Origin of the sequence: Allokutzneria oryzae (assembly GCF_042429765.1) — a bacterium.
Taxonomy (GTDB): domain Bacteria; phylum Actinomycetota; class Actinomycetes; order Mycobacteriales; family Pseudonocardiaceae; genus Allokutzneria; species Allokutzneria oryzae.
Window position 1 is genome coordinate 57,672 of the sequence record NZ_JBHLZU010000014.1, and the last position, 57,671, is coordinate 115,342.

Consider the following 57,671-nt stretch of genomic DNA (forward strand, 5'->3'; position numbering starts at 1 on the left):
GGGCCGCGCGGCAGGGGGAAGCGGGCGAGCTGTTCGTCGGTGGTGTCGGCGTCGGTGCCGGCTACACCGATGCCGCTACAACCCGAAGGGCCTTCCACGCCGATCCGTTCGACCCGTTCTCACCGACAGGCAGGGTGTACCGGACCGGAGACCTCGCGGTGGTGCGGGACGGCCTGCTGTACTACCTGGGCCGCGCCGACCGCCAGATCAAACTCGCGGGCCACCGCGTCGAACTCGACGAGGTCGAGGCGATCCTCACCCGGCACGAGGCGATCGTCGGCTGCGCTGTCGCGCCGACGAGCGATCGGAGCGGACTGCACGCCCACTACGTGGCGCGCGGGCAAGTCACCGACGTCGAACTCCGCCAGTTCCTCCGCACCGTGCTGTCACCGATCATGATTCCAAAGCAGTGGACCAGACTGCCTCAGCTTCCGTTGAACGCCAACGGAAAGGTCGACCGCCGCGCCTTGGCGCTCGACAACGCGGTGTCGAGCGGGAATGGGGGAGGTTGCGAAGTCGTTGGGAAACAAAGTCTTTCGATTGCCAGCGGCGACGTGGACCCATAGAAGCTCGATCACCAGACGGAGCTACAGTCTGCCGCATGGACACGCATCCTGTGCGTGGATGCGACGAATACGTGTTCGAGTCCCCCTCGGACACCAGCACTAACCCTACTCAGTGGGGCGGATGGTCACATCAACCGTCCGCCTTTCTGCGTTGTAGGCCGCTTTCAGCTTGATCAAGGCGATCGGCGCCAGCTTCGCCGACGGAGATCAAGCACCTGGTCGGGCACGTCAAGGTCGACGTGTTTCCCCGGCACAACGAACGTACCGGGCTCAGCGCGGTTGACCACCTCATCGCCGTGCTGCCACTACCGACCCGCGAAGTCGCATAACTCGATCGCCTACTTCGGCAGAGCTGTGGCAAGACACCATCGACGGTCGCGACGTCGCTCCCCGCCAGCAGGGAAGGGACGATTCGGCCTTGGTGTGCAAGCACAACAGGTCCGGTCACCGGACGCGACCTGACCCGTGCAGGTGACTGAGAGACCGGGCCTACGGCCGGTGCGATTAAGAGCACGCGACGTCTTCGCCTGGGTCTTGATCTTGTCGGGCTTGCGGCGCTCGATCTTCTCCAGGGTGTTCACCTCATTCCGGTCTCGTCGAGGTATCACCGAGCGGCCGAGAGCGCGGGACAACTCGCCGCTCGGGAACTCCGCGGACCCGGTGCCGCGCCTGGGCCACCAGGCACGCGCCCACAGCGACTGGAGGCCGAGGTTCATGCCAACGACGTCCATCAGGATGACGCTGTAGCAGCGGACCGCGGTGTGCTCCGTATGGCAGAGGTCTCGGCAGGGGTCGGCGGTGCCGCCTCGGCGGAGCAACCGCGCCTCCAGGTAGCCGCAGGCAGGCCGGTCCGTCGGCGCACAGGTTCACGGTGCCGGGCAGCGGGAACACCGCGGTCATCCACACAACGCTCACAACCGCAGGTGCCACAAAGGATTGCACCTGCGTGCCGAGACTGATCCTCGTGGGACCACCGAGCGCCCTGGCGAGGCCGAGGTGCCTGACCAACCGAGAGAACGCCCGCAGTTCGACGCCAGGAAAGATCTTCGCTTTCACCATTCGGAAATCATCGAAAGATGAAGTTAGGTAATCGTTTCATCATCTTCCGGCCCCCACCTGCTCAAAGCAATCCCGCAATCGACGCATCTCCTGAGGAAGAGTTGAGCTTCCTAAGGAACACTTGAGAAAAGGTGCAATGCCACTCTTGACACCAAGAGTTATTTCGCATGTAGGGTGGCCATCTATTCGAGCGGGACCTCGGTCTCGGGTATCACTCGCTCTGGAGGTTGTCTGCTAATGGATTTCGGAGTCTCCACTGTCCTCCCGCCCGAGGAGACCGAGAATGGCTACATCAGCGACCAGTACTTCTGCCGAATGTTGTCCGCTCCGGCGTTGACGTTGTCCGCCCAGTACCAGACGGAAGAGAACGAGGCGCTCGAACGAACACTCAGGGTCAACACCGCGATCCGTGACAAGAACTTGGTCGCCATTGGTGGTGGCGAGCTCTGGGGATTGCGGTACGCACTGCAGTACGCCAAGCGGTATGTGTGCGTCGAGCCGCTGGCGGATCTGCACATCAATGACTCGGTTCGCTACCTCGTCGAGCGCAGTCCCGATGTCTCAGTCGTCCCCAAACGGTTCGAGGACGTCCGCAAGAGCGACCTTCCGGAAGGCAACTCGGTCTTCTTCTTCGTCTTCAACATCATGGCCTACCTGGACTCTCCGGTGTCACAGATCAACCGCCTGATCTCGCCGGGGGACGTCCTCTTCATCTCCACCTGGGGCGACAACCCGCGGGCACGCACGATCCGCTCGGAGTACCTTCAGTACCTCAACCGGGCCGAAGGCGCCTCCATCGACCCGGACGGGAGTTTCGGCCGCTACCAGCTGGACCGCTTTCCGTGCACTGACATCAAGCACTTTCTCCGGAGTGAGCGAATCAAAGGCGTCGCTACGGACTTACTCATCGTGTACACCTGAGGGCGGTAGCATGGGAAACCTCTTGCACAGTGACTTCATCGCGACAGCGGCACGGCATCCGGCCAAGGTGGCCGTCGTCGAGGAAAGCGGAACCGCCATCACCTACGGCGACCTTGACGCGCTGAGCAACCAGTACGCCGCCTGGCTGGCCGGGAAAAAGTCCGACGTTCGCTTTCGGCCGTATGTCGGCATCCTGTCGCCGGTCAACATCAACAGTATTGCCGCCTGCCTGGGAATCCTGAAGATCGGCGGGGCTTATGTGCCCCTCGACGAGCATTCGCCGGACAGCAGGCTCGCCGAGATCGTCGGGCGCACGGAACTCGACGTTCTGATCGTCGACGCGGCGCACCGTGAATCGCACCGCGAGCTGTTGCGGCACCCCGCGCTCAAAGCGGTCCTCGTTCTCGGGGACGACCTGGGCGACCTGGCCCCGAACGAGAGCGATCTGGCGGATGTCACGAGGTGTTCCGCGACGGTATCGGTCACCGATGACGGCCTGATCGACGATCTCGCTTACGTGCTGCACAGCTCCGGGTCGACCGGTGTGCCCAAGGGAATCATGCTCACCCATCGCAATGCGAACACCTTCGTCTCGTGGATGCAGAAGGAGTTCCAACTCACGCCGGATGACGTCGTGATGTCTCGGGCACCGTTCAAGTTCGACCTCTCGGTGTTCGATGTCTTCAACACGTTCAAGGCCGGCGCCACGCTGGTGTGCTACGACTGGAACCGACGCAGAAAGGGCGATGCCAAGCATCGCGACTACGTCCAGCTGATGGTCAGGCACGACGCCACCGTCCTGTACACCACTCCCTCGACGTTCATCGCCCTGCTGAACAGGGGCGAGCTGGCGGAAGCGAAGCCACCGCTCCGCCAGGTGATGTACGCCGGCGAGCCGTTCCCCACGCCTCAGCTGAGGAGGCTCCGGGACGCGTTGCCCGGTACCAGGATCGCCAACATCTACGGGCCGACCGAGACGAACATCATCACCTGCCACTGGGTCGACTCCATTCCTGATGACGACTCCCCGATCCCGCTCGGACGTGTCGTCGACGACACCGAGATCCTGGTGGTGAACGACGCCGGCGACCGGACATGTGCGCCGAACGAGGTCGGTGAGCTGTGGTGCCGGGGTGGCACGGTCACCCTGGGCTACCTGGGCCTGGACGACAAGACCGCCGAGTGCCTCGTGCGCAGTCCTTTCCACAGCTATCCGGCTTACTTCTGGCGAACCGGGGACTACGGCTTCTACGACCAGGACGGCGTGCTGCACTATCGCGGCCGAAAAGACTCCATGGTCAAGGTCAAGGGTTTCCGGATCGAACTGGGCGAGATCGAGACAGCGCTTGCGAAGCATCCTTCGCTCGACGAGTTCGCGGTTGTGGCGGTGGCCGACGAGAGTTATTCCAACCGGTTGTACTGCCACTACTCCGTGCGCGGCGACAGTTCGCTGGAACCAGCGGAACTCAGGGACTTTCTCGCGACCTTGCTGCCTGCGTACATGATCCCTTACGACTGCATGCCGCACGATGCGCTTCCCAAGACTTCCTCCGGAAAGATCGATCGTCTTCTACTCCGTGACACGAGCGGCCGCCACGAGGTGCAACTCACGTGAACAGTTCATTCAAGGCCGCTGCCCAGGTAGGACCCATCGCGCCGATGCCGGGGCGAACGACGCTGTACGCACTGGACGCGGAAGAGTCCTCCGTGACCGAGCCTGAGGAGAAGTTCAGCGACCGAACGGTTCGAATCGACGGCGAATACACTCGATCCAACAGCGCCTACGCCATCTCCGTCCTGCCTGCGACGGAGAAGGACGACATCTTCATCCTGGACGAGGCCTATCGTTCTCAGACGTGGCTGATCGACTGGCTGCGCAAGGTGTACCGGGTACTGGGGATCGAGTTCGCCGAGCGCATCCACTTCGCCACTCCGAAGAACTTCGCCGCCACCTCGGTGCCACTCCTGGAGCAGGACTCCGCCGTGGCAGCCGTCTCCACCATCTGCTATTCATACAATCTCTGCAAGACTTTTCCCGTTGAGCAGCACACGCGGACCAGCGGGTATCTCAACGCGAAGACGTCGTTTCCGGATCTAGCGAAGAAGTACTCGTTCGACATTCCCAAGAGCGTCGTCACCGCCGTTCGCCACCTACGAGCGGTCGCGGTCTCCGAGTTCGGCTTTCCCACCGTGCCGGTATACGTGAAGATGGACGGCCTGGGCGGCGGTTACAACGTCGCGCGAGTGGTCAACGACCGCGATCTCGACCTCGTGCTCGACAGCTACGCCGCCGATCAGCACTGCGTGATTCAGGAAGCCGTGGACAGCTCGTACTTCGAGACCATCCATCTGTACACGCTCGCGGACTCGGGGATCGAGTACCAGGGATCGCGCGTGAAGATCACCACCGACGGACAGTGGTACGGAAACATCTTCCTTCCGGAGCTGCGCCTCACCGAACGCCAGCGCCGCACCGCCGACGCCGCCGCGTACGCGGCCTGGCATGGGGGCTACCGGGCACGAGAGCCCCTGCTGATCGGCCTCGACGGCTTCATGAACGGCGACGAGCTGCTGATCACGGAGTTCAATGCCCGCTGGCTGGGAAGCAGCCCCGCCGAGTACATCATGAAGCGGCTGGGGATCTACAACAAGGTTGCCGCCCTGTCGGTGTTCGACTACGTCGCCGAGGGCGAGGTACAGCTCTTCATGGACTGGGTGGAGAAGAACCTCTACCGGTCGGGCGAACAGCCGGCACGGGACTTCATGCTGTTACCGATGGGCATCGGTGGCTACCCGGAAGAGAATTCCTCCAGGCTGGTGAACTTCATCATCTTCGGCGACGCGCATGCCTGCGAAAAGGATGTGCGCAAAACTTTCTCAGACGATTCTTTCACCCTGTTGAACAACTCGGTCAGCACCCTTGACGATGTACTAGCGAAGGGCCTTCCGCAATGAGCGCGGTCAGGAACGGCAACATTCAGGACGAAATTATCTCGCTGGGCGATCAGAATCAGCGCGACCCGCTCTTCGAGGTGCTCGCGAAGAGTTGCCAGTACAACGTGCGCATCGCCTCGGTCGACAAGCGCAGCCTGATCGACGTCCACGGCAACAAGCTCATCGACTTCGCCTCGTGCAACTACCTCAGCTTCGACCAGGAACAGGACGCTCTGCTGCCCGCCGCAAACGCCGCAGCGCGCGAGTACGGCGTGCACACCAGCCGGGCCCGCCTGATGGGCTACCACGAGCTCTTCTCACAACTTGAGCGCAGGCTGGCCGACTTTCTTGGCGTCGAGGACTCGATCCTCTTCCCCAACACGACGCTGGCGCACATCGGGATCATCCCGGCCTTGATGGCGCGGGGCGACATGATCTTCCTGGACAAGTCGGCGCACGCCACGATGTACCAGGGCGCACAAATGGCGCGCGACAAGGGCGCCGGGCTCGTGAGCTTCCGCCAGGGCGACATGCGGACTCTCGAACGCCAGCTCACCGAGCACGCCGACGCACGGCGGAAGATGATCTGCGTGGACGGCGTGTACAGCATGACCGGCGACTACGCCGTGATCAACGAGCTCATTCCGCTCGCCCGGAAGCACAACGCCCTGCTGTACATCGACGACGCGCACGGATTCGGCTTCGTCGGCGAGAACCCGACGGAGTCCATGCCGTACGGCTTCGGCGGAAACGGCATCGTCAAGCACTTCGGCGGCGACTACGACAACGTCATGTACGTCGCCGGAACCGCGAAGAACCTCGGCGCCGCCGCCGCGGTCGTCAGCGTCAGCGCCAAGATGAAGGAATACCTGCTGGCTTACGCGCGACCGCTGGACTACACGCACCCCTCGACCCCGTTCTGCTTGGGAATCCTCGACTCGGCGCTCGATCTGCAGCAGCGCACCGGTGACGCGCGGCGCAAGAAGGTCTACGAGCTGACGCGCACCCTGGTGGACACCTTGAAGGACGAGGGATTCAGCGTCGTCAACGACACCTACTTCCCCATCGTCTCGGTGCTGGCGGGTGAGACGAACCGGCTGATCGAGGCGTCCCGGACGATGTACGAAGACGGGATCTTCCTGACGGCCTGCCCGTATCCCACCATGCCGAAGGGGCAGGAGGCGCTGCGCATCACCATCACGTCCAACCACGAGATGGATCAGATCGAAGTGCTGCTCGGCTCACTGCGGAAGGTGCAGGGACTCCTGAGGTCCGCGGACTGAGCACCGCGGACGTACCCAGGTCATGCGGGCAGGAATCCTGTGGACGCCTGCCCGCATGCCTGCACATCGGGTGTTCAAGGGGCGGAATGGTCAAGAACGACACCGGACGACCGACGCTGTTCCGGAACCGTGACTTCCGGCAGCTCTTCCTTGCTGACACGCTCAGCCAGGTGGGTGCGGAGATCGCGCCCATCGCGCTCCCGCTCGTCGCGGTGATCGCCCTTGGTGCGACTCCGCTCGAGGCCGGGCTGCTGACGATGTTCGAGACCCTGGCGTTCCTGCTCGTTGGCCTGCCCGCGGGCGCCTGGGTCGATCGGTTGCCGCGGCGGGGCGTACTCATCGCCGCCGACCTGGGACGTGCCGTGGTGCTCGCGACAGTGCCGCTGGCGTGGTGGGCTGGAGTGCTCACCATCCACCAGTTGTTCGTCGTCGCACTTCTGGTCGGGACAGGCACGGTGTTCTTCGACACCGCCTACCTCAGCTACCTGCCCAGCCTCGTGGAACGGGATCAGCTGGTCGAAGCCAACGCGCGGCTGCAGGCGGTGCAGTCCGTGGCGCAGGTCGCGGGCCCTGGTGCGGGCGGCCTGCTGATCCAGGTGCTCACCGCCCCCTTCGCCCTGGTGTCCACGGTGATCGGCAACCTCTGGTCGGCGCTGCTGCTCAGCCGTGTCCGCTCTCGGGAGCAGACGCCGCAACGCCCCGAGAAGCCCCACCTGGGGCGGGAGATCGCTGAGGGTATGCGATTCATCTTCAGGTACCCGATGCTGCGGTGCACCGCACTGTGCACCAGCACCTTCAACCTGTTCTTGAGCATGGGTGTCCCGATGCTCATGCTGCTGCTGGCCCGCGACCTGGGACTGCCCGCGGGCACTGTCGGGCTGATCCTCGCCTGCGGTGGCGTGGGCGGCGTTCTCGGAACACTGCTGGTCAACCGACTCACTTCGGTGCTGGGGCAGGGACCGGTGCTGTGGATCAGTGCCGCGACCGCGGGCCTGGCCGGGCTCCTGCTTCCCCTGGCGCAGCGCGACTGGCGGCTGGTGCTGGTCGGTCTCGGCCAGGTGGTCGCCGGCCTCGGGATGATCGTCTACAACGTCTCGCTGATCAGCTTCCGCCAGGCGATCACTCCGCAACGGCTGATGGGTCGGGTCAACGCCACGTGGCGGTTCCTCGTGTGGGGCACCATGCCGTTGGGCGGTCTACTCGGCGGTGTGCTCGGCAACGCGATCGGCCCGCGCGCGACGCTGTGGATCGCCACACTCGGCACGGCACTGTCGTTCTTGTGGATCTACTTCTCCCCCATGCGATCGATGCGCGAGCTGCCGAGTACACAGGAGGAGAACGGGAAGTCTGTCACCACCACCGGTGCAGCTTGATCGACACGGCCATCCCCAACAGGCGCAGCGCGTAGGTGACGTCCTCGTCGCGGTTCGGGCAGAACTCCGCGGTCGCGGTGGAGGCGGGTGGCAGCCCGGACAGATCAACGGCTCGCGCCGGAGCCGCGTAGCGCGAGTCGGACGCGCCGACCACGTTCCTGTCTGTTGTCGAGCTCGGGCTGGTTGACCAGCTGGAAGCGGATCAACGGTCCCTGTTTCTCGCGCGCCCGCAACGCGACCGCGGTCGCATGCCCTCCCACGGCGATGTGCTCCGGGTTGATGCCAGCTTGGCCGCGTGCCGCGCCGTCCAGGGCGCTCCGCGGCGGGCACCTCGTACTTCGCGCCGCTGAAGCACGACCCGCTGCTGCCGACGATGCTCCGCAACCTGATGCGACCACCATTCACGCCCGCTCTGGCGCGCGAGCTGGTCATTGGCCTGTCGCTTCCGATCCTCGCGCGCGGGCACAGCGATCTCGTCGCCGAACTGGCGCTGCCGCTGGCCGTGGTCTCGACGAAGGGCGACTTCACCCCCGATACCGAGGAGCCGACCAGCAACACGTGAGAGTGGGACGGAACAGGCGATCTGCCCGCTCAACCCAGGTCGAGGCGCGGAGACGAGGGACATGTACTCCTCGGGCGCTGGTAGTAGCACCGGACGGCGGATACACACGTCGAGTGCCCGCCCTTGCGCACTGCCGACCAATGCCGTTGCACATGGCCCCTCCGGCGGTGTTGAGTGGCCATTCTTGTCGTGCCAGAACCGCTCAGACGGGGTGTGCCTCGTCCCAGGCTTCACGAGCGTCACGCAGGGCAGCTGCCAGCGCGTCACGCCGCTCACCCGATGCCACCGTGAGCTCCCGCTCCAGCATGTCCACAACCTCGAACGAGTGTTCCGCCAACGACATCAACAACCAGGACAGCCCTTCCAGCTCGCCCGGACCAATGTCTGCCAGCGCGTCCTCGATCAGCGGGAGCGAGGCGGCGATGCGGGCGCGAACGACCTCCTCGATGTCCACCGGCACGCCGTCCACGTCAACCGCCTTTCCATAGGACGAGCCGTCGAAGACCAACTGCAACAGGTTCCAGGCCTGAGAGGACAAGGATCCCTTCGACTCCAGCTCGCCGATGGCACCAGCGTGCCCTGGTTGACGATCCGGACGTGGAGGATCCCGAAAGCATCCTCACGCCTGTCCCCGTCGTCACCGCAGAGCTGCCGCACGAGATCAGCGAACTCCAGGTCAGTCATCGCCGCAGTCACCTCCGGGATCGTCTTGAGCGCCAGGTGCGAACTGATTCTTCTTGGCCTTGTTCTTGGAGAGCGTGGCGTTCGTGTGGTCGAGCGGCAGGAGGTCGTCGTCATTGTGGACGAGGAGTGGCGCAGCCTCCTGGAAACTCGCCACGTAGCACGTGTGCAGCCCGTCGACCGTGAAGTTCTGGACGGCGCGACGGTTAAACCTCTTCCGGGGGTGTGAGTTCGAGGAGGGTGTTCACGCGCTGCAGGACGTCCAGCTGGGCAGGGTTGAACAGTTCCACCACTCCGTGGAGGACGACCGGTTTGGTGAGGGCCTCCCACGTCGTTGCGTCCTTCAAGGACGGCTGTGCCTCGAACTGGCGGCGCGCGATCGGCACGAGGTCCTCGGCCAGTCGCTGCCTCCTAGCTTCGTCGGCGTCTGCCGGTAGTGCGTCGAACTCTGCTTGTACCGGGGGGCGGGGTGCCGAGTGCAGTTCCCGCAATGCGGTCATCGCCGTCGCGTCGAGCGCTCTTGAGAAGACCATCATCAGCGAACGCTCCACGTCCGACATGTCGGCGGTATTCCCGTCGAAGCCTGGGGGCAGGTCCACGTGGCTGCGGTGTTGCAGGATCAACGCCAGCTCCTTCCGCATCCGCTGCTGCCGTTCGATGCTCGCCTTCAGCTCTGCGTCCAGCGCGCGCAGCGCCTGCTCCGCGTTCTCGTCCGACTCCTCCATCGCCGGGATGTCGGACGCCGGCACGCCCAGATCGACGAGTCGGCGGATCCGCAGCAATCGGATCAGGTGCTTGACGCGGTACCGCTTGTACCCGTTCGCCCTTCGTTCCGGCTCGTCGAGCAGTCCGATCTGGTGGTAGTAGCGGACGGTTTTCAGGGTCGTGCCGGCCAGCTCCGCCAGCTCGCGTGTGCTCCAGGCCATCCATCGCATTCGACACTGTGCCCCTGGGGCACAGTCAAGCGTTGCCCCCGAGTGACGAGCGCTTGACCATGCCCCGAGGTCACAGTTTCGAATGCCTCCGTCAGTGATTGCTGAGAGATCGGGGAGCGATGAGGCGAAGGCGTGACGTAGGCCGGGGTGTGGCTCTGGCGGTGATGATCGGCCTCGCGGGGTCGGTGGTCGCGGCGCCGGCGGTGGCCGACGAGCCCGCGAAGGGGCCAGCGTGGGGAGCCTGCCCGAAGGACGTGGTGACCAAGACGGTCGTCTTGGAGTGCGCCACGGTGCCGGTGCCGCTGGACTACGGCGAGCCCGGCGGTGAGCAGATCAAGATCATGATTTCCCGGCTTGCCAGCAAGAACCCCGGCAAGCGGCGGGGCGTGCTGATGCTCAACCCGGGTGGCCCGGGCGGTTCCGGGTTGGCATTCGCGGACGACCTGGCCTCGTTCGGCCTACCGGCCAGCGTCCTGGACCGCTACGACCTGATCGGCATGGACACCCGCGGAATCGGACACTCGGCGCCGGTGAGCTGCGGCTTCACCGCCGACCAGGGCTACCTGGGCAACATCCCGCCGTACGCGGTCGATGAGGCGGCGGTCGCCGAGCAGGCGAAGATCGCGAAAGCAGTGGCCGAGCAGTGCGCCGCCAAGGACAAGGACGGCCGGCTGCGGCACGTGTCGACGGCGAACATGGCGCGTGACCTGGACCGGATCCGGGCCGCGCTCGGCGAGCAGAAGGCGAGCTTCCTCGGGTACTCGTACGGGTCAGCGCTCGGTGCCGCCTACGCGTCGATGTTCCCCGAGCGGTCCGACCGGGTCGTGCTCGACAGCAACATCGGTGACACCCACCTCGACCAAGCCGGGATGCGCCGGTACGCCCTCGGCATGGAGGACACGTTCCCGGACTTCGCGAAGTGGGCGGCGGCGCGGCACGAGACCTACGGTCTGGGCCGTACGCCGGAGGAGGTGCGGAAGACGTACTTCACGCTCGCGGAGCAGCTCGACAAGAAACCGGTGGGCGAGATCGACGGGCGCCTGTTCCGGCTGGCCACGTTCGCGGCGCTGTTCGCGAAGACGAAGTACGGGCTGACGGCGCAGGCGTGGCAGTCGGTGCGCGACGGTGACGCGGTGAGGGCATCGCAGCTCGCTGCGGCCGCGGCACCGTCGCCCGCGGACAACGCGTGGACGGTGTTCCTCGCGGTGACGTGCAACGACGTCGAGTGGCCGTCGGATGTGCGGAGCTATCAGCGCGCCGTGGCCGAGGACCGCGAGCGGTACCCGCTGTTCGGTGCGGCGAGCGCGAACATCACGCCGTGCGCGTTCTGGCCGTACGAGCCGGCGGAGCCGCCGGTGGCGGTCGTCGACGAGGGGCCGGCGAACGTGCTGGTGGTGCAGAACCGGCGTGATCCGGTGACCCCGCACCGCGGCGGGGAGCTGCTCGACGAGAAGTTCGGCGACAGGTCGCGGCTGGTGAGCGTCGACGGCAGCGGCCACGGCGTCTACGTCATCGGCGACAACGCGTGCGCGCTGAACACGACGACGAGTTTCCTGGTGGACGGGAAGCTGCCGGAGCGCGACATGTCCTGCAGGTGATCGATCGGGGGGCTGGCACGCCGCCAGCCCCCCGATCATGTTGGGAGCAGAAGCCGGGTCCAGGAGTGCGAGCAGGCCCGGCGGAATGAGGGGAACGGGCACGACGGAAGCTACATCGCCTTAGTGATCAGCTCAGAATGACTCCGCCTCGTAGCCACCATGACTGTCCACTACGGACCTGATCTTCTCCGCCGCGACCTGGGAACATCGAGGTATCACCTTCGCCCGGCGGAGACGTTCTCCGAAGCCTGACATGGACGGAACCGCGTTGAGCGGACTGCGGCCAGCTCCGCGATCTGTCCACTACGGCGCGCAAGGCCCCTCAGGCACCATCAACACGACTCACGTCATCAGGCCGTGTCCGGCAACCACGGTTCGAGCACCGTGGGATCGGTGACGGCGGACTCCGCCTGACGCCGCTCTTCCACGGTCAGGACGAGGTCACGGAGCCTGGTTCCCCATTCCGGCGCCCGTTCGGACTCGTCCAGCACGGTCGACAGCTCGATGAGGATGGCCAGGGCCACCGCCTGCTCGACGGCCGACGCGCTGTTGCCGTGGCGACGGAGACCTGAGCTCAGCGCCCGGAAGGCGGCTCGGTCGTCGTTCTTGAACTCGCGCAGGATCCGTGCGTTGTCCAGGACCCGAGCAAGCCCTTGGAGGTGCTTGGCTCCGCCGTAGTCCAGCTCCTTCGGCTCGTCGCGCTGAATGAAGATGATCGAGTTGCCCGACGGGTCCACGACGGTGAACCGCGAGGCGCCGGGCCGGTACCGCGTGATCCGGGGTAGCCCCTTGGCGAGCACCTTCCCGTACGCGCGACGCATCGCCCCGGTGAACGCCTCGTGATAGGGCGCGACCGCGTCGACCATCACCAGACATCCGCCGGTGTTCTCCAACGACGGGTCCACGCCGCTGGACGCGCGCCCGTAGTGCAACTCGAAGCCGCTCCACCGGAACGCCAGGTACAGATAGGGCTTCGTCTGCTCGTAGGTCACGTCGAACCCAAGGGCACGCCAGAAGGCCAGAGTCTCCTCCGGGGCGACGCAGGACAGCATGGGAACCGTGGTCTCGTTGGGCTGAACACGTTGCGCCAGCACCGTCAGGGCCTCCTTGTCGCACGGCTTCGTGGTCCCAGCAGTCTGGCAATTTTTCGACCATCGAGCACATGCAAGAAATCGACGGACTTCTGCAAGTCCTCGTCGGCAACTGAATCCACTGTGGACAGTTGATGAGCGCGCGGGAGTCAGCCGCGTCCAGGCAAGTGACTGGCGTCACGTCAGCCTTGAGTGTGCCGCTGCGGCACAGGCTTTCCTGACCTCACGCCCGCACAGCGTTGGGGAGGACGCGAATGACCATGACGCAGCAGCACCGCGACGACGAGCACCGGACCGCAACCCTTCCGACCACCGATACGGCAACCGCTGAGCGGGAGCTGACACTGCTCGACCGGATGGGCGGCCCGATGGGGTTCGTCTACTCGACGGTCCCGATAGTCGTCTTCGTGGCGGCCAACGCATTCCTTCCGCTGCCGATGACGATCGCGGTCTCCATCGCCGTCGGCTTGGGGCTGACCGGGTTCCGGCTACTGCGCGGGGAGCGCTTCGCCTCGGCGGCCGGAGGGCTGTTCGGTCTCGGGGGCGCCGTGGGCATCGTCGCTTGGACCGGGTCGGCGAAGGACTTCTTCGTCATCGGGATCTGGGCGGCCCTGGCCGGTTTCGTCGTCGCGCTCGGCTCCGTGCTGGTCCGCCGTCCGCTGACCGGCGTCGTGTGGAACCTGACGCACGGCGGCACGCACGACTGGCGCAGCGACCGCGTCGCGCTGCGCGTGCACGACGTTGCGACGCTGTTCGCGGCGGCCGTCTTCGGCGCTCGGTTCGTGGTCAAGGAGTGGCTCTACCTCGCCGACTCCGCTACCTGGCTGGCCGTGGCCAAGGTCGCGATGGGCACTCCCCTGACCGTGCTGGCCGCGCTTGTCGTGGTCTGGGCGTTCCGCCGGACCACCAGTCGGCTCCTTCCGCGGCCGGAAGACCAAAGGTTTTGAAGGTTTCACCTCTCTGGCCTGACACCATCGCTAGAAAGTTTCAACCGATCTTTCAACGATACTGTTCAACAGCATGAACGAGAACCTGGCGATCGAGCTCAGCATGGCCGAACTGCGCGAGATCGCGGGCTACGCCGTGGCCTGCGCAGAGCCCGCGTTGGCGATCTTCGAACGCGATCGCCCTGACGATCAGCGCCCACGAGCCGCGATCGACGCCGCGCGGGCGTTCGCGGAGGGAGCCAAGCGGACCAAGGTGATCCGTGACAACGCTTGGGCGGCACACCGGGCGGCTCAAGAGAGCCGCGATGCGGGACAGGCCGCGGCGAGCGACACCGCGCGCGCCGCCGTCGGCGCGGCCAGTGCGGCGTACCTGCACCCGCTGGCGAAAGCGACTCAGGTCTTGCACATCCTCGGGGCGGCAGGCCACGCGGCTCGCGCGTTCGAGCTCGATGCCGGAGACGACCACACCGTCGGCGCCAGCCACATCGAGAAGGCACGAGGTCTGGCCAGCCCCACCGTGGTGAGCGTCCTGACGCGCTACCCCAACGCCCCGAGTAGTCGCGGCCGTGTGGGAGAGCTGGTGCGGAGCCTGGACGCATCGTTGCGACAACTGGCGCCCTGAAAACCAGCGGCGGTAGTACGGTCGCCTGCGAAGCACCGGGGTGAAGATGTCTGGGGGGTTGTGATGCGACCAGGGGATTGGCCGTCGGTGTTGGAGCAGTTGGACCGTCAGTCACGATGGCGGGTGGCTTCGCCGGATCGGGTCGGGCTGACGGATTTGATGGGGCTCTACGACGTTCCCTCTGTGAGTGTCGCGGTGCGGCAGGATGGAACTGAGCCGTGGGCGCACGCGTACGGCGTCGCCACGTCCGGTGCTGCGGACACGGTGAGCCCTCGGTCGATCTTCCAGGCATGTTCGATCAGCAAGCACGTCGCCGCGTTCGGTGCGCTGCGCCTGGTCGACCAAGGTGTGCTGGACCTCGACGAGGACATCGAGAAGTACCTGACCTCGTGGCGACTACCGGAGTCCGATGACTGGCGGGTGGTCGTCACGGTGCGGCAGTTGTTGGCGCACACGGCTGGGTTGTCCTACAACTGGTTCCGGGGATTCAGTCGAGGTGACGCGACGCCGACGAGCACCGAGGTGCTGCGCGGACAACGACCCGCCACGAGCCCGCCGGTTCGAGCGACCATGCTGCCGGGCAGCGGGTTTCGTTACTCGGGTAGCCACTATGCCGTGCTTGAGCAGGTGATGGAGGACGTCACCGGGTCAGAGTTCGCCGAGCTGATGCGCTCGCTTGTGCTGGAGCCGCTCGGTATGGCCGACAGCAGTTACGACCAGGACTTCCCGCGCCGCTACGGCCAAGTCGCACACGGTCATTACCTGGACGGCACTCCCCTGCCCGGTGGGTGGCGTGTGCAACCGGAACTGGCCGGCGCCGGTCTGTGGACCACGCCGTCGGACCTGACGCGAGTGGGCGCTGAGGTCGCGCACGCCGTGGCCGGTCGTTCCGCGCTGCTGTCGCGCGACCTGGCGACCGAAATGATCACGCCCCAGGTGCCGGGCGGCTTCGGCCTGGGCACCTCGGTGGGCGACGACGGCCGCCTGCGGTTTGGTCACACCGGCGGCAACGCCGGATACGGCTGTTGGCTGTTCACCTGGCCAGCGACCGCCACGAGCATGGCCGTGATGGTCAACAACGACATGGCGAACGAGGTCCTGCTGGCCGTGCTCGCCGCCGCCGAACACCACTACGGCGGAGGCGGCTCCGCACCACACCGCGCACCGGTCGATGTGACTGGCACGTACCGCGTGCGAGACGACTACATCGTCAAGATCACCGGTGAAGGCGACGAGCTCACCCTCCACGTCCCAGGACAGGCTCCGCTGGGGCTGCGCGCTCTGCCCAACGGCCGCTACCGGGCGATCGCCTTGGATTGCGAACTCGCCTTTGCGCCCCGGGACGGCGAGGTCGTTCTGCAGGTGCGCCAACAGGACATGACGCTGACCGCGACCCGCCAACCCTGAATGCCACCAGAGCGACCAGTACTGCAATCGGCGTAGAACGGTTCCCAGGAACTCCTACGAAAGTAGGGATGTACCCGCGGCATTTCACGACGGGACGGGAAGCGGAATTCCGTACCCGAAATGGCGGATACCGGGCGCGGACAGGGCTGCCTATCGTACCGCCGCAGCGGTTCAGCCCACACTGTGAGTCACATGCGAGCGCCGCCCTGTTCACCAGGAGAACGCGCTCGTCAGCCCCGTGCTGGGCGCGTACTCCGGCTCAAAACCCCTGCAGCACAAAGGAAAATGTCATGAAGCAGAAAAACGCGATCCGCTCCATGGGAACTGTCCTGGTGGCGTTAGGCTCCGCGGCGGCGCTCACCCTGCCCGCATCCGCCGCACCCAGTGAGACCGTCGCATCGCCGGAGATGCTCACCGCGATGCAACGCGACCTCGGCCTGAGCGCGGAGGAAGCGACGGCCCGCGCGGCGAACGAGATGAAGGCCGCCGAGACCGAGGCCAGCCTGCGCGGCGCGCTCGGCGACAGCTACGCCGGCGCCCACTTCGCCAACGGCAAGCCACGCCTCATCGTGTCGGTGACCGACGCGAGCAAGGCCGACGCGATCCGTGCTGCGGGCGCCGAGGCTCGGATCGTCGCGCGCAGCGCCAGCCAGCTCGATGCGATCAAGTCCACTTTGGACAATGCCGATCGGAGCGCCGAGGGTGTCAGCGGGTGGTACGTCGACACCGTCAACAACCGGGTCGTGGTGACCGCGAAGTCCACCGCCGACGGCGAGAAGTTCGTCAAGGCCAGCGGCGCGGACGCCAGTGCGGTCACCGTGGTGCGCAGCGACGAAGCGCCCCGGCCCCTCCACGACACGCGCGGCGGCGACGCCTACTACCTGTACTTCGGCCTCGGCCGTTGCTCGGTCGGTTTCCCCGTCCAGGGCGGCTACGTGACGGCGGGGCACTGCGGCTCCGCGGGGACCCAAACCTGGGGTCACAACATGGTCGCCTCCGGCAGCTTCCGCGGCTCCAGCTTCCCCGGCAACGACTACGGCTGGGTCGCAACGAACTCCAGCTGGGTCTCGCGTGGCGTGGTGAACCGCTACAACGGCAGCACCGTCGCGGTGAAGGGCTCCACCGAGGCGGCCGTGGGCGCGGCGATCTGCCGGTCCGGCTCCACCACAGGCTGGCGCTGCGGCACCATCGAGGCCAAGAACCAGACCGTCAACTACGCCGAGGGCACGGTCAAGGGCTTGACCCGCACCAACGCCTGCGCCGAGCCGGGTGACTCCGGTGGCTCCTGGCTGTCCGGCAACCAGGCCCAGGGCGTCACCTCCGGCGGCTCGGGAGACTGCACCGCGGGCGGCATCGTCTTCTTCTTCCCGGTCAACCCGATCCTCAAGGCATACGGCCTGCGACTGGTCACCAGCTGACCGCACGAGCACCCACGGGCCCGCACGCCCGTGGGTGCTCTTCCCTTTCAGGATGTCCAGGTGACGGCGGGTGGTTCCTGCCAAGCCGGTCCCCTTGAGCGACCAGTCGACGATGAGCAACGCGAGTCACCCGCGACGCAGCAGTACCGCACCTCGGCGGCCAGGCCGCATCACCGGCAGCGAAGCCCGCGATATCGGCCAGCTTGCGGAACAGAACGACTTCCATGGCGTTGCAACGATCGCCTGCGATCAAATCGCGCTAAAACACCCCAAAATCAAGTCGTGAGATCAACATAAAATGGGTCCCGATCATTGCGCGATTCACTAGCGCACCCGCCGCACTAGCATCCATGAGATTCGAGGAGTCCGCGCCACCTCGGAGTATTCTCCATGAGCTGGATGAGCTCGGGATTTGCCTCTTTCATGGCTGACCACAGCCCGGCACGCTTGACCGGCTTAAAGATGTCTTCGTCGAAGACATCCAGGTAGGTGTCACCCTTCTCCTCAATAACCCTCCGGATGACGCCAAGACATCGGGCCGAAACTCCACCGAAGCCTGCTCCATTTCTCAACGCGGAGATCAGGATGCCACACAGCACCTCCGCAACTTCAGAGAATGTCGGGGAGATCAGGAATCGATCATTATTCACCGCATTGAATATCTCCGCCTGAAGAATCTTCGCGATATCGTTCCGCATTTCTGGAACGGTCATCCAACATAGGTCTGCAAGATAGCCGATCGTCCAGTCCATTCGGCCAGCCTCAACCGCACGCTCGCCCGACCCGGCAATACCCTGGAATACGTGATCAGCGAACCCGCCAGCGCGAACACGGACCGGCTTGCCGTCAATGTCTCGGACTACCCAGCCATCGGCACCACTTTCAGCTTCGCTGTCTTTCGAAAGCTCAGGCTGAGACATCTCGACTCCTTGCCCTAAAAACCACAGCAACCATCTCTGTCAACCTCAACCTTGGCCACGTGCGCTACCTCTAGGCATCCGGTTGGCGCACACATACCTCAAACCCTACCGCCGAACAGTAGATCCCGTTGAGAGTGGCCTGCGGCCCTGACCGAATAACCGCGAACCCAATAGCTGCGACTTCAAAAATTCCCAGCCCTCGCGCAAAGCCGTCAACAGTTGGACCCTTAATCCTTCTAGGGGGTCCAACCTCCCTCCCCCGGTATGTCTTTCGCTGAAACTCCGCGTCACTAACCTCAGAAAACGAAGGAGAGTTATTGATTCTTTCGGCGACCTTCTTGATTTGATCCGCGGCCTCAGGCTTGATGCTCCTGGTAGCAGCACCGACACGATCCTTCTCATTCACCGCCCGCCACAGCTCCTTTGCCTCCCTCACGGTGAAATCGCGATCAGAAGCACTGAGCTTGTCGGCCCCATTGATATCGGCGACGCGATCCGCTTCCAGGAGACTGAGCAAACCTTGGAGTCTGTCCCAGGCAGCGGTGACGTGGTACTTGTCGAACGTCGGATTTCCCGTACGGAATTCGTTGCGGACGGCATCCGCGGTTTTCCCGTCTCCCGCCCAATCCGGAAGCCCTGGACTCGGGTAGATCTTGTCGAGAATATTTCGCAGCTTTTCGTTCTGAACTTTCGGCTGCTTCGCGAGCGGCTTCTTCGGAATCCCCGGCAGTTTTCCTCCGCCACCCTTGGACCCTTCGTACTGATTCCTGTGCGACTCCTGCGCCCTCTTGTGCTGTTCAGGTGAGGAGTGAAGCGCCGGGTCGTAGCCCCCGAGCACACCGTCCGGGCCGAGGTACCTGCGCCCGTCCGGGTCGGAAAAGGTGATCGGGCTGTTGTTGCTGTAGGCGTAGGCATGAAGCTGCTGCGGGTCGGCGAGGTCCATGATCGGGTCGACCGACAGGAAACGGCCGTTCGCAGCGTCGTACTGGCGTGCTCCCAGGGTGATGAGCCCGATCGAGGCGTCGATCGTGCCGCCGACGAAACCCTTCTCCCCTGGGAAACTCACCGCCGCACCGCGTGGGGTGCCGAAGGGCGTCTGCCGACGGCGGGTGACTTCGAGGCTCTGCGCGTTGATCGCGATCTGGGCAGTGCCTTGGTGGTCACCGGCCAGCCAGGTGTGCCCGGCGCTCGTTCGTATGGCGACAGCGGAGCCACCGTGGGTGTAGTACCGCGTGGTGGTCTTCTTGTCGGTCGCCCTGTCCCAGCGAACCTCCTGACCACCGAGGTAGACGGTGGCACCGCCCGGATCACGGCGGATAAGGCGGCTGCCATCGGCATCGTGGACGAACTCCGTGCCCTTCGGCCCATCGGTGACCTTTGTCAGCCTGCCCTCAAGGTCCCAGTCCAACACCTGCTTGGCTCCGGCGAGGTCTCGGCTGGTGGTGTTGCCTGCCTTGTCATAGCCGAATTGGTCCTGGCGTTTGCTTGCAGGGCCGGTGGTGCTCACCGATGCCAGCGAGTTGGTTCCCTGGGGGTAGGTGTAGTCGCGTTGGGTGTTGCCGGTGCCGTCGTGCTGGGTTTCGGTGCGCCGGTTGCCTGCCTTGTCGTAGGTGAAGCTGTGCCAGTAAGCGCCCGGGCCGCCCAAGGTGCTGGTGCTCGGGTCGGGCTGGCATCCGTTGGTCGGGGTCCACGCTTCGGTGAGCCGACGGAGGTAGTCGTAGCGGAAGCACTGCGTGTCCGCAGGCAACTCTCGCGGGGTGTCGGCGAGCGTGGTGATGTTGCCTGCAGGGTCGTGGGTGTAGTTGACGTCGGCCTGCATGGGCTTGGGCAGTTCGGCGTCGATGATCGTGCGGTTGAGCCGACGGGTGTTGTCGTCGTAGTAGGAGGACAACCAGACCCGCTTGCCACCCTCGCCGAGCTGGACGCGTTGGACCTCGCGATATCGGGTGTAGAGGGTGCTGGTGACGTAGTCGATGCCCCCGCCAAACGTGGTCAGCGGCAGCCCGAGGTCGTCGTAGGTGTGGCTGACTGTCTCGACCGCGAGATCACCGGCTGCCGGGTAGGTCAGGCTTGTGGGGGTGCCGTCCGGGTTGTACCGGGCGTAGGAGGCGTAAGTGCCGGCCAGTGGGCCTTCCGAGGGTGGGATCACGATCTCGGTGCCGACCGGCTGATTCAGTGAGTTGTACGCGAGCGCTTTGCGGGTGTAGGCGCTGCCGTTGACCCATCGGGTTGACGACGCGGCAAGGCCCTTGCCGGACGGTGCGGTGTCATAGGTCCACTCCACCAGCTTGGGCCCGGTCAGAGATCCACTGTGGACACCGGTCTTGCGCCCCAGAGCGTCGTAGCCGTAGGCGAGGACGACATCACGGGCGTCGCGAGTGGTGACGAGCTGACCAGCGTCGTCGTAGGTCATGGTCGAGGTGCCCTTGTCCGGGTCCTCGGCCTTGGTCCGTAGGCCGCGCAAGTCGTAAGTGTTACGCCAGACGTTGCCCCCTGGACCCGTCACGGTTGCGAGCTGACCGGCAGGTGTGTGGGTGTAGGTGGTGGTGTCGTAGTCACCGGTGGGGGTTGCCGCCTTGTACTGGCGGAGCTCGGTGGTCTGTCCACGGGCATCGGTGATTGTCGTGGTCGGGATGTCTCCGGCTCGCGGGGTGACGTGGACTCGATCACCGCCGTAGCGCGTAGTCATCCGCCACTGCACCGTTCCGCCCTTGAACGTCTGGCTGGCCGGACGTCCGACTCCGTCGAACTCGACCAGCGTCGTCCCAGGAACATCGGCGTCGCCCGCGGCCCACAGGTTGGTATCGACAGCAGCGTCGTTGAAGTAGGGCAGCGTGGTCTTGTATGACCGGCCTTGGGAGTCGTAGCGGGTGTCGGTCAACAGCCGACCGCCACCGGGCGCGGGCGCTTGCGTTTGCCGTGGACGCAAGAGTCCGTCATGCAGTGCGACCGAGGTGGTGTAGTTGCCGTTGGGGCCCACCGCAGTTGTGCTGATAGCGACAGGTGCGTCGGCGCGCACCAAGTAGGAGAATTCGTAGTTCGCCCGTTGGCTGTTGGCTCGGTTGCGGTTGGGGAGCCAGACTTCGATCAGGCGGCCCAGTGCGTCGTAGGCCGATTCCGTGACGCGACCGTTGGGGTCGGTGACACGGGTGGCCTGTTCGTGGGCGGGCTCCAGCACCGTGGTGGTGGTGTGTCCTGCGGCGTTGGTCGACACGATCTGCGTGACGGGACCGCCGACGCGTGGTGTGTAGTCGGTCTTCGTCAGGTGGTCAAGCGCGTTACGCGATTCGGTGACACGGCCATGCACGTCATAGCTGTGCTTGGCGGTCGTGACATAGACAGGGCCACTGGCTGGGCGTTCCTTGAGCACTTCAGCCTTGGTGAGGTTTCCTGTTGTCGGGGCGAGGTCGGGATCTTGGCCGTCATACGAGTTCCGAATGTCCGACAACGCGTGATCGGGGAAGACGGGCTTTGTTCCACAGTGGACTGACACTGCTTCAACGCGAGAGGGGTACGCCAACAGCCAGCGTTCTTGGTTGCGCGCATATGTTGTTCGCACACAGCGGTCGTCAGCAGGTGAGGCGATGTCACCGAGATCGTTGACCTGCGTGGGCAGGCCGCGGTCGTCGTAGGCCGTTTCGGTTCGGGTGACCCGCCAGCCGCCCGCCTCCAGCGCGGTGTAGTCCCGTTCCACACCGGTTCCGACGATGTAGGCCTTGAAGGGCCCACGCACTGCCGTTGGCCCTTGCCAGGTTGGCTCTGTGATGGCCTTGCTGACCACGGCTCCGCGTTCGCCGTCATAGGTGATGGACTCGCGAAGCGTTCCCGCCAGCCACGGCTCATCGGTCACCTCAGCCCGCTCGGAATCAACGACTTTGGCGGCACGGGTTCCGGTGGGCTGCTTGTCGCCGTGCATGCCGCGGTAGAACAGCTGCTCGGTCTTGGTTGTGGGGCCGTCCTGGCCTGATCCTCTGCGAACGATCACGCGGCTGAAGCCCCGGTAGTCGTTCCAGGTCTTCTTGTCTTCCTTCGTGATCTCGGACTCGTCGAAGCGCCACGCCGCGCCGCCGAGGTATTCGTAGCGAGTGATGTCGCCGACCGAGCTGCCGATCCTGTCGTGGTTGGTGACAGATTCCACGACGTACTTGTGGAAGTAGTCGGTCCGCTCGGCCGACAACGGCGCTGCCCAACGGACCGGGAAACACAGCATCGTGTTTGTTTCCGGGTTGGCTGGCATCGCCGACCCCGAGACGCACTGTGGTTCGGCGTACTTGATCGAGGTCACGCCACCGGTCTCGGAGACGATCGCGTTCATGCGGTACCGGATCAATGCGGCATGGCCGTCGACCGCGTAGACGCGATTTGCCTTGCGGACGCCTTCGAAGGTGACCTCAGGCAAGCTGACTGGTTGGCCAGCGTGTCCGGTGTGGGTGATGCCCTTCAACCACAGCGCAGGCTTCTCCCCGTCACCCGGATCGGGGAACTCGTGCCGCAGCGTCCAGGAGTCCACATCGGAGTACCCGGTTCCCTGCGCAACCTGCGTCGTGATCTTGCTAAGACGTTTGGTGGTCCAGAAAGAAGGTGACCACTTGTCCTTGCAGGTCCCCCCGTCGCACTTCATGTCCCACGGAACATCGGGCCAGTTCGCAGTCTTGTCCGGAGTGCAATCAGCCCCTGGGACGCACCGGTCGGCCACGGTGAACACGACACGCCCGGCCGCGGTCAGTGCTTGATCCTCGCGCAGACCGTAGTCAATGCGTGCCAGCCATCCGTCTCGAACGTATTCGGTGGCGGCGCTGTTCTTGTTGCGCCCGTAGTGGTTCGTCTCGGTCTCGTAGAAGTAGGAGATGACGTTGCCATGTCGGTCGACAATCTTGTCGAGGTTCCAGCGGTATCCCTGGACGCAGCTGGAGGTCGCGAACTCACCGCTGTGGCAAGGCTCCTTCGGGTCGTTGCCGAACACCGGCACGGTCCAGGTCGACTTCGCATCGGTTCGCGAGCCGAAGAAGTACTGGGTTCCGTCAACGGTGGTGATCTTCCAGTGCTCACCATCGTTGTCGCCGTTGGAGGCTCCGAACAGGTGCTCGATTCGCGAGCCGTCGTCCTGCTGTGGTCGCCACACACCGGTGCCGTCGTCGCGGATCAGTTTGGAACTCGCTCCAGAGCGCGACATCGTCGCGTTATCGCTGATCCAACAAAGGTCTTGGGGCTTGTCCCGTGCGGTACCAGGCAGGTCATCCGCACAACTGCGGTAACTCCGCTCGATGAAGCCCGGCCACATGCTCCACCCGTCCCCCACCCAGGACGACTGGGTGTTGGTGGCGCTGGTGAGCCCGTCCACCGCGCTGGAGGAATAGGACAGCCCCAGATCTGGTGTCAGCCCACCGGGAGCAGGAGGCACTCGCAGGGGGTACGACCACGAGAAGTCTCCGTTCTGGGCGGAGACCTGCCAGGTGGCTGACGACGACAAGGACGTGGCCGAGTAGCTTCCGGCGCCTGCTTTGCCCGCTGTGCCGGTCTGGTTGCCGCGAAGCGCGCGCGTCGTTGTCTCGTCCGGAGCCCTGGCCGTCAGGGTCTCCTTGGTGACAGGCACGGACTTCGTTGATGGCAGTGGTACAGATGGCCCTCCACCTGCCGCCAGAGCTTTGGCCGGCAACGCGACCTGCACCAACGCCACCACGAGCGCTGCAACCATCCACAGCGCTAACCCCCTGATGCGGATGGCTGCATTCCTTGCAGTACGCACAGTTCCCCCACACATGAACCAGAAAGATCAAGCCAGGTAAGGACTTCGATTCGCTGAAGAGCTTGGAGCTAGCTGGTGGCGACGGCGTAGCTGTTCAGGATCCGAACCGGGATCACCTGGACAGCTCCGGTATCGGTCGTCGCGCTCCGTTGCACGCCCTTGATGCGCCACACCTGGCTATCACCTGGCGCCTTGACCAGCGTCCCGTCTGCCATGTACTTCGGCAGTCCACTCAACGCTCGCCAGGGAACCAGTACGACGTCGGTTCCCTTGTGGCCGTTGTCCAGGAACTCCTGTTCGGTGCGGAACTCCAGTCGTGCTCCGCCGGCGACGAGCCATACCGATGTGGGTGAGGGGGCATCCGGGGCACGCAGGACCAGCCCGTCGGGGAGACGCTGTGGCAACAGACGGAAGACCTTCTCGGGAATACGCCGAACCTGATCCCAGGTATGGCTCGTGTCGAGGAACTCCTTCTCCGTGGCGAACCCGACCACAGCGCCTCCGGCGAGCATCCACACCTTGGCGGGATCGATCGCCGATGTGTCAGTCACACGGACGACTGTTCCGTTGGTGGGTGTTCGTCGCATGTGGTCGTAGGTGTCGACGCTGGAGTTGTTGAGTTGCACCGGTGTGCCGCACTGCGTGGTGCATCCGTCGACTCGCAATGGCGCGCCACCGATGAACACGTAGACTTGGCCGCGTTGGTCCTTCGCGCTCGAACCGGTCTCCGGTACCGGGTTCATGTGGTCGAGACGGTCGACCGAGGTACTGCTGATGGTGACCGGTGTTCCACAGCCGATATCGCAGTTGTCCAAGAGGATCGGTGCACCTCCGACGAACCGGAACACCCGGTTGCGGTCATCACGAATGGTCGTTCCGTCCGCAGGAACCGCGTTCATATGGTCAAGCCGATCAACACGCCAGTTCGGGATATGCGCGGGTTGTCCGCACGTGGCGTCACAAGCCGGCATCCAGATGGGAGCGCCGCCCACGAACTTGTAGATGGCTCCGCGTTCGTCTCGAACCGTCAGCCCATCGGCCGGTACAGCTTTCGGCGCCGGTGCGTTCGCCCCCACATCGCTGTAGGAGTCGTAGAGACTCTGCACGCGCTGCTTGTCCAAGCCTCCTGCGTATACGCGGACGTCGTCGACGGAACCTGGCCAGAACTGGGTGGCTTTGCCAGCGACCAGCCCTCTGCCGATCACTAGCCCACCGCTGCCAGTCCACGGCGTATTGAGTGTTCCGTCAGTGATTCGCTCGCCGTTTACGTAGAGCCAGAGCTTCTTGTTCGGCTCGTCGTAGCTGCCAACCAGGTGTACCCATGTATTGAGCTCGGTGGGCAGTGTCGACAGTGCGGCTTTAGTGACCGGTGCCGACCCGGTGTCAGACTCGGGCATCTCAAACACCCAGGCGCCAAAAACGCTTTGGTCGTGATCACGGATGTGCCCGAGACGGAACTTGCTCGTCTGAGCACCGTCCACGCTGACCGCGGTGACCTGGCCGTCCTTCGCTGTGAGGTAGGCCCAAGCCGAGACCGCGAAGCTGGCGTCCAGTCGCACGTCCACTCCTGTGGTGGAGGCATGGTCGTCGACGCCGTCGAGCTTGATGCCGTTACCGACCCGCCCGGCGGTGAAGCTCGCTCCTCCTCGCAGCGTCGCTGTCCGAGAACCAACAGAGTCCGCACTCGTGCTGCCGGCGGTCTCGTCGAGCCGGAGGTTATGAGCGAGGGTGAGGTCCCGTCCGGCGCGCACCCGGATCTCGTCCTCGAACAGAAGACGGCTGTAGACGCTGACGTCGTCGACCGAACCGGGCCAGTAGTCGCTGCTTCGGCTGTTCCACATTCCCCGCCCCACCTGCACACCTCCAACGGCGCTGTTCCAGGCGCTGGTGTGGGATGCGAAACCGGCGTGAACGCCGTTGACGTAGATGTGGGTCTGTTTGGCTGTGGCGTCGTACTGGCCGACGAGGTGTGTCCACACTCCGGGTTGCGCTGGCCCCGCGGAGGTGGTTCGAACGTGACTGGTACCGCCGCCGTCGACGTCCTGGCTGAACATGGAGAACGACCACTTGCCGTCAGGCGTGGCCTGGAGTTGGAAGCTGCTGGTGTGGCTGCCGTCCTGGGAGACGGCGACCGGCCACTGCCCGATGCGGTCCAGCTTCACCCATGCGGCAACAGAAAAGCTCTTGCTGGTGTCAACGGTCTTCGGCGCGCTGAGATGATCGTCCACGCCGTCGAGCTGCACCGCGAGGTCGGTAGAGCTGGGTTGGCTCGACTGACCGGCCGACCATCCCGGGACTCCCGACAGGGTGGCGTGCCGCCCCTGCCCTGCCGAGTCGACAGAGTTCCCATCGAGTTTCCAGAGTCCAGCGGTCACGTTGTCCTGGCTGACGATCCCCCGGACCTCTTCGGGGCTGAGAGCGCGGCCTGAGACACGGACCTCGTCGATCGCACCAGGCCAGAAGTGTGTCGCGCCGTTCTGCCAGGCGCGTCCGATGACGAACTTTCCGTTGGCACTCCAAGGTGTTGCGGTGGCGTGTCCAGTGGCCACGAGGACTCCGTTGACGTAGAGCGATGCCTGCTTCGTCGCTTCGTCATAGACGCCGGTGAGGTGAGTCCATGTTCCCGCCTGAACCGCAGCCGCCGGTGAGCGCGCCTCCGCATTCCACGTCGAGCCGCCGTCCGTGGAGGGCATGCCGAATACCCAAGCGTTCTCGCGGTGCTGTAAGACAAAACCGCTACCCACCACGCCATCCTGAGACACGGCGGTGTGGACTCCAACGGATGTGCTCAGCTTGACCCACGTCGAAACGGAGAAGCTGCGGTCGGTGCGAAGCACAGGCCCTGTGGTGGTGATGTGGTCATCGACGCCGTCGAGCTCGACCGCAGCGTTGTTCGCGCCGTTGAGGATGAACTTCGCACCGTTGGCCAATACAGCGGCGGTGCCTCCTTGCACCGAGTTGGAGGCTGTGGTCCCTTCGGTCTCGTCGAAGTTCCAGTGTCCGATCTGGACATTGTCGCGGCTGACAAGAGAGCGAACCGCAGCACCGGACAATGCGCGATCATAGATGCGGACCTCGTCGATCGCTCCGGCCCATCGACTGGTCGCGGCGCCGCGAGCTTGCGCTCGGCCGATTCGCACCTCACCCGCGGCAGTGCGGTTTCCGTTATAGGGCACCGATGCCGCCAGCGCACCGTCGACGTAGAGATGTGCCTTGTGCTGCGTGGCGTCGTATACCCCGGCGACGTGCGTCCATCTGCCAGGCTGCACCATGGTGCTCGCGGTCGCTGATGCGGTGTTCGGCCCGCTGTCGTCGGCATCCGTGCCCGGAATAGTGAAGTCCCACTTGCCATCGCGTGTCTGAAGCAAGAACCCGCTCGCGCGGTTGCCGTCCTGGGAAAGAGCGGCCTGACTGCCTGTTCCAGCGCGCTCCACTCGCACCCATGCGGAGACCGAGAAGCTGACATCCGTAGCGATGGTGTTGGGAGCGCTGATGTCGTCGTCGATACCGTCGAGTTGGATCGCGGCACCCACCGCGCCGGGGCCCCACGTGGCACCACCGTTCACGGTGCCATGGCGACCGCCTAGCGGTGCATCGTCCTTGGCGGAGCTGTCCAGTGACCATTGGGACGCTGGCCCGTTGCCCGCACGGACAAAGAAGTGGTGGATGCTCTTCGGGCTTCGGTTACCCGCACGATCGACACTCTGGACGAACAGGTCAACAGGGCCGTCGCGCGGCGGCGTGAGTGTGACGGACGCCGCGCCACCCAACGCGTTGGTGTCCACCTTGGTGGTCGGTGGGTCGGAAAAACCGTAGACGAAGTGGTCGATATCGCTAACACCGTTGGCAGAGAAGGTGAACGTGTCGGCGACGTCCACTCCGCCGTGCCATGCGTTGTCTGCTCGGTACAGCGACGCGGACACTGTTGGCGCCTTGTCGGGTGCGACGACATCAACGTTGAACTGTGGCCCGTTCGCCATCGGGCCGTCAATCCACCCATCGTTGCCGCGGACGTTCCATGACACCGTCTTGTCGTGCAGACCGCGCAGATCCAGTGGGGTGCTGTACACCGAGTTCGACGCGAGCCACTGTTCACGTGTCTCGAATCCGCCGTGCCGGATCTCCCACATCGCTCTCAGCTGACCACCATCCGGGTCACTGAGATGTGCGTTGAGGTTGATCCGCTCACTGCCGGTGTAGGCAACCCCACCGCACCAACGACACGGCGGCAACAACACGGGGTCGGTTCCCACGCCGTGCGGGGCGTTCGGTGTCCTGTTGAACTCTACGAAGAGCTTCGGAAACAGGCGAGTCGTACCATCGGTCTTGACGTGGAAACGCTTCCAGGCGCTGTCACTGCGGCTGTTCTCGTCGCCGTCGGTGGCTTTCAGGCCCAGGGTGACGTCGTTCCAACCAGCGTTGGCTGCCTGCTCAGCCGCACTGAAAGCATCCATTCCGACCCAGGAGGGACCGCAGGGCTGGCCTGCTTTGGGAGTTGAACGTACCTCGTCGACGAGTCGGGCCCAATGTGGTTGCCGGGCCCATGTGGTGTCGGGTCCGATTGGTCCGGTCAACCACAACTGCACGGGTGGCACCTGACCGGCGTCGCAGGTGTTCTGATGCTTCCACATCTGAAAGATCTGGAACTGGGCACGATTAATGCGTGCACCTTTGAGGGCGGAGGTGTCGAATCGGAAGATCGAGCGGTCAAGGTACTGGCTCGGCCATCCGGGTGCGTGGCCGACTCTCGCCACTCCGGCATCGCGTTCGTCGTTGTCTCGCGGTACAAGATTCCAGTGTGAGTCGTTCGGGTGGGAGTTGCGCACCAACGTCCACGCCGAGTGCTCCGGTGCGATCGCGCTGAAGTCCGGATCGATCACCAGCGGGTACACCACACCAGCGTGGTCCAGCATGGCGCGGTCGGGTAGCAGCGACACCTCTCCGTTGCCCAGCTCAACCCCGACTCGAGTGGGTTCGACCCGCGGTGTGACTGAGGGCGCTCCGGGGCTTTTCGGAAGTTGCGCACCAGTCGGCGCTGAGTCCCACATCTTTGGTGCCGACGCGTGAAAGATTCGTCGACCGGACGCGTCCAGGCCCTCGATGTTGCCTGCCGCATCGGCGGCCATACGCACACCCTTGGTGTGGAGGCTGAACGTGATCCTGGCAAGCTCCGGGTTCGCGGCTGCCTGCCGTGACTTCACCAGCAGCTCATGGGCGAATCCGCGGGCCGTCGCGCGCACCCGGAGATCGACGCCGGCCAGGACCTCGGCATAGGTCGCGGTGTCCCCTGCAAGCGTCGGTGTGGGCAACGGACGCTTCCAGCCCAGCGCGACTTCCGCACCGGCATTGGTCAGCCTCGCCAGCGGCGCTGAACCTCCAGCGGAGAACGACACGTCCGCCGCTACCGCTCTGGGAGAGACCGAACCATCGGCCTTCTTCACCAATGTGGCGTCGACCTCAACCCATTTGCCGCCCTGACGAACGCGTTCAGGCAGCACCGATTGCTCAAGGCTGAAGGAACCATCCGGATTGGCGAACACCTGGGTCGTCTCGGTCGTCCGCGACGCTACTTCGACTCGCGAACCTCGTGTCTGAGCAGCGCGAGCAGCCGTGCGTTCATCATCTGCTTGATCCGATGCCACAGGCACGGGCGCGTTCCGTTGAGGAACCGTCGCCGCAGCCACTCCGGACGACAGCCCGGACACAACAACAGAAACAGCCAGAACAATCGAAGCCACACCACGACTGTGAGCAGCCCAAAAAGAGCGCGTGCGCGCCATACTCGCGTTCCCCCATCCCCCTGCGAGCCCCTCCCCAAAGGCACACGCAGCTCAGTAAAGCCGACCCAGCTTTGCGTCCGAGCCATCGAGGTGCAATCCACCAAGTGGACGAAGAACCGTGGTCAGCCTCACGTAACATGGGGAACGGATGGCAGGGGCGGGCGGATACGCCGCACGGGTCCTGAAAAGCCATGCGTGCCTGAAATCGTGCACGCCAGGAACAAGATCGTGGAAGGCTGTCTGAGCGAAAGCGACGGTCGGAACGTCGCGGTTACCGCTCGGGGCAAGCAGAGTCGATGGTGTGCAAGCCCTCCTCGGACGCCAGAACTAACCCTGCTCAGTGGGCGCATGGGGCCTTGAGGCTTTTCCAAGCCGGTTCAGCAGCAAGCCTGTTGATACGGGGCGGCGTTGAGGAAGAGGTGAAACTACCGGTAGACGGGTTGCCAACCAAGATCAATCTGTCCGTCCTGTTGAGCTCGTGCCCGACAGCGCGACGGATCCACGAGGCCACCGACCGGTCGTCGGCCTCGGCGCGCCACTCGACCTCGTGGAGCAGTCCTCCTTCTGCGTTGTGGACCATTTCCAGCCTGATCGGGACGAACAACTCCTGCGGTTTCGCTGGGTTGGCGCTGTTCAGCTCGCGTTTACCGCGATGGTCGCGTCGATCTGGCAGCAGCCGGAGTCCTTCGGCTGCGATCCGGCCGCCCTCAGCATGCCGCTGCGGATGAACCTGGCCATCACCGACGAGCAAGCGAACCCCGCACCGGGGCGCGACCGCACAGCTCGTCCGCTACGCGCACGGCGGGCGAGGTGGTTGACGAGGTGTTCGTCGCAACCTCACCAGCCGTGCACCCGGCTCCTCGGCTGTCCTATGTGGACTCGATGACGGTGCGGCGGTAGTGGTCGGCGATGTCGTCGCTGGTGGTGAGCCAGATGTCGGGTTGTGCGGCGAGGAATTCGAGTGCCTGGTCGAGGTACTTGTGGCGGAAGGGCTGGCCGATCACGAAGGGGTGCAGTCCGATCGCCATCACGCGGCCGCTGCGCTCGGAGTCGGCGCGCAGCTGCTCGTACTGGTCCTTGACGATCTGGACGAACTCCGGCCCGGTGGTGCCCTTGCCGAACAGGGGAAGGTCGTTGAGCTCGACCGAGTACGGGACGCTGAGCATCCCGGGCACGTTCAGCGGGTAGGGCTGGTCGTCGTTGGTCCACCCCAGCGTGTAGTCCAGGCCGAGCTCGGCGAGCAAGGCCGGGGTGTTGAAGGTTTCGGTCAGCGCCGGTCCCATCCAGCCCCGAGGCCGCTTCCCGGTGGCCTTGGCGATGGTGTCGACGACGTCGGTGAGGAAGCCGCGTTCGTCGTCGAGAGCCATGTTCGCGTGGAGGATGGAGTTGGTCTTGCCGTGCGCGAGCCAGGCCCAGTCCCGGTCAAGTCCGGCCTTGATGATCTGGGGGTAGTGGACGGCGACGTCGGAGTTCAGCAGCACGCTGGCCCGGATTCCGTGCCGGTCAAGGCTTTCGATGGTGCGCCAGATGCCGACGCGGGTCCCGTAGTCGCGCCAGCCGTAGTTCAGCGGGTCGGGGGCCAGGTCCGCTGTTCCGGGCCAGAGGCTGGTGGAAGGGGTGTCGATGAGGAAGTGCTCCACGTTGAGCCCGACGTAGAACGCGACCCTGGCGCCACCGGGCCAGTGCAACGGCGGGCGCTCGGTGATGGGGCTGTAGTCGAAGAGCTTGTTCTCCGCTGTGTTCGCCATGCCGCCACGGTAAAATCTGACACCAGTGTCAGGTTCAACCCCTTGCGAGGCCACTTGCGGCGGGGAACACGGACTCGACAACGATCACCGCCGTACCGGTCATGGCGAGCAGCGGCTCTGGTTCACGCGAGTGCCGTGCTTACAGACGCCGGTGATCCTGGCCGAGCCGGTCAGCACCGCGAGGTCGACGGCGCGCCGGAAGGTGGCGAAGCTGTTGCGGCACAGCGTGATCCGGCTGGCGACCGAGGTCGGCGCCGAGCTGCTGTGGATGTCCGTGCCGACGTCGGTGCTGGAACAGGTTGGCGGGCTGCCCGCCAAGTTGTGCGCGCGGACGGCGGTCGGTCGATCACGGGAAGCTGTGTCAGCTGGGGCGGCGCGTTGGCAAAACGGTCGTTCGCGCGGAGAAGCACACGCGCTGGGGAGCGCTACGGGTCGCCGTGCGGGCCGTGGGTTCCTCGGCAGCCGGGTGGCTGAAAGTGGGCGCGGCAGCAACGGCGCCGCGGGCGGAATGCCAGGTGGTGGTGATGAAGACTCCTTGGGAAATAACGGAGGGCACCGTGGTGACCGCCGTGAGGCCCCTGAACCGGGGAAAGACACCGCGCCGCGGTCAGGGCCGGGCGGGGAAGGGGCTCGGACGCGTCTCGATGATCGATCCGGACGGCGTTTTCGCCGTGTTCTCGGTAGCAGTCGCTGCCCTTGGCACCCAGTCTACGCGACCCCTGCCCGGGTGGTGCGACACGCGCGGGGCCCGGTCTCGCTTGACGGGGCCCCCGGCGCGTGCTCAACTGGTTGTGGTTGAAGGTTTTTGTGTTCGTTGTCTTCTGACGCTCGCAAGGATTTTTGAGCGAGCGTGTCAGCGTGTCTTGGGTTAACCGGATTCCTGGTCACCGCGCTTGCAGCCCGGGCCGCTCGATCGAGCGGCGCCGCGAGTTCGAAGCGATTGGAATTTCCATGGCTCAGGGCACCGTGAAGTGGTTCAACGCCGACAAGGGCTTCGGCTTCATCACCCCGGACGACGGCGGCAGCGACGTGTTCGTCCACTTCTCCGAGATCAACAGTGGCGGCTTCCGCAGCCTCGACGAGAACGCCCGGGTGAACTTCGAGACCGCCCAGGGCAACCGTGGTCTGCAGGCCACCGGAGTGACCCTCGTCTGAGCACCGCACACCGAACGAAGGGCGCTCGCCATCGGCGGGCGCCCCTTCGTCGTGTCCGCGTCAGGTCCGTCCGCTTGGCTCGTCCAGGGGTGCGGCGCGGGTGACCCGGCAGCGCAGGAGCCGGTGGTCGGCTTTCGCACCACACGGGCGCATGGGCTTCGACAGCGCGTGGGTGGGCGACCGTTTGTCCGAGACGCCCGACGCGCTGGAAGCGATGTGGACCGGCGATCCGGATGAGCACAGAAGTCCTCTGTGGACGGTGCCGCAGTCCGTGGTGCACAGCTGAACCCTCGAAACGGCGGCCGTGCCGCACCACTGGTGGTGGCGCGGCACGGCCGTTCGCCCGTCAGGTCAAGCGATCCGCCGCGGTGATCCACAACGGTCCATCACCACACCGCATCAACCGACCGAGCCCTTGCGGCGGCTGGCTGAGACTGGTCCGGCGGACCTTCCACCGAGCGCCGTCCAGCACCGCGACCGGTCCGTCAACGCGGGGGTTGTGGCCCATGATGTTCCACGCGCGCACCTGGTCGTGCACGGCGCGGGCCGGGGCGCTCCAGTCGATCTCGGCGTAGTCGGCGCCGAAGAGCCCCGCCCACGGGGTGTCGTGGGCGTCCTGGCGCTGGCCGGTGTCCCCGTCGGCGAGCTTGGCAAGCACCGACGGCAGCAGCGGCACGGCGGCCCCGAGGACCCGGGTGTTGATCCCGCTGAACGACCAGTCGTCGTCGCTGAGCGGGATGCGGGTCTGTTCGAGGATCGCGCCGGTGTCCAGCTCGGCGTCCATGCGGTGCCACGTGACGCCGATGGACGTCTCACCGTTGCGCACGGCCCAGCCGACCGGGTTCGGTCCCCGGTAGTGCGGCAGCGCGGACGGGTGGCAGTTGACCGTGCCGAGCTTCGGCACGGCCACCGCCTCCCCCGGCAGTTTGCGCGGGTAGCCGTAGCTCACAGCGACGTCCGGCGCGTACGCGGACAGCAGCCCTGTGATCGCGGCGGGCCGGGACGGTACGGCCAGGTCGACGCCGTCCGGCAGGTCGCGCTCGCTCAGCAGGTGGCCCGGCCAGTCGGCCGGGCGGCGGGCGCTCACCACCAGCGGCACCTCGTGGCCCAGCTCCCGCACGGCGGCCACGAGGGGTGGCGCGGTCTGCGGGAGTGCGGCGATGACGGCGATGCGCATCAGGCCTCCCTCAGCGACACCGGCCGCATGTCGGTCCAGGTGGTGTCGACGAACGCCACGCAGGCCTCGCGGGGAGCAGGGCCGTGGGCCTGTGCCCAGCCCGCCGGGACGGCGATGTGCGCGGGCCAGAGGCTGTGCTGACCTTCGTTGTTGGTCAGCACGAGGAAGGGGGATTCGTCGTTGTCGAAGGGGTTCGTCACGATGAGTCCTCTCAGGACAGTTCGGCGGCCAGAGCGGCCGGGGTGGGCAGGGCCATGATCTGGGCGAGCTCGACGGGACGCCCGAGCTGGTCGCGCAGCCGCTGCAGCAGCCTGGCGGCAAGCAGCGAGTGGCCGCCGAGGTGGAAGAAGTCGTCCTCCACTCCGACGACCGGCACGCCGAGCACCTCGGCGAACGCCTTGGTGATCACGGTTTCCTCGTAGGTCCGCGGCTCGCGCGACACATCGCCCACCGGGTCGGGCGGCGCGGGCAGTGCTCTCCGGTCGACCTTGCCGTTGGTGGTCAGGGGCATGCGGTCGAGGAACACCACAGCGGACGGCACCATGAAGTCCGGCAGCCGGGTGCTCAGCTGCTCGCGGACGCTCGCCGCGTCACCGGTCCCGGTCGACACGACGTAGGCGGTCAGGCGCTTGCCGCCGCGTTCGTCGGTGTGCGCGACGACCGCCGCCTGCACGACGCCGGGCAGCGCCGACACCGCGGCCTGGACCTCGGCCGGTTCGATGCGGTGACCACGGATCTTGACCTGGTCGTCGTTGCGGCCGAGGAACTCCAACGAGCCGTCCGGCCCACGTCGCGCCAGGTCACCCGTGCGGTACATGCGAGATCCGGGCGGACCGTACGGGTCGGGCACGAACCGGGACGAGGTCAGCGCGGGCTTCCCGAGGTAGCCGCGAGCGACCTGCGGTCCGCCCAGGTAGATCTCCCCGACCAAGCCGTCCGGCACGGGCACGAGCCCGGCGTCGAGCAGGTGCACGCGTGTGCCCGGCACGGCGGCGCCGATGGAGGGCCGGTGCGGCCAGCTCTCCGGCTCACCGTCGACGTGGACCGCGGTGACGACGTGCGTCTCGGCGGGGCCGTAGTGGTTGTGCAACGCCTTGCCCGCGCACAGCGCTCGCATCTGCTCGGTGAGCACGAGCGCTTCACCCGCCTGCACGATGTGCCGCAGTTTCGGCAGCGTCTCCCGCTCGCCGTCGGCGAACTCGCACAACGCGGCGAGCACCGGGGTCGGCGCGAACAGTTCGGTGACCTCGTTGTCGCGCAGCCACTTCGTCCACGCCGCGGCGTCCGCACGGGTGTCCGCGTCCGGCACGGCGAGGGTCTTGCCCGCCGCGAGCGCGGTGAAGACCTCCTGGGTGGCGACGTCGAAAGCCATCGAGGTGAACTGGGCGGTGACCGCGTCCGGCTCGGCCGGGAACCGCTGCTCGTGCCAGTCGACGAGCTTGTTCAACGCGCCGACGGTGAACACGACGGCCTTCGGCACCCCCTGGGTTCCGGAGGTGTGGACGACGTAGGCCGGGTGCTCGTCCCGTACGACGACCTCCGGCGTGGTCGTCGCCGATCCCGCCAGCGCGTCAGCGCTGTCGAAGTGCAGCGACGGCACCGATTCGTCCACTTCGGACAATGCAGACGCGAACTCCTGATGGGACAACAGGAGCGCGGGCCGCGTGTCGGCGACCAGGCGGGCGAGTCGCTCGGCGGGGTGTCTCGGGTCGAGGTGCAGGTAGGCGCCGCCCGCCTTGAGCACGGCGAGCATCGCGGTGACCGCGTCACGGCCTCGGCGCAGGCACAGCGCCACCACGGATTCCGGTCGGATGCCGCGGCTGATCAGGACGTGGGCCAGTCGAGTGGAGGCTTCGTCCAGTTCGCCGTAGGTCACCGAACCGTTGCTGTCGCGGATCGCGATCGCCTCGGGCGCGTGCGCGCGGATGCGGTCGAGCACAGGAGGAGCAGCGGTGACGTCCGTGCTCGTCGGGGCGGGCGCGGCCGTGAGGGCGGGGGTCGCGCATGACCGCTCCAGGTTGTTCGCCATGGCGGACAACACATCGAGCAGCCGCTGTCCGATGGCGCGTGCCGCGTCGGGGCGGAGCCAGCCGGGCTGGTGCTGGACCCGGACGGTGATCTGCTTGCCGGGGCTGACCAGCAGGCACAGCGGGTAGTGCGTGCCGTTGTTGACCTGGGTCCGCGTGACGGACACACCGCGGCCGAGCTCGGCGATGAACGCATCCGTGTAGGTCTCCAGGACCACGACGGAGTCGAAGAGCTCCCGCAGACCGGTTGCCTGGGTGATCTCCGCAAGGCCGAGGTGCTGGTGGGCCATCAGCTCGGTGCGCTGCTCCTGCAACCCCGCGAGCAGGCCTGCCCACGTGTCGTGCGTGGCGGTGTCGATGCGCACCGGCACCGCGTTGTTCATCAGGCTGACCATCTGCTCGACCCCGTCGAGGTGCGGCGGACGGTCGGCGACAACCGTGCCGAACACGACGTCGGTGCGGCCGGTGAGCTGCGCCAGCGTGAGGCCCCACGCTCCGAGCACGAGCGTGTTCAGCGACAACGCGCCGCGCTGGGCCTGTGCCCGCAGTGCCGTGGTCACGTCTTCCGGCAGCGCGACGGTCTCCGTAGCGGGAAGCTCCCCAAAGGGTCCACTGTGGACGGGCGTGAGCAACGTCGGCTCGTCCACTCCGGTCAGCAGGTTCCGCCACGCCGTGAGCGCGTTCGTGCGTTCGCGACCGAGCAGGTCTTCGAGGTAGGCCCGCCCGGACGGCCGGGACGGCACGTCGGCCCCGGAGTACAGCGCCGCGAGATCCGCCAGCATCACCTGCATGGACCAGCCGTCCATCAGCACGTGGTGGTAGCTCAGGATCAGCCGCCACGTTTCGGTGTCGGAGCGCACCAGAACCGCGCGCAGCAAGGGAGGTGCGGCGAGGTCGAACTGACGCGCGCGGTCCTCCGCCGCGACGCGCTCCAGCTCCGCCGGGCGTCGCGCGGCAGGCAGATGCGTCAGGTCCACCACCTGGAGCGGGAACTCCGTGGTGGGCGGGACGGTCTGCACCGCTCGTCCGTCGGCGTCGTGGTGGAACCCGGCCCGCAGCGCGGGGTGCAGCACCAGCAGCTGGTTCAGCGCCGTGCGCAGCGCCTCGGCGTCGACCGGTCCACTCAGCTCCAGAAACGTCTGCACCGCATAGGGATCCGGCGCTCCGCTCGCGTGTGCCGCGTGGAACAGCAGGCCCTCCTGCAACGGCGACACCGGCCACACCTCGCCCGCCGGGCGGGACTGGACACCGGCGAGCCGCTCCAGCGCTCGCGTCCACAACCCGGCCAGTTCCTGCACGGAGTCGCGGTCCAGCAGGCGGGGCGTCCAGCGCCAAGTGGCGGTGAACTCGGGCTCCCCCGTCCGGTCGTCGACCGCCGAGTTGACCTCAAGCAGGTGCGACAGCGGCATGTCGTCCGCGCGGTGGATGCCCAGCAGCGGCGCTTCGGCGGCGAGCGGCCAGCTCTCCCCCGGCATCGAGAAGCGACCGAGGTAGTTGAACAGCAGCGGTCGTGGCGGGAAGAACGCGAGCGCCTGGGCGGTCTGCGGGTTGAGGTGGCGCAGCAGGCCGTAGCCCGCGGTGTCCTCGGGCAGGGCGCGCCACTCGCGGCGCACGACCTCGAACATCCGCGCGGGAGCGGTGTCGCGGCAGGTCAGGCGAGCGGGGAACATGCTGGTGAACCAGCCGACCGTGCTGGAGACCTCAAGCGAGGACGACCCGCGACCGTGGCTTTCGGTGTCGAACAGCAGGGTGTCATCGCCCCGCCACGCGCCGACGGCGACCGCCAGCGCGGTGAGCAGGACCTCCTCGGTCGTGCCGCCCAGGTGCGCGGGCGCCTCGGTGAGCAGCGCGCGGGTGACGTCGGCGGGCAGGGTGATGGTGAGGGTTTCGGAGGTGCCGATGGTGTCGCGCGCCGGGTCCAGCGGCTGCGACCACGGGCGCACGGGTGCGTCCAGCACCGCGCACCAGTCGGTGAGCTGGTCCAGCAACGCGGGGTCGTTCGCCCGCCCGGTCAGCTCCTCGACCCACTGCCGGTATGGCGCCGATCCGCCCCACAGCAGGGACTTCCCGGCGTAGGCGCGAGCGAGGTCGGGCAGCATGATCCGCCACGACACCCCGTCGACGACGATGTGGTGGACCATCAGCAGCAGTCGTCCGGGTGCGTCGCCGGCGTCGAACCACACCGCGCGCACCATCGCGCCGGTCTGCGGGTCGAGCTCGCCTTGCACGCGGACGCGGGCGGCGTCGACCACCTCGGCGAGGTCGTGGATGCCTCGGATGTCCACAGTGGATAGACACGTGGCGGCGTCGACTTCACCGGGCGCCACGATCTGCGGCGTCCAGACCGCGCCACCGGCGAGTCGCGGCACACGCATGCGCAGGGCGTCGTGGTGGTCCAGCAGGGCTTGCAGCGCCGCGACGAGCCGGTCCTGTGTCGCGTCGGCAGGGGTTTCGAGCAGCACGGCGTGGTTGAACTCGTCGACGCCCGCTCGCTGGTCGCGCAGCCAGTGCATGATCGGCGGCATGCCGACCGGTCCGGTCGCGCTCTGGTGCAGCAGGTCCGCCTGCGGCGCGACCGCCTTGGCCGCAGTGGCGGCCAGCCCGGCGGCGCTCCGGTACCGGAAGACGTCCTGCGACGTCAGCGCCACGTCCTCGCGACGCGCCCGGCTGACCACGTGCATCGCGGTGATGCTGTCGCCGCCGAGGTGGAAGAAGTCGTCGTCGACGCCGACCGACGCCAGTCCCAGCACCTCGGCGAAGATCGAGGTGATGACCTGTTCCTCGCGGGTGGTCGGCGCGCGGCCCGCGGTGGTCTGCGGACGCGTCGGTTGCGGTAAAGCCGCGCGGTCGAGCTTTCCGTTGGCGGTCATCGGCAACCGGTCCATCAGGACGATCGCGGACGGCACCATGTAGTCCGGCAGCGCGCGGCCCAGGTCCTCGCGGACCCCGGCCTCGTCGTGGGCTCCGACGACGTAGGCGACCAACTGCTTGTCCCGCACGAGAACGGCCGCCTGCGTGACACCGGGCAGCGCGCCGACGACCGCCTCGACCTCGCCCGGTTCGATGCGGTGCCCACGGATCTTGACCTGGTCGTCGTTGCGACCGGCGAACTCCAGCACACCGTCGGCCCGCCTGCGGGCGAGGTCACCGGTGCGGTACATCCGCGAGCCCGGCAGGCCGTAGGGGTCGGCGACGAACCGGGTCGCGGTCAACGCCTGCTGCCCCAGGTAGCCGCGCGCGACCTGGGGTCCGCCGATGTAGATCTCCCCGACCTCGCCGTCCCGGGTCTCGATGAGGTTCTCGTCCAGCACGCGCACCCGCACGCCGGGCAGACCGATCCCGATCGGCACGCTGCCCTCCGGCGCGCGGATGAGGTCGTGCACGGTGGAGAAGGTCGTGCACTCGGTGGGCCCGTAGACGTTCGAGACGGTGAGACCGGGGCAGGACTCCATCACCGCGGTCATGGCCTGAGGCGAGACGACGTCGCCACCGGCCATCACGGACCGGACACCGAGGAAGCAGTCCGGCTGGACCGCGGCGACCTGGGCGAACCAGACCGAGGTGAGGAACATGTCGGTGATGCCGTGCTCAGCGACCAGCTCGGCCAGCACGTGGGTGTCCAGCCGGTCGCTGGAGGGGATGACGACCGTGCCGCCACGGGCCAGCGTCGGCCACAGGTCGTAGGTGACGGCGTCGAAACCGAGTGCGGAGACCAGCGCGGTGACGCGGCGTTCGGCGTGGTCCCAGCGCGGGGTGCGGACGAACGCGGCGAGGTTGCCGTGCGTCACGACCACGCCCTTGGGGCGGCCGGTCGAGCCGGAGGTGTAGAACAGGCATGCCGCCTGGTCAGCGGAAGTCGTTGCGCTGTGGTCGTTTCCGGCCACGGGCAGGTCGGCGTCGACGGCGACTTCGACGCAGCCTCCGAGCCGCCCGGCCGTCGCCGCGACGACGAGCGCGACCGGGCACCCGGCGTCGGCGATCATCGCCGCGGTCCGGTCGCTGGGCGCCTCCGGGTCGAGCGTGAGATAGGCACCGCCGGCCTTGAGCACGGCGAGCAGCGCCACGACGAACTCCGCTGACCGCGGCACGCACACCGCGACCGGGGTCTCCGCCGTGACACCTCGCTCGCGCAGGTGCCCCGCCAAGCGGTTCGACCACGCGTCGAGCTCACCGAACGACAAGCCTCGGCCGTCGCCCACCACCGCGACGGCGGCGGGATGCTTCGCCGCGTGCGCGGCGACGAGAGCCTGCACGGGAACCAGGTGGTCCGTGTGCAGGAGTCCTGTCTTGATCATGTGGCAAGTGATACGTGCTGATCAGGCAAATACCTCAATCCTTGCTTCGTCAACGAGTCGAAGCGAAGATCACTGACGAGTGCCGCCAAGAGGCTGAGTCCACCACCTCACGCACACACCGCCCACCCGATCAATGGCGGAAATCGGACACGAGATCACCCGCAGTGTCCACGCTCCCACGGCCGCACCCCTGTCATGATCACGATCCGTCATCACCCTCCGTAGCGATCTTGTGATCAGGATCTCCCCCCGCACCTGTCCCGCGCGACAGGAACGCGACCACAGGGCCGGCCCCGACACCGCCTCCAGATAATTGGAGATATCCGGCGTGGTCGGTAACGACATTCCACGACACCACTTGACCAAGTGGAGCAGTGGTCACCGCACTCCCCGCGACATCGCATTCGCCGGTATGCGACATCTGTGTGCGCATCGACCGACACGCCGCCGGAACCGCCGCTTCGTTGTCACCGTGCGCGCAGCTCTCAGCAATTTCAGGTGGGCGACCCAGGCAAAGACTCGTACCGGTGGACATGTGACAGGTCGCCCGGTCAGGTGACTTCACGCCGCCGAAGACCCGGTGCTAGCTTCGCCATGAACGTCGAATTCCGCATTACACAAATCCCGGCACGCGATAGCGATTCCGCATTACAACTGATTCCTGCCCAGTATTTCGCGTGTTGAGAAATTGTTGCGATGTGCCGCGACCACACCGGCGGAGCGGGCAAGTCCATTCTCGGCCGCATTGCCGCCCGCCCCGCACGCTCGCGCGGTCCAGCCCGACACCAGCTCAAGAAAAAGCGAGGGAGTTCGCCTGATGACGACCGTCCAGCCGCGGAGCGCCGATACCGACAAGCCGGTGCTGCGCAGCGCCTACCAGCGTTCCGTCGCCGAGTACTGGAACACCGAGGCGGACCCGGTCAACCTCCGGCTCGGCGAGGTGGACAACCTCTTCCACCACCACTACGGCCTCGGGGACTACGACCCCGCGGTGCTGGAGGCTCCCGCCGACGTCCGCGACCAGGCGATCATCAACGAGATGCACCGCCTGGAGACCGCGCAGGCCGACGTCCTGCTCGACCACCTCGGCGATGTCGGGCCGCAGGACAAGCTGCTGGACGCGGGCTGCGGGCGCGGTGGCTCCAGCATCATGGCCAACCTCCGCTTCGGCTGCGAGGTGGACGGCGTCTCGATCTCCGAGAAGCAGGTGGCCTTCGCGAACGAGGAGGCGCGCAGACGGGGCGTTGCCGACAAGGTGCGCTACCACTTCCGGAACATGCTGGACACCGGGTTCGAGACGGCCTCGCGCAAGGCCATCTGGAACAACGAGAGCACGATGTACGTGGACCTGCACGCGTTGTTCGCCGAGCACGCGCGGCAACTGGTGGTCGGCGGCCGCTACGTCACCATCACCGGCTGCTACAACGACGTCACCGGGGGCCGGTCCAAGGCGGTCAGCCAGATCGACCAGCACTACACGTGCAACATCCACCCGCGCAGCGAGTACTTCAAGGCCATGCAGGCCAACAACCTGGTGCCCATCAGCGTCATCGACCTGACCGCGGCCACCATCCCGTACTGGGAGCTGCGCGCGAAGTCCTCGGTCGCCACCGGCATCGAGGGCCCGTTCCTCACCGCCTACCGCGAGGGCAGCTTTCACTACCTGCTCATCGCCGCCGATCGCGTCTGACCACGGGTGGCCCGGCGCGGATCGAGGTCCCCGCCCGCGTCGGGCCACCGCTGACGACCACAGGGATGGAGCGATGACGCACACCGCCGCCGAGCAGGTCCCCACGGACGCCGGGTCCGAACCCCCTCCCCCGCGCGGGTGCCCGATCCCGGCGGGCGGCGCGACGGCCGCGGCCGCGCTGCTGGCCGGGCCGTCCGGGCTGGGCACCTCAGCGGCCAGGCTGCTGCCGTGGTTCGCCAGGACCGCGGGGCCCGATCCCGAGTACGCGGCGGTCTCCTGGGGTGACGGCACCGCGCCGCCGCTGTACTGCCCGGTCCTGGGGCGCGTCAACGACGCCCTCGCCGCCGAGGTCGACGAACGGCTGGTCGCGTGGGCGAAGGACTGCGGGTTCGCCGACGACGAGCTCAAGGGCATCCGCAAGGCCGGGTTCGGACGGCTGGTCATGCTGGCCCACCCCGACTGCGACGACCCCGACCTGTTGCTGATCGCCGCGCAGCTGAACGCGGCGTGGTGGGCCGCCGACGACCTCTACGCCGACAGCACCGAGCTGGGCGCCGACCCGACCGCGCTCCCGCCGCGGCTCGCGCTGGCCATGGCGGCCATGGACCCGGTTCCGCCCTCGGGGGAGTTCTCCGGGCCCTTGGAGGCGGCGCTGCGCGGCGACCGGGTCCTCGTCTCGTTGCGGTCGGGGATCGACCACCTGACCCGGCACAGCACGCCGGCGCAGGTCCAGCGGGTCTGCTACTCGACGTTCTCGATGTTCGTCAGCTGGGACGCGTACGCGGCGTGGCGGCACACCGGCGTCTACCCGACCGCGTGGGAGTACCTCAACGCGCGGCACCACGACAGCTTCTACACGTCGATGACGCTGGTGGACGTCCTCGGCGGTTACGAGCTTCCCGCGAACCTCTTCTACGACCCGAGAGTCCGCCGCGCCGCGTTCCAGGCGGGCACGGCGACCGTTCTCGTCAACGACCTGTTCTCGGTCGCGAAGGACGCCGCGGACGAGGTCCCCGTGTGCAACATGGTGCTCCAGATCGCCGCGGACCGGAAGTGCTCGATCGCCGAGGCGACCGAGGCGACCGTGGAGCTGCACAACCAGTTCGTCCGGGATTTCCAGGCGGGGCACCGGGAACTGCTGGCCGTGCCTTCCCCGGAGCTCCAGCGGTTCATGCGCGGGTTGCGCGCGTGGATGGCGGGCGGCTACGAGTGGCACGCCACCAACCCGCGCTACCGGACGTGAGCGCTTTCCCCTCTCGCACAACGCTTCTCGCACAACGATGACGAACTGGTGGTGTGAACGGTGACAGAGACCCTGGAACCCGGCGTGCACAGTGCCGAGCGGCAGCTGAGCCTCAGTACCGCCGCGGCGCGGAACCTGGCGACGACGACCAAGTCCGTGCCGCAGATGCAGGGCATCAGCCCGCGCTGGCTGCTGCGCATGCTGCCGTGGGTGGAGGCCAGGGGCGGCACGTACCGGGTCAACCGGCGCCTGACCTACGCCGTCGGTGACGGCCGGATCAGCTTCACCAACGTGGGCACCACGGTCCAGGTCGTTCCGCCGGAGCTGGCCGAGCTGCCGCTGCTGCGCGGCTTCGACGACCAGGAGGTGCTGACCGCGCTCGCCGAGCGGTTCGAGCAGTCGGAGTTCCAGCCGGGCGACGTGCTGACCACGCAGGGCCAGCCAGCCGACCGCGTGTTCCTGGTGGCGCACGGCCGCCTCACCAAGCTCGGCGCGGGCAAGTACGGCGACAGCTCGAACCTCGGCACGCTGGTGGACGGCGACCACTTCGGCGACGAGGCGCTGCTCGGCGAGAGCAGCTGGGGGTTCACCGTCAAGGCGACCACACCGGGAACGCTGCTGTCGTTGTCCCGCGGCGATTTCCAGCGCCTCGTGGAGCAGTCGCCCGCGCTGCGGGCGCAGGTCGAGGCGTTCGCTGCCACCAGGGGCAAGCCCCAGAACAAGAAGGGCGAGGCCGAGATCGCCCTGGCTTCGGGGCACACCGGCGAGTTCGACCTGCCTGGCACGTTCGTCGACTACGAGCTGGCCCCCCGCGAGTACGAGCTCGCGGTGGCGCAGACCGTTCTGCGGGTGCACACGAGGGTCGCCGATCTCTACAACGAGCCGATGAACCAGACCGAGCAGCAGTTGCGGCTGACCATCGAGGCCCTGCGCGAGCGGCAGGAGCACGAGATGGTCAACAACCGCGACTTCGGTCTGCTGCACAACGCCGACCTCCAGCAGCGCATCGCGACGCACAGCGGACCGCCCACGCCGAACGACCTGGACGAGCTGTTGTGCCGCAGGCGAAAGACCCGTTTCTTCCTCGCCCACCCGCGGACCATCGCGGCGTTCGGCCGGGAGTGCAACAAGCGCGGCATCTACCCGGAGCCGGTGCAGGTGGACGGCACCACCGCGCAGGCGTGGCGCGGGGTGCCGTTGCTGCCCTGCGACAAGATCCCCATCACCGAGCACCAGACGAGCTCGATCCTGGCCATGCGCGTCGGTGAGGACGCCCAGGGCGTCGTCGGCCTGCACCAGACCGGCATCCCGGACGAGTACCGGCCCGGCCTGTCCGTGCGGTCCATGGGCATCAACGAGAAGGCGGTCGCGTCCTACCTGGTGAGCGCCTACTACTCGGTGGCGGTCCTGGTGCCGGACGCGCTGGGTGTGCTGGAGAACGTCGAGATCGCGCACTGAACCGGTTGGCAGGCCGGGCTCCCTCCGCCCGGCCTGCCACCCTTCCCGGAGGTGCTTCGTCACGTAGTGATCCTCGATCCGCGCCAGGCTCTCCGACTGGCGCAGCAGGGACGTGCGGAACCTGCACTCCCCGCAGAAGTACTGGTAACCCTTGATCTTCACCGGCTGACTCCTCTCCGAGCGTCACGGTCGTCAGCACTAGCTCCGGTCCCGCAAGCCGTCCCGATCCCCCGACGTGGCACGCCTCCTCCGTGCACGCGTGGCCTGGCTGGCGTGGTCGGGTTTTCGCGTTTTGTAGCCTTATTGCGCGAAAGAGCGCTCCCAATTCGCATCAAGGTGACAAAACGCGAAACGGGGGGCGCGTGGGTGAGACCGGTTCCCGGAGCGCCGGGATCGTGGGTGGCGCGCTGGAAGGCCGAGACGGCGTCGTCGCGTTGGTGATACGCCCGTCCAGTCTGCTCACGGCGCTGTCGAACGTGTTCGAGACGCTGTGGAAGGTGGCCGTACCGGCGTCGGCGGCGGGTCCCGGTCCCGTTGTCGACGACCGGGAGCGGCAGGTCCTCACGCTGATGGCCAGCGGGGCCACCGACGACGCGATCGCGAGGCGGCTGGGCCTCTCCCGGCGCACGGTCGTGCGCCGGATGGCCGAGCTCCTGCGCAGGCTCGGCGCAACGACCCGCTTCCAGGCCGGGGTGCAGGCGGCACGACGCGGCTGGCTCTGACCGGAGCGGGCCTGTCGCGACGCCCGGCGGCCGAACGGGTGGGGCCAAGAGACCCTGGAGAAGCCTGTTGAGTATGCGCAAGGCTGGATGATCACTCATTTCTCCGACGACAGGGAGAGCGATCCAGTGCGCGCGACGTCCGACACGACAGACCAGGTGCCCGAGGAGGCCGACTTCCGGCTCGATCCGGACGGGTTGACCCCGGCCCGGCGGCGGGCCGCGTTGGCCACGCTGAAGCAGTACTTCGCCACGCAGAAGGCGAACTTCCTCGGCTACCAGGTGAACGAGGCCATCGCCTACCGGGCGGAGCTTGCCGAGTTCCTGGACTACAACACCAACAACATCGGCGATCCGTTCGTCCTCAGCACCTTCACCCTGCACAGCAAGTGGGTGGAGCAAGCAGTGCTCGACTACTACGCCAGGCTGTGGAACGCCCAGCCCAGGCGGGTCGTCGACCAGCAGCTCGACCCGGAGTCCTACTGGGGCTACGTGCTGACCATGGGCTCCACCGAGGGCAACGTGTACGGCTTGTGGAACGCTCGTGACTACCTCGGTGGCAAGGCGCTCATGGTCGAGCCGGAGCCGTCCGACTGCGACGACGGCAGGCGGCAGAGGAACCGCGTCACCTGGGTGCGAGCGACAACGCCACCGGACAACGAGAACGCCTACACGCCTGTGGCCTTCTACTCGCAGGACACGCACTATTCCGTGGCCAAAGCGGTGCGGGTGCTGGACATCCCGACCTTCTACGAAGTGGGCACCAAGCGCTATCCGCACGCCAACCCGTTGAGCGCGGGCGAGCCGTGGCCCGCGGAGGTCCCGTCGCTGCCCAGCGGGGCGATCGACATCGACAAGCTGGAGAAGCTGGTCGAGTTCTTCGCCAGCGTCGGTCACCCCATCCTGCTCGTGCTCAACTACGGCACCACGTTCAAGGGCGCCTACGACGACGTGGGGGCGATCGCGGAACGGCTCCGGCCCGTCTTCCGGCGGTACGGCCTGGACCGGCGTCGCGTCAAGTACGGCAGCCGGAACGGCAAGGACCTCGTCGACGAGCGTGCCGGCTACTGGTTCCACATCGACGCGGCGCTCGGTGGCACGTACATGCCCTTCGTGGAGAAGGCGATCCGGACGGGCGCGTTGCCCGCTGAGGCGGAGGAGGACCGACCGGACTTCGACTTCCGCATCCCGGAGACCTCCTCGATCGTGGCCAGCGGGCACAAGTTCCCGGGGGCGCCGTGGCCGTGCGGGATCTACATGACCAAGGTCAAGTACGAGATGCAGCCGCCGCCGCTGCCCGCCTACGTGGGATCGCCGGACACCACCTTCGGCGGCTCGCGCAACGCCTTCTCCCCCATCGTGTGGTGGGACTACCTGGCCCGCCACCCCGAGGCCACGCAGATCGAGCTGGCCGTGCGGGCCGAGCACGTGGCGCGGTACGCCGTGCGCAAGCTGAGCGAGCTGGCCGCGCGACGGCAGGAGGACCTGTGGGTCGAGCGCACGCCGCTGGCGCTAAGCGTCCGGTTCAAGCAGCCCAACGAGGAGATCGTCTTCAAGTACTCGCTGTCCACCATCACCCTGGACACCGCGGAGGCCAGGCACTTGGCCCATCTGTACGTGATGACGCACGTGACCGAGGAGTTGATCGACCGGCTGGTGGCGGACCTCGAAAGCCCCGACGCGTTTCCCGAGCAGCCCGCCGAGCCCGCCGGCCCGATCGGCGACTGGGGTCCCGTCGAGGATGTCGAACGCCTGGCGATGGTGCCGATCATCGGCCGCGGCTTCCGCTGAACGCCGCTGTTGTTGTGTCACCAGGCAGGGGGTTCGACGAGAGCGTCAGGACTGGCAGAGCCGCGCCCTCATCGCTCTCGCACGCATCCTGAAACTTCACAGGTGCAGCAACCGGATCCTTCGCTCGCGGCATGCGACCTCGTGTCGCACCTTGTCATAGCGGGCGGCGCAGCCCGTCCAGCACGAGGGTGATGACATCGTCGGCCTCGGCCCGCCAACCGGGGCGGTCATGGGCCGCGCCGATGCCGTGCAGCGCCATCATCACGGCACCGGCATCCACATCGTCGCGAACGGTGCCGTCCCGCACGGCTGCGGCCACCAGGTCGGTGACAGCCTGCTCCAGCGCCCGGCTGCCCTCGGCGAGGTCACCCGAGCGATCGGCCATGAGCGTGGCCAGCGTCCGGGCCAGGCCCTCGTGGGCATCTATGTGGTCGACCATGCCGCGTAGGAAGGTCGCCAAAGCCTCCGCCGCGGGCAGCGTGGCCTGTAGCTGGCGGGCGCGGTCGCACAGCGCCGCGACTTCCCCGTGGTAGACCGCCTCGGCCAGTGCCTCCCGGGTGGGGAAGTGGCGGTACAGCGTGCCGGTGCCCACCCCGGCCAGGCGGGCGAAGTCATCGAAGCGCAGGTCGAAGAAGTCGCCGGCGTCGAAGACCTCCCGTGCCTTGGCGATCAGGACATCGCGGTTGCGTTGGGCGTCGGCCCGCAGCGGCTTGTCGGCGGTCATGCGCTACCTCGCGTTGACGAATGGAGATGACCTCCATATTTTACAAAGTGGAGATGACCTCCAATTCGATCGTACCCCGCGAGGTGCAGCGTGAAGATCCTGATGTTCGGCCGAGGCGTGATCGCCACCATCTACGGCTGGGCCCTGCAACAGGCGGGACATGACGTCGAGTACTACGTCCGGCCAGGCCGCGCGGCGACGTACGGAGACGCGGTGGACCTCGACCTGATCGATGCGCGGCGCCGGGTGTGGGGACAGCGGGCCGTCCAGAAGTGGCCGGTGCGCTACCGCGAGGCGCTGGAGCCGGGCCACGACTTCGACCTGATCGTGCTGAGCGTGCCGCACCACCGCCTCGCGGAGGCGACGGCCTTCCTGTCCCCGCGTGTCGGCCAGGCCACGGTCCTGGTCTTCGGCAACATCTGGACCGAGCCGCTCGCCGCGATCGGCGCACTCCCCGCCGACCAGATCGCCTGGGGCTTTCCCCAGGCCGGTGGCGGTTTCGGCGAGGACGGCGTGCTCCGCGGGCTGCTGCGTCCGTCGGTCATCTTCGGCACCCTCGGCCGACCCCCGACCGACCGGGAGCGGGCCGTGCGCCAGGCATTTCGCGAGGCCGGGCTCCGGATCAAGGAGCAGCCTGACTTCCGCGGCTGGCTGTGGGTCCATTTCGTGTCGGATGCCGGCCTGTTCTCGCAGGGCCTGCGGCTGGGTTCCCTGTCAGAACTGGCCGGGGCGACGGGCGACCTGCGCGAGGCGTTGCTGGCTGGCCGCGAGCTGCTGCCGCTCCTGACGGCGCGCGGCATCGACCTGCGACGTCACCGGGGCGGTGTGCTGCTGTTCCGCGCGCCCACCTGGCTGACGGCCCCCGTTCTCGCCTGGCTGACCGCTCATGTCACGCCCCTGCGCGTGAGTATCGAGGCGCACTCCGACCCCGACGCCGAGGAGCCGCGTGAGGTCTGCCGGGACACCCTGGCCGAAGCACGACGGTTGGGCATCTCGGTACCACGACTGGAAGCGGCGGAACCGAACTTCGCCCGTGAGGGGACGGGGCGAGTCTGAACTTACCGATGTTGTCGCTCCCGGTGGTCCATTGCGGCTCCTTGGTCCGCCGCGTCCCAGAGCCGAACCCGGTCGCCCGGTCGACCAACTGCCGTTCACACAAGGCTTTTCGCTGTCCAGCCTCTATCGCCTGTCCGTGACGTCGCGGAAGGAAGAGTCATGACCACCGCCGAGAAGCACGAGTTCCCCATGGCCCGTACGTGCCCGTTCGCGCCGCCACCGGCGTACGAGGAGATCCGGTCTCGCGGGTTCGTCTGCCCGACGGCGGGTGGGCCTGGGTGGTCAGCCGCCACGAAGACGTGCGAACCGTGTTGAACGACCGGCGGTTCAGCGCCGACCGGCAGCATCCGGACTTCCCGCAGCTGGCCAAGGGCGAGGCGGTGTCCCGGCGACTGGACGAGGAGCGCACCCTGATCGCGATGGACGCGCCCGAGCACGGGCCGGACTCGGCGAGTTCACGGTGCGCCGGTTGGAGGCGCTGCGGCCGCGGATCCAGGAGATCGTCGACGGGCAGATCGACGCGCTGCTTGTCACGTCACTGGTGAGCAGAGCGGCAGACCCTTCTTGACCCAGTCGCAGGTGGCGAGGGTGTGGATGACCGCGGGGGTTCTCGCGGGAAGGCGGCGGCCTTGATGCGGCTCGGACCGACAAAACCACTCGACGTTCTCCCGGCGGCAGCGGTGGCGCCGGCCGTCAGGGACAGCGACAGCGCGGCGGCCGCCGCGAGGGTGGATTGAAAAGTCCTCGGAGTGCGTGTCCATTTGCCTGTGTCCCGTTCGTAGTGATGTCGTGCGGCGACGGTGCCGCACAGGAACGCGACGGAACGCAGAAGGAGTCCGACCTTGAAGTACATGCTGCTGATCAACGCTGGTGCTGTCGCCGAGAACGGCGGAGCCGTGGGGTGCGACGTCGAGGACTGGATGGCCTACGACAAGCAGGTGCGGGAGGCCGGGATCCTGGTCTCCGGGGAGTCGCTGGCGGACCTGGTCACCGCCACGACGGTGCGGGTCGGTGACGACGGCAGGGCGACCGTGACGGACGGGCCGTTCGCCGAGACCCGTGAGGTCCTCGGCGGCTTCTACGTGATCGACGTCCCGGATCTCGACGTCGCGCTGGACTGGGCCGCCCGCTGCCCCGGTGCGCGCGGGGGCGGCTCGATCGTGGTTCGGCCCGTCGCCGAGTTCGGGGGCTGAGCGCGGTGAGCGGCGGGGCCGCGGCGGCCGGGAGGCCGGGCGAGGCGCCGATGGCGTCCGTGGAGGCGGTGTTCCGCGAGGAGCACGGTCGGCTGCTGGCGGCTCTCGTCCGCCGTTTCGGCGATCTCGACCTGGCCGAGGAGGTGACCTCCGAGGCGATCGAGGCGGCACTGGCGCACTGGCCGGTCGACGGTGTCCCGCCCAAGCCCGGGGCGTGGTTGATGACCACGGCGCGCCGCAAGGCGGTCGATCGGCTGCGGCGCGACCAGGTCCTCGCGGCCAGGCTGGCCGTCCTCCAGGTGGAGGCGGACCGGGCGGGCGCCGTTCCCGCGACGGACGCGGGCGACGACCTGCCCGACGAGCGGTTGCAGCTGTTCTTCACCTGCTCCCACCCGGCGCTCGCGGCCGAGGATCGCGGGGCGCTGACCCTGCGCTGCCTTGCCGGGCTCACCACCCCCGAGGTGGCGCGGGCCTTCCTGGTGCCACCGGCGACGATGGCCAAGCGGATCACACGGGCGAAGAAGAAGATCCGGGAAGCCAGGATCCCGTTCCGGGTGCCCGGGGCGGACGAGCTGCCGGAGCGGCTGCCCGGGGTGCTCCAGGTGGTGTACTCGATCTTCACCGAGGGCTACGCGGCCAGCTCGGGCCCGCACCTGCAACGCCTCGACCTCGCCGAGGAGGCGATCCGGCTGGCCCGTGTCCTGCGCAGGCTGCTGCCTGCCGAGCGGGAGGTGGCCGGGCTGCTCGGGATGATGCTGCTGATCCACGCGCGCCGCGACGCCCGCACCGGCCCGGACGGCGAGCTCGTGCTGCTCGACGAGCAGGACAGGGGTCGCTGGGACCGGCCGATGATCGAGGAAGGTCGTGCGCTGGTGCCGGTCGCGCTCACCGGCGGCCCACCCGGCCCCTACGGGGTGCAGGCCGCGATCGCCGCCTTGCACGACGAAGCAGCGGACCTCGCCACGACGGACTGGCCGCAGATCGTGGCGCTCTACGACGTCCTGCTCGCGCTCACACCGTCTTCGGTCGTCGCGCTGAACCGGGCCGCGGCCGTGGCGATGCGCGACGGCCCGCAGGCGGGCTTGGCGCTGCTCGACGAGCTGGCCGACGAACCGCTGCTGCGCGCCTACCACCCCTACCCGATGGCTCGGGCCGACCTCCTGCACCGGCTGGGCCGCCACGCGGAGGCCGCCGCGGCGTACCACCAGGCGCTCGACCTGGCGGGCACGGAGCCCGAACGCACCCTCCTGCGACGCAGGCTGGCCGCGATCGAGGAGACCGGCTCGGGCCGAGCCTGACGCCCGCGAGGAAATCCGGGGACCGTGTCCATTCGGCCGTGTCCCGTTCGTAGACATCCCGTACGGCCCCGGACCACCCACTCGCCCAAGGAGAGTTCGACATGCAGCGCGACGAGATCCTCGCCTGGACCAGGGACGAACGGCTCAGCCTCGCCGACTTCCTGGAGAGCCTCGACGACCACGAGTGGCAGCGGGACTCCCTCTGCTCCGGATGGACAGTGCACGACGTCGCCGCCCACATGACGCTGTCCACGAGAACCACCCTGCTCGTCGTGATCAGGGGCGCGATCCGGGCGCGTGGTGACTTCAACCGCATGGTCTCGAACCTGGCGCGGGAACGGGCGGCCACCTTCGACCCGGCAGAGCTTGTCGCACAGCTTCGCGCGACCGCCGGCTCAACCCACCGCACGCTCGGGTCCAGCCCGCTGGACCCGCTGGTCGACGCGCTGGTGCACGGCCAGGACATCGCGCGGCCACTCGGACGCACGCGGGAGATGCCCGTCGAGCCGGTGATCGCGGCGCTCGACCACGTCCGCACCAGCAGGTTCTACGGCGCCCGCGAACGCTTCCGCGACGCACGGCTGGTCGCCACCGACTGCGCGTGGTCGGCGGGCGAGGGACAACATGAAGTCCGAGGGCCTCTCGGTGACCTGCTCATGGTGGCCACCGGACGAGCCGCGGGCTTGGGCACCCTGACCGGTTCTGGCGTCGAGCGGATCGCGGCCGCCCTGTGACCGCATCGCCAGTCCACGGCGGTGGGGCGCTCGCCTGCCCGGGCTCTTGCCGAATGCGCCGCTGGTGGAGTGTCTTCTCCGGCGTAGTGCAAGAAGTCCTTGTCCCCGTCGATTCCGACGCTGAATGCGGATTTCCACGGGTCGTCTGTGCCGCACCGAAACAAGGGCAGTTCGGCGCGGTTCAACGCGTACCCGTGCTCAGCCTTGCTCCGCCTACTGCCGTGTGAAGCAGCACTTCCTTGGCAGTGCCCTGCCTCTTCATTTTCTCAGGCTGGCGTTCTCGGCCTGCAAGAAGGAAGGGATCGTCACGATCTGCTGACCGACGGGCCAGGTGCTCCGCTCACCCCTGCTGACGGCGAAAACCTCGGCGTCAGCAGGGGTGAGCAGGCGCACGAAGACATCTCCGACGTCAGGAACGCCAGCCCCAAAGGTCGACCGAGTTGCTGGTGTCGCTGTTGAGCTTGCAATGCCCCTTGTAGACGTTCACCGAGGCGTTCCCGCAGTCTCTCCAGCCCTGAAGTGTGTTGGGATAGGACGCGTAGACCATCCAGGCGCCCTGAGTCGTCGCCTCCGACGCGGCGGCCGGACCACCGGTCACCGCTACCGCCGAACCCGCGATCAGGCAGGCGACAGCCAGCTTTCGTGCTCGCATGGAAGTACTCCTTCAGCCCCAGTTCTCACTGCTGACCCCCAGCAGGATTTCCGCAAGTTAGCTCCACTCGATCTGGCGCACAACGGTTTCACCTGAGGCTGACGCGGATGCCCGGCTCGATGTCGTGCACACGTAAATCGCTTCACCTGGCTGGGCACAGGAATCCTCACCCCCTGCTGCCCCGCGCGATCGCCTGGGGAACGCGGCGAAGCCCCATTGCAGGGCATTCCCTAATATCTCCGTGGTGCGTCGTCGAACTACGAGAACCACTCTCGGCCTGGCTGTCCTGCTGGCCGCTGGTGCTACCGGAATTCCTGGCACCGCAAGCGCACTCCCTTCTTGTTACGACACCGCGGCCCGGCCGACCGTCGAAGAACAGCGTCTGGAAGCCAAGCTCACCGAGGGCGGCCCGGCAGTCGGTCCCGAACTGGTGAAGCGTGCGGGGTTCAGCGACTCCGTCTCCCGGTTCAGCAGGCAGCTGTGCGAGCAGCGCTCAGCGAGCCAGGCCGCCAAGTTCGTCGAACAGGAGGGGAACAAGCTCTGGCGACAGGCCGTCACCCGTGCCCAAGGCGCTCCGCACGCGCATGACGTCGACGACGACAGGCCCCTGTACTGGGCCCGTCTGCACCTCACCAAGACGGTGCGGCAGTGGAAGCCCGCGTTTCCGCTCAGCTCCACCCAGCGGGCCGATCTCGTCCGGCGGGCCGACCGCGCGTCGCGTGGACTGAACGACGCCGCCCTGAGCAGCGAAGCCGGTGTCCGGCGTGTCCTGGTGAGCGGGTTCGATCCGTTCCATTTGGACGATGGCAACGTTCGGCACAGCAACCCGTCCGGCACAGTGGCGCTCCAGCTCGACGGCCGGACGGTCACCACGCCGACCGGCAAGGTCGTGTTCCAGGCGGCCGTGCTGCCGGTGTCATGGAGCGCGTTCGACGAAGGGATTGTCGAACAGTTCTTCGGCGAAGCGATGAAGCAACGGGTCATGCCCGACGCGTTCGTCACGATCAGCCAGGGCAGCTGGGAAGACGCCTTCGACATCGAGCGGTGGGCCGGCCGCTGGCGCGGAGGCGCCGCGGACAACAACGACGCGAAGGCCACCGGACCGGCCCCCGCCACCAAGGGCCGGCCGCAGCCCGCGACCGAGTTCATCGAGACGACCCTGCCCCACCAGAAGATGGTCGACGCGGGCACCGGCCCGTACAAGGTCGCGCTGAACCCGTTCTTCTGCGAATGGAAGGTCGGCAAGCCCGTCGGGACGGAACCGGACTGCCGCGGCGACGAGCCGACGCCGGGTGCCAAAGCGGCGCAGGGCGGTGGCGGCGACTACCTCTCGAACGAGAGCATGTACCGGGCCAACAGGCTGCGCGTCGGCTTCGGCGCGAAGAAGCTCATGGGTGGACACCTGCACACACCGATCCTGGCCCTGCCGGTCGATCCCGCGGCGCTGACCGACGCGGACTTCGAGTCCCGGCGCCGAGTCATCGCCGACCAGGTAAGGGCTTTGCTCTCCGCGATGTGACGCGCGAACCCTGTGGTGACGCCCCGACCATCACCGCATGAGCAAGTTGAAGTCGCCTTATGGGGCTGCGCGGCGAGCTGGGCGTGCAGCTGACACCGACCGCCCGCGTGATCGCTTCAGCCGCAGGCGGCCTACCCCAGCGAGTGGGACGTGCCGAGGCCGGAGCCCCTGCCCGCTGACGGCCGCACCGGGCTGCTGGAGCCCCTCGCCGAGGGCTACCAGCTGCGGCTGCCGCGTCCGGCATCGACAGGCGACCCCGCCACCAAAGCGGGGTTGTAGAGCGTTCGCTTTCCCCGTCATGAGCACGAAACGGCTTTCGGCTCACCCCGTCCGCGCCGCACGGGAGGCCTGCCTAGGCGTCCTGACCTGAGAGGTTGAGAACACCGCTGGCGGATGCGTGGCCTACACGCAACAACACCACCCCACCACCCCCCTGGCGCCCTCACCCACGCACCCCCTACCCCCAACCCCTCGCCCACGCACTCCCTACCCTTCACCCGCGCGCCCCCTCATTTCGCGTTTTGTCACCTTGATGCGATTTGGGAGCGCTCTTTCGCGCATCAAGGTGACAAAACGCGAAAACCCCGACCACGCCAGCCAGCCCACGCGCGCACGGGGGCACGGCGCGCGCGCACGGGGCACGAGGGCACGGGGGCACGAGGGGCACGAGGCGGTGCTACCTCGGGCGCGCCGCGCGGAGGTCCGTTGTCTAGTCGGGGTAGAGGCGCGAGAAGACGTCGGCGAATCCGTCCACGACCCGCACTTCGATGGTGCGGTCCTGCTCGTCGTGGTAGGTCACTTGCTGGAACTCGCCCTTGTTCCACCAGTAGACGTGCGGGCTGATGGGGCCGACCTCCTCGGAGTGACCGGCGATCGCCAACCCCGTCATCGCTTCCAACGCCTCGACCATGCCCTGATCACGCGGCACGTGGTACAGCAGCTGGTTGCGGAACGGCATCGCGACCAGCACCCCGTTGGGCAGCTCGGTTTCCCCGGTCGTGCGCTGGACCACCTCGTCCAGGATCAACGCGGTGGACGCCAGGTACACCGACCCCATCAGGAGCTGGACGCCGTTCTTCTCCGCCCGGTCCTCGACGACCTCGCGCCGCAGGTTGCGCAGGCCCGCCTCACGCAGGACCTCCAGTCCGTGCTGGCGGACGCGGTCGTCGTTGAACGTGGACACGGTGTCGGGCTGGTCGAGGGCGAGCAGCTCCAGCACACCGGGGACGGGTTCGCGCGCGTAGCTCAACCAGTCGACGTCCGGCAGACCGTCGGCGTCGTAGAGCCGCAGGTAGGTCCGGCTCAGCAGCTCCTCGGTCGGCACGGCGAACGGATCCGCGCCGTTCATCGCGGCGACCAGGCCCTGGAGGTGCTGGTCGACCACGCCCGGCCAGTTCGCCGTCGGCTGGCCGACGAGCCTGCGGGACAAGGGTTCGAGACCGTACTCGTTGTCGTTGGCGTCCGTCACGTGGTCGGCGTGGACCGTGACCTCATGCCCCGCGCGGGTCAGGCTGCTCTTCACGAGTACGCGGAGCATCCGCGCCTGGTTCACCGTTAACGCGGGAAGCGCTTTGTCCTGGTCGTTGTTCATCGCCAGCGACCCTAGTCGCACAGTCGTCCACTATGGACGGGAATGCGCTTGAGGACCTGGTCTTTTCGGCTGGGGCCGGAGCCCGACAACTACCGCGACCGCAGCGGTGGAGCCGATGCCGGTTCGGCGACTGCCGCGAGGGTCGGCTCGGGCAGAGTGCGGATCATGAGCCAGCTCAGCGCGGGCAGGATGACCAGTGGGGCAAGAGCAGTCTGCAGGGACGTGTTGTCAGCGAGGACACCGATGAGGGGGCTGGCGATGCCGCCGACGCTGATGGCCAGGCCGAGGGTGAGGCCGCTGGCGGTACCGACCCGTGTGGGCAGGTAGTCCTGGGCGAGCGTGATCTGCAGCGAGAACGGGACGTAGAGGCTGACGGAGGTCAGCGCGACGAACAGGTAGATGGCTGGGCCGGGGATGAACACGACACCGGCGACGGCGGCGACGGCGATGAGGTACGACCAGCGCACGACGGTGACCCGGTCCCAGCGATCAGCCAGTCTGCTGCCAAGGACGGTGCCTGCGGCCCCACCGAGATAGAGCAGGAACAGCGCGGCGCTGCCTGACGCGGTGCCGCCGCCGGTTCGCTGCTGGGCGTAGAGGGAGACGAACGCGCTCAGACCGACGAACACAATGGACCGCAACACCACGGCCAAGGACAGCTTCACGAACGATGCCTTGTCATCGGTGCCCCGAGGGCCAACAGTGGCGGAGTTGGTGTTGGCGGGTGTCGCGAGTGCACGCAAGACGGGCAGGCACAGCACGCTGCCGACGAGGGCCGGAACAACGAGCAGCGGAGAGAACCGCACCCCGCCGGCGGCCATGACAGCGGCAACCAGGATGGGCGCGGCAGCGAACCCGATGTTGCCGCCAAGGGAGAACCAGCCCATCGCGGTGTGCCTGCCGCCACTGACGATCCGGGCGATGCGGGCGGACTCGGGATGGTAGGCGGCGACGCCGATTCCGGACAGCGCAACGAATGCCAGCGTCAACGCGTAGGAACCGCTGACTCCGCTGAGCGCGATGCCGATCCCGCCGAGCACCGTGCTCACCGGCAGTAGCCACGGCATCGCCCACCGATCGGTCAGCGCGCCGAACAGTGGCTGCGCCACCGAGGACAGCAGGGACGCCGCGAGCACGATGCCCGACACCGCGGCGTAGCCATAGGCGCGTTCGGCGACGAAGAACGGCACGAGCGAGGCCACCGCGCCCTGGTAGACGTCCACGCAGGCGTGCCCGACCGACAGCAGGATGATCGACTTGTTCCGCGACACCACGCCATGCTCGCGGCCCAACCGAGCGTCGCGCTTCCGATAAAGTGCCATTCAATGACGCAAATCCGCCACACGCCGGTGGCGCCAACACAGGTGCGGACACTGGCCTCCGGAGCGGGCATCGACGCGCACCGCCACGACGACCACCAGATCGTCTACGCGGCCCGAGGAGTGCTGGCCATCACGACCGACCGGGGTTCCTGGGTCGCCCCGGCCACCCGCGCCATCTGGGTACCGGCCGGGACGGTGCACGCCCACCAGGCGCACGGTGAGCTCGAACTCCACCTGGTCGGACTCCCCGCGGCCGACAACCCGCTGAGGTTGGCCGAACCGAGCGTGCTGGCCGTCGGGCCGCTGCTCCGCGAACTGATCCTCGCCTACACCCGCCCACCGCACGAGGACGTCCCGGAGCGGCACCGGCTGCGCGCTGTCCTGCTCGACCAGCTCCGCGCCGCACCGCAGCAGCCGGTGCACCTGCCCTCCCCCA

General features: G+C 67.0%; 44 protein-coding genes (2 of these 44 cut by a window edge). 27 read left to right on the forward strand and 17 right to left on the reverse strand.

Translation table 11 applies throughout. The annotated features are described in order from the left end of the window. From ACFFQA_RS16610 to ACFFQA_RS16635, 6 genes are all read left to right on the forward strand, one after another. On the forward strand, positions 1-566 hold the 3' portion of the coding sequence (locus ACFFQA_RS16610) for an amino acid adenylation domain-containing protein (protein ID WP_377852860.1). Its footprint begins 1,129 nt before the window's first position; only the last 566 of its 1,695 coding nucleotides appear in the window; its start codon lies off the left edge, out of view; its stop codon occupies positions 564-566. A gap of 1,296 nt (positions 567-1,862) precedes the next feature. Next, the gene (locus ACFFQA_RS16615) at positions 1,863-2,546 is read left to right on the forward strand and encodes a hypothetical protein (protein WP_377852861.1); all 684 of its coding nucleotides are present in this window, start codon (positions 1,863-1,865) and stop codon (positions 2,544-2,546) included. A gap of 10 nt (positions 2,547-2,556) precedes the next feature. Continuing rightward, positions 2,557-4,161, forward strand: coding sequence for an amino acid adenylation domain-containing protein (locus ACFFQA_RS16620; protein WP_377852862.1), 1,605 nt, complete (start codon positions 2,557-2,559; stop codon positions 4,159-4,161). Beyond that, on the forward strand, positions 4,158-5,501 hold the full coding sequence (locus ACFFQA_RS16625) for an ATP-grasp domain-containing protein (RefSeq protein ID WP_377852863.1): 1,344 nt from the start codon (positions 4,158-4,160) through the stop codon (positions 5,499-5,501). The genes ACFFQA_RS16620 and ACFFQA_RS16625 overlap by 4 nt, the downstream gene beginning before the upstream one ends. Continuing rightward, a complete protein-coding gene (locus ACFFQA_RS16630) occupies positions 5,498-6,763 on the forward strand; it encodes an aminotransferase class I/II-fold pyridoxal phosphate-dependent enzyme (protein WP_377852864.1) in 1,266 nt (421 codons plus the stop codon). The genes ACFFQA_RS16625 and ACFFQA_RS16630 overlap by 4 nt, the downstream gene beginning before the upstream one ends. Positions 6,764-6,849: 86 nt before the next feature. After that, positions 6,850-8,136: an MFS transporter gene (locus tag ACFFQA_RS16635; protein ID WP_377852865.1), complete on the forward strand. Its 1,287-nt coding sequence runs from the start codon at positions 6,850-6,852 to the stop codon at positions 8,134-8,136. Here the strand turns inward: ACFFQA_RS16635 and ACFFQA_RS16640 are convergent. Continuing rightward, the gene (locus ACFFQA_RS16640) at positions 8,114-8,290 is read right to left on the reverse strand and encodes an alpha/beta hydrolase fold domain-containing protein (protein ID WP_377852866.1); all 177 of its coding nucleotides are present in this window, start codon (positions 8,288-8,290) and stop codon (positions 8,114-8,116) included. The two genes, ACFFQA_RS16635 and ACFFQA_RS16640, sit on opposite strands and share 23 nt — an antisense overlap. A gap of 141 nt (positions 8,291-8,431) precedes the next feature. Here ACFFQA_RS16640 and ACFFQA_RS16645 point away from each other — a divergent pair, with 141 nt between their 5' ends. Further along, a complete protein-coding gene (locus tag ACFFQA_RS16645; RefSeq protein ID WP_377852867.1) occupies positions 8,432-8,698 on the forward strand; it encodes a hypothetical protein in 267 nt (88 codons plus the stop codon). A gap of 202 nt (positions 8,699-8,900) precedes the next feature. Here ACFFQA_RS16645 and ACFFQA_RS16650 read toward each other — a convergent pair whose 3' ends face one another. From ACFFQA_RS16650 to ACFFQA_RS16660, 3 genes are all read right to left on the reverse strand, one after another. After that, positions 8,901-9,236 carry a hypothetical protein gene (locus ACFFQA_RS16650; RefSeq protein WP_377852868.1) on the reverse strand — a complete coding sequence of 112 codons (336 nt, stop codon included), beginning with the start codon at positions 9,234-9,236 and terminating at the stop codon, positions 8,901-8,903. A gap of 138 nt (positions 9,237-9,374) precedes the next feature. Continuing rightward, positions 9,375-9,536, reverse strand: a complete 162-nt coding sequence (locus ACFFQA_RS16655; RefSeq protein WP_377852869.1) for a hypothetical protein — start codon at positions 9,534-9,536, stop codon at positions 9,375-9,377. Between the two features lie 49 nt (positions 9,537-9,585). Continuing rightward, positions 9,586-10,305, reverse strand: a complete 720-nt coding sequence (locus ACFFQA_RS16660; protein ID WP_377852870.1) for a MerR family transcriptional regulator — start codon at positions 10,303-10,305, stop codon at positions 9,586-9,588. A gap of 158 nt (positions 10,306-10,463) precedes the next feature. Between ACFFQA_RS16660 and ACFFQA_RS16665 the strand changes: the two genes are divergently transcribed. Continuing rightward, positions 10,464-11,912 (forward strand): alpha/beta hydrolase, encoded by a 1,449-nt coding sequence (locus ACFFQA_RS16665; protein WP_377852871.1) that lies wholly within the window; start codon positions 10,464-10,466, stop codon positions 11,910-11,912. 350 nt (positions 11,913-12,262) lie between these two features. Here the strand turns inward: ACFFQA_RS16665 and ACFFQA_RS16670 are convergent, their stop codons facing one another. Continuing rightward, positions 12,263-13,006: a DUF8817 family protein gene (locus ACFFQA_RS16670; RefSeq protein ID WP_377852872.1), complete on the reverse strand. Its 744-nt coding sequence runs from the start codon at positions 13,004-13,006 to the stop codon at positions 12,263-12,265. Between the two features lie 251 nt (positions 13,007-13,257). On the opposite strand from ACFFQA_RS16670, the gene ACFFQA_RS16675 reads away from it, so the two are divergent. From ACFFQA_RS16675 to ACFFQA_RS16695, 5 genes are all read left to right on the forward strand, one after another. After that, positions 13,258-13,950, forward strand: a complete 693-nt coding sequence (locus ACFFQA_RS16675; RefSeq protein ID WP_377852873.1) for a DUF3159 domain-containing protein — start codon at positions 13,258-13,260, stop codon at positions 13,948-13,950. 73 nt (positions 13,951-14,023) lie between these two features. Next, on the forward strand, positions 14,024-14,572 hold the full coding sequence (locus tag ACFFQA_RS16680; RefSeq protein WP_377852874.1) for a putative immunity protein: 549 nt from the start codon (positions 14,024-14,026) through the stop codon (positions 14,570-14,572). 159 nt (positions 14,573-14,731) lie between these two features. After that, positions 14,732-15,979, forward strand: coding sequence for a serine hydrolase domain-containing protein (locus tag ACFFQA_RS16685; protein WP_377853051.1), 1,248 nt, complete (start codon positions 14,732-14,734; stop codon positions 15,977-15,979). Positions 15,980-16,269: 290 nt separating this feature from the next. Then, positions 16,270-17,397 (forward strand): S1 family peptidase, encoded by a 1,128-nt coding sequence (locus tag ACFFQA_RS16690; protein WP_377852875.1) that lies wholly within the window; start codon positions 16,270-16,272, stop codon positions 17,395-17,397. A 70-nt stretch (positions 17,398-17,467) separates the two neighbouring features. Then, positions 17,468-17,683, forward strand: a complete 216-nt coding sequence (locus ACFFQA_RS16695) for a hypothetical protein (protein WP_377852876.1) — start codon at positions 17,468-17,470, stop codon at positions 17,681-17,683. Between the two features lie 55 nt (positions 17,684-17,738). Here the strand turns inward: ACFFQA_RS16695 and ACFFQA_RS16700 are convergent, their stop codons facing one another. The 5 genes from ACFFQA_RS16700 to ACFFQA_RS16720 all read right to left on the reverse strand — a co-directional run bounded on the left by ACFFQA_RS16700 (position 17,739) and on the right by ACFFQA_RS16720 (position 31,909). After that, positions 17,739-18,317: a hypothetical protein gene (locus ACFFQA_RS16700; protein ID WP_377852877.1), complete on the reverse strand. Its 579-nt coding sequence runs from the start codon at positions 18,315-18,317 to the stop codon at positions 17,739-17,741. Between the two features lie 70 nt (positions 18,318-18,387). After that, positions 18,388-23,910 carry an RHS repeat-associated core domain-containing protein gene (locus tag ACFFQA_RS16705; RefSeq protein WP_377852878.1) on the reverse strand — a complete coding sequence of 1,841 codons (5,523 nt, stop codon included), beginning with the start codon at positions 23,908-23,910 and terminating at the stop codon, positions 18,388-18,390. Positions 23,911-24,131: 221 nt separating this feature from the next. Next, positions 24,132-29,801 carry a LamG-like jellyroll fold domain-containing protein gene (locus ACFFQA_RS16710; protein WP_377852879.1) on the reverse strand — a complete coding sequence of 1,890 codons (5,670 nt, stop codon included), beginning with the start codon at positions 29,799-29,801 and terminating at the stop codon, positions 24,132-24,134. Positions 29,802-30,712: 911 nt separating this feature from the next. Next, on the reverse strand, positions 30,713-31,591 hold the full coding sequence (locus ACFFQA_RS16715) for a polysaccharide deacetylase family protein (protein WP_377852880.1): 879 nt from the start codon (positions 31,589-31,591) through the stop codon (positions 30,713-30,715). A gap of 99 nt (positions 31,592-31,690) precedes the next feature. Continuing rightward, complete coding sequence (locus ACFFQA_RS16720) at positions 31,691-31,909, reverse strand: hypothetical protein (RefSeq protein WP_377852881.1); 219 nt, start codon at positions 31,907-31,909, stop codon at positions 31,691-31,693. 633 nt (positions 31,910-32,542) lie between these two features. On the opposite strand from ACFFQA_RS16720, the gene ACFFQA_RS16725 reads away from it, so the two are divergent. Both ACFFQA_RS16725 and ACFFQA_RS16730 read left to right on the forward strand, forming a co-directional pair. Beyond that, positions 32,543-32,746 (forward strand): cold-shock protein, encoded by a 204-nt coding sequence (locus tag ACFFQA_RS16725; protein ID WP_377852882.1) that lies wholly within the window; start codon positions 32,543-32,545, stop codon positions 32,744-32,746. A 151-nt stretch (positions 32,747-32,897) separates the two neighbouring features. Continuing rightward, complete coding sequence (locus ACFFQA_RS16730; protein WP_377852883.1) at positions 32,898-33,032, forward strand: hypothetical protein; 135 nt, start codon at positions 32,898-32,900, stop codon at positions 33,030-33,032. A 60-nt stretch (positions 33,033-33,092) separates the two neighbouring features. Here ACFFQA_RS16730 and ACFFQA_RS16735 read toward each other — a convergent pair whose 3' ends face one another. From ACFFQA_RS16735 to ACFFQA_RS16745, 3 genes are read right to left on the reverse strand one after another with little or no spacing between them, the layout of a single operon-like run. Further along, positions 33,093-33,923, reverse strand: coding sequence for a methionyl-tRNA formyltransferase (locus ACFFQA_RS16735; protein WP_377852884.1), 831 nt, complete (start codon positions 33,921-33,923; stop codon positions 33,093-33,095). Beyond that, on the reverse strand, positions 33,923-34,123 hold the full coding sequence (locus ACFFQA_RS16740) for an MbtH family protein (RefSeq protein WP_377852885.1): 201 nt from the start codon (positions 34,121-34,123) through the stop codon (positions 33,923-33,925). The genes ACFFQA_RS16735 and ACFFQA_RS16740 overlap by 1 nt, the downstream gene beginning before the upstream one ends. Before the next feature lie 11 nt (positions 34,124-34,134). Next, positions 34,135-40,245: a non-ribosomal peptide synthetase gene (locus ACFFQA_RS16745; RefSeq protein ID WP_377852886.1), complete on the reverse strand. Its 6,111-nt coding sequence runs from the start codon at positions 40,243-40,245 to the stop codon at positions 34,135-34,137. Positions 40,246-41,062: 817 nt separating this feature from the next. Here ACFFQA_RS16745 and ACFFQA_RS16750 point away from each other — a divergent pair. From ACFFQA_RS16750 to ACFFQA_RS16770, 5 genes are all read left to right on the forward strand, one after another. Beyond that, positions 41,063-41,935, forward strand: coding sequence for a geranyl diphosphate 2-C-methyltransferase (locus ACFFQA_RS16750; protein ID WP_377852887.1), 873 nt, complete (start codon positions 41,063-41,065; stop codon positions 41,933-41,935). Between the two features lie 73 nt (positions 41,936-42,008). Then, positions 42,009-43,178, forward strand: coding sequence for a family 2 encapsulin nanocompartment cargo protein terpene cyclase (locus tag ACFFQA_RS16755; protein WP_377852888.1), 1,170 nt, complete (start codon positions 42,009-42,011; stop codon positions 43,176-43,178). Between the two features lie 60 nt (positions 43,179-43,238). Continuing rightward, a complete protein-coding gene (locus tag ACFFQA_RS16760) occupies positions 43,239-44,636 on the forward strand; it encodes a family 2B encapsulin nanocompartment shell protein (protein WP_377852889.1) in 1,398 nt (465 codons plus the stop codon). A 362-nt stretch (positions 44,637-44,998) separates the two neighbouring features. Then, complete coding sequence (locus ACFFQA_RS16765) at positions 44,999-45,358, forward strand: helix-turn-helix transcriptional regulator (protein WP_377852890.1); 360 nt, start codon at positions 44,999-45,001, stop codon at positions 45,356-45,358. A gap of 126 nt (positions 45,359-45,484) precedes the next feature. Then, positions 45,485-47,146, forward strand: a complete 1,662-nt coding sequence (locus tag ACFFQA_RS16770; protein ID WP_377852891.1) for a pyridoxal-dependent decarboxylase — start codon at positions 45,485-45,487, stop codon at positions 47,144-47,146. A gap of 154 nt (positions 47,147-47,300) precedes the next feature. Here the strand turns inward: ACFFQA_RS16770 and ACFFQA_RS16775 are convergent, their stop codons facing one another. Next, entirely contained in the window at positions 47,301-47,870 is a 570-nt protein-coding gene (locus tag ACFFQA_RS16775) for a TetR/AcrR family transcriptional regulator (RefSeq protein ID WP_377852892.1), read from the reverse strand. 90 nt (positions 47,871-47,960) lie between these two features. On the opposite strand from ACFFQA_RS16775, the gene ACFFQA_RS16780 reads away from it, so the two are divergent. The 4 genes from ACFFQA_RS16780 (at position 47,961) to ACFFQA_RS16800 (ending at position 52,151) form a co-directional block, all read left to right on the forward strand. Beyond that, positions 47,961-48,926, forward strand: a complete 966-nt coding sequence (locus ACFFQA_RS16780; protein WP_377852893.1) for a ketopantoate reductase family protein — start codon at positions 47,961-47,963, stop codon at positions 48,924-48,926. Between the two features lie 842 nt (positions 48,927-49,768). Next, the gene (locus tag ACFFQA_RS16790) at positions 49,769-50,119 is read left to right on the forward strand and encodes a YciI family protein (protein WP_377852894.1); all 351 of its coding nucleotides are present in this window, start codon (positions 49,769-49,771) and stop codon (positions 50,117-50,119) included. A gap of 50 nt (positions 50,120-50,169) precedes the next feature. After that, positions 50,170-51,417 (forward strand): RNA polymerase sigma factor, encoded by a 1,248-nt coding sequence (locus tag ACFFQA_RS16795; RefSeq protein ID WP_377852895.1) that lies wholly within the window; start codon positions 50,170-50,172, stop codon positions 51,415-51,417. A gap of 101 nt (positions 51,418-51,518) precedes the next feature. Further along, complete coding sequence (locus ACFFQA_RS16800; RefSeq protein ID WP_377852896.1) at positions 51,519-52,151, forward strand: maleylpyruvate isomerase family mycothiol-dependent enzyme; 633 nt, start codon at positions 51,519-51,521, stop codon at positions 52,149-52,151. 409 nt (positions 52,152-52,560) lie between these two features. Here ACFFQA_RS16800 and ACFFQA_RS16805 read toward each other — a convergent pair whose 3' ends face one another. Next, a complete protein-coding gene (locus ACFFQA_RS16805) occupies positions 52,561-52,803 on the reverse strand; it encodes a hypothetical protein (RefSeq protein WP_377852897.1) in 243 nt (80 codons plus the stop codon). Positions 52,804-53,047: 244 nt separating this feature from the next. Here ACFFQA_RS16805 and ACFFQA_RS16810 point away from each other — a divergent pair, with 244 nt between their 5' ends. Continuing rightward, a complete protein-coding gene (locus ACFFQA_RS16810; protein ID WP_377852898.1) occupies positions 53,048-54,322 on the forward strand; it encodes a PA0049 family protein in 1,275 nt (424 codons plus the stop codon). Between the two features lie 150 nt (positions 54,323-54,472). Next, entirely contained in the window at positions 54,473-54,601 is a 129-nt protein-coding gene (locus ACFFQA_RS16815; RefSeq protein WP_377852899.1) for a hypothetical protein, read from the forward strand. 430 nt (positions 54,602-55,031) lie between these two features. On the opposite strand, the gene ACFFQA_RS16820 is transcribed toward ACFFQA_RS16815, so the two are convergent. Together ACFFQA_RS16820 and ACFFQA_RS16825 are read right to left on the reverse strand one after the other, a co-directional pair. Then, positions 55,032-55,913 carry a hypothetical protein gene (locus ACFFQA_RS16820; RefSeq protein WP_377852900.1) on the reverse strand — a complete coding sequence of 294 codons (882 nt, stop codon included), beginning with the start codon at positions 55,911-55,913 and terminating at the stop codon, positions 55,032-55,034. A gap of 89 nt (positions 55,914-56,002) precedes the next feature. Then, the gene (locus tag ACFFQA_RS16825; protein ID WP_377852901.1) at positions 56,003-57,184 is read right to left on the reverse strand and encodes an MFS transporter; all 1,182 of its coding nucleotides are present in this window, start codon (positions 57,182-57,184) and stop codon (positions 56,003-56,005) included. A 54-nt stretch (positions 57,185-57,238) separates the two neighbouring features. Here ACFFQA_RS16825 and ACFFQA_RS16830 point away from each other — a divergent pair, with 54 nt between their 5' ends. Then, a protein-coding gene (locus ACFFQA_RS16830) for an AraC family transcriptional regulator (RefSeq protein WP_377852902.1) crosses the window boundary here: on the forward strand, positions 57,239-57,671 show its 5' portion. It continues 311 nt past the right edge of the window; only the first 433 of its 744 coding nucleotides appear in the window; it begins with the start codon at positions 57,239-57,241; its stop codon lies off the right edge, out of view.

What these genes read in the sequence shown, in the direction of transcription:
- ACFFQA_RS16675 (WP_377852873.1), top strand. Translation starts at nt 13,258, where the DNA reads ATGACCATGACGCAGCAGCACCGCGACGACGAGCACCGGACCGCAACC.
- ACFFQA_RS16795 (WP_377852895.1), top strand. Translation starts at nt 50,170, where the DNA reads ATGGCGTCCGTGGAGGCGGTGTTCCGCGAGGAGCACGGTCGGCTGCTG.
- ACFFQA_RS16615 (WP_377852861.1), top strand. Translation starts at nt 1,863, where the DNA reads ATGGATTTCGGAGTCTCCACTGTCCTCCCGCCCGAGGAGACCGAGAAT.
- ACFFQA_RS16635 (WP_377852865.1), top strand. Translation starts at nt 6,850, where the DNA reads ATGGTCAAGAACGACACCGGACGACCGACGCTGTTCCGGAACCGTGAC.
- ACFFQA_RS16660 (WP_377852870.1), bottom strand. Translation starts at nt 10,305, where the DNA reads ATGGCCTGGAGCACACGCGAGCTGGCGGAGCTGGCCGGCACGACCCTG.
- ACFFQA_RS16700 (WP_377852877.1), bottom strand. Translation starts at nt 18,317, where the DNA reads ATGTCTCAGCCTGAGCTTTCGAAAGACAGCGAAGCTGAAAGTGGTGCC.
- ACFFQA_RS16690 (WP_377852875.1), top strand. Translation starts at nt 16,270, where the DNA reads ATGAAGCAGAAAAACGCGATCCGCTCCATGGGAACTGTCCTGGTGGCG.
- ACFFQA_RS16630 (WP_377852864.1), top strand. Translation starts at nt 5,498, where the DNA reads ATGAGCGCGGTCAGGAACGGCAACATTCAGGACGAAATTATCTCGCTG.
- ACFFQA_RS16620 (WP_377852862.1), top strand. Translation starts at nt 2,557, where the DNA reads ATGGGAAACCTCTTGCACAGTGACTTCATCGCGACAGCGGCACGGCAT.
- ACFFQA_RS16735 (WP_377852884.1), bottom strand. Translation starts at nt 33,923, where the DNA reads ATGCGCATCGCCGTCATCGCCGCACTCCCGCAGACCGCGCCACCCCTC.
- ACFFQA_RS16685 (WP_377853051.1), top strand. Translation starts at nt 14,732, where the DNA reads ATGGGGCTCTACGACGTTCCCTCTGTGAGTGTCGCGGTGCGGCAGGAT.
- ACFFQA_RS16725 (WP_377852882.1), top strand. Translation starts at nt 32,543, where the DNA reads ATGGCTCAGGGCACCGTGAAGTGGTTCAACGCCGACAAGGGCTTCGGC.
- ACFFQA_RS16775 (WP_377852892.1), bottom strand. Translation starts at nt 47,870, where the DNA reads ATGACCGCCGACAAGCCGCTGCGGGCCGACGCCCAACGCAACCGCGAT.
- ACFFQA_RS16750 (WP_377852887.1), top strand. Translation starts at nt 41,063, where the DNA reads ATGACGACCGTCCAGCCGCGGAGCGCCGATACCGACAAGCCGGTGCTG.
- ACFFQA_RS16820 (WP_377852900.1), bottom strand. Translation starts at nt 55,913, where the DNA reads ATGAACAACGACCAGGACAAAGCGCTTCCCGCGTTAACGGTGAACCAG.
- ACFFQA_RS16715 (WP_377852880.1), bottom strand. Translation starts at nt 31,591, where the DNA reads ATGGCGAACACAGCGGAGAACAAGCTCTTCGACTACAGCCCCATCACC.
- ACFFQA_RS16800 (WP_377852896.1), top strand. Translation starts at nt 51,519, where the DNA reads ATGCAGCGCGACGAGATCCTCGCCTGGACCAGGGACGAACGGCTCAGC.
- ACFFQA_RS16680 (WP_377852874.1), top strand. Translation starts at nt 14,024, where the DNA reads ATGAACGAGAACCTGGCGATCGAGCTCAGCATGGCCGAACTGCGCGAG.
- ACFFQA_RS16755 (WP_377852888.1), top strand. Translation starts at nt 42,009, where the DNA reads ATGACGCACACCGCCGCCGAGCAGGTCCCCACGGACGCCGGGTCCGAA.
- ACFFQA_RS16805 (WP_377852897.1), bottom strand. Translation starts at nt 52,803, where the DNA reads ATGCGAGCACGAAAGCTGGCTGTCGCCTGCCTGATCGCGGGTTCGGCG.
- ACFFQA_RS16745 (WP_377852886.1), bottom strand. Translation starts at nt 40,245, where the DNA reads ATGATCAAGACAGGACTCCTGCACACGGACCACCTGGTTCCCGTGCAG.
- ACFFQA_RS16730 (WP_377852883.1), top strand. Translation starts at nt 32,898, where the DNA reads ATGGGCTTCGACAGCGCGTGGGTGGGCGACCGTTTGTCCGAGACGCCC.